The organism is Frankia sp. QA3, from assembly GCF_000262465.1.
In the GTDB taxonomy this organism is placed as follows: domain Bacteria; phylum Actinomycetota; class Actinomycetes; order Frankiales; family Frankiaceae; genus Frankia.
In genome coordinates this window covers 177,504-229,283 of record NZ_CM001489.1, presented here as the reverse complement: position 1 = coordinate 229,283, position 51,780 = coordinate 177,504, and the positions used below count along the sequence as shown (strand labels likewise).

General features: G+C 73.5%; 43 protein-coding genes and 3 pseudogenes. 19 read left to right on the top strand and 27 right to left on the bottom strand.

The genetic code is table 11. From position 1 onward, the window contains the following. Positions 1–425 precede the first annotated feature (425 nt). Complete coding sequence (locus tag FRAQA3DRAFT_RS00885; RefSeq protein ID WP_009399262.1) at positions 426–1,241, bottom strand: hypothetical protein; 816 nt, start codon at positions 1,239–1,241, stop codon at positions 426–428. A gap of 451 nt (positions 1,242–1,692) precedes the next feature. Here FRAQA3DRAFT_RS00885 and FRAQA3DRAFT_RS37945 point away from each other — a divergent pair, with 451 nt between their 5' ends. From FRAQA3DRAFT_RS37945 to FRAQA3DRAFT_RS34390, 3 genes and pseudogenes are all read left to right on the top strand, one after another. Continuing rightward, positions 1,693–2,769, top strand: a complete 1,077-nt coding sequence (locus tag FRAQA3DRAFT_RS37945) for a CoA transferase (RefSeq protein WP_083873466.1) — start codon at positions 1,693–1,695, stop codon at positions 2,767–2,769. After that, positions 2,652–4,403: pseudogene (locus FRAQA3DRAFT_RS36475) on the top strand (CoA transferase); the annotation flags it as partial. The gene FRAQA3DRAFT_RS37945 and the pseudogene FRAQA3DRAFT_RS36475, both read left to right, overlap by 118 nt. Positions 4,404–4,840: 437 nt before the next feature. Then, the gene (locus FRAQA3DRAFT_RS34390; protein WP_157466973.1) at positions 4,841–4,993 is read left to right on the top strand and encodes a hypothetical protein; all 153 of its coding nucleotides are present in this window, start codon (positions 4,841–4,843) and stop codon (positions 4,991–4,993) included. A 27-nt stretch (positions 4,994–5,020) separates the two neighbouring features. Here FRAQA3DRAFT_RS34390 and FRAQA3DRAFT_RS00870 read toward each other — a convergent pair whose 3' ends face one another. From FRAQA3DRAFT_RS00870 to FRAQA3DRAFT_RS00830, 8 genes are all read right to left on the bottom strand, one after another. Then, positions 5,021–5,389 carry an enoyl-CoA hydratase/isomerase family protein gene (locus tag FRAQA3DRAFT_RS00870; RefSeq protein ID WP_369809436.1) on the bottom strand — a complete coding sequence of 123 codons (369 nt, stop codon included), beginning with the start codon at positions 5,387–5,389 and terminating at the stop codon, positions 5,021–5,023. 178 nt (positions 5,390–5,567) lie between these two features. After that, a complete protein-coding gene (locus FRAQA3DRAFT_RS00865; protein WP_009399260.1) occupies positions 5,568–6,407 on the bottom strand; it encodes an acyl-CoA thioesterase II in 840 nt (279 codons plus the stop codon). 14 nt (positions 6,408–6,421) lie between these two features. Beyond that, positions 6,422–7,549: a CaiB/BaiF CoA-transferase family protein gene (locus FRAQA3DRAFT_RS00860; RefSeq protein ID WP_009399259.1), complete on the bottom strand. Its 1,128-nt coding sequence runs from the start codon at positions 7,547–7,549 to the stop codon at positions 6,422–6,424. 172 nt (positions 7,550–7,721) lie between these two features. Continuing rightward, positions 7,722–8,951, bottom strand: coding sequence for an acyl-CoA dehydrogenase family protein (locus FRAQA3DRAFT_RS00855; RefSeq protein ID WP_009399257.1), 1,230 nt, complete (start codon positions 8,949–8,951; stop codon positions 7,722–7,724). Between the two features lie 31 nt (positions 8,952–8,982). After that, a complete protein-coding gene (locus tag FRAQA3DRAFT_RS35630; RefSeq protein WP_009399256.1) occupies positions 8,983–10,938 on the bottom strand; it encodes an enoyl-CoA hydratase in 1,956 nt (651 codons plus the stop codon). A 69-nt stretch (positions 10,939–11,007) separates the two neighbouring features. Continuing rightward, a complete protein-coding gene (locus tag FRAQA3DRAFT_RS00840) occupies positions 11,008–11,838 on the bottom strand; it encodes an enoyl-CoA hydratase-related protein (protein ID WP_009399255.1) in 831 nt (276 codons plus the stop codon). Positions 11,839–12,240: 402 nt separating this feature from the next. After that, positions 12,241–13,071: an SDR family NAD(P)-dependent oxidoreductase gene (locus FRAQA3DRAFT_RS00835; RefSeq protein WP_009399254.1), complete on the bottom strand. Its 831-nt coding sequence runs from the start codon at positions 13,069–13,071 to the stop codon at positions 12,241–12,243. After that, complete coding sequence (locus FRAQA3DRAFT_RS00830) at positions 13,068–14,075, bottom strand: LLM class F420-dependent oxidoreductase (protein WP_009399253.1); 1,008 nt, start codon at positions 14,073–14,075, stop codon at positions 13,068–13,070. Before FRAQA3DRAFT_RS00830 ends, FRAQA3DRAFT_RS00835 begins: the two co-directional genes overlap by 4 nt. A 373-nt stretch (positions 14,076–14,448) precedes the next feature. On the opposite strand from FRAQA3DRAFT_RS00830, the gene FRAQA3DRAFT_RS36470 reads away from it, so the two are divergent. The 5 genes and pseudogenes from FRAQA3DRAFT_RS36470 (at position 14,449) to FRAQA3DRAFT_RS00820 (ending at position 17,990) form a co-directional block, all read left to right on the top strand. Next, positions 14,449–15,786, top strand: coding sequence for a CoA transferase (locus FRAQA3DRAFT_RS36470; RefSeq protein WP_009399252.1), 1,338 nt, complete (start codon positions 14,449–14,451; stop codon positions 15,784–15,786). Beyond that, positions 15,753–15,857: pseudogene (locus FRAQA3DRAFT_RS37940) on the top strand (CoA transferase); the annotation flags it as partial. The gene FRAQA3DRAFT_RS36470 and the pseudogene FRAQA3DRAFT_RS37940, both read left to right, overlap by 34 nt. Before the next feature lie 112 nt (positions 15,858–15,969). Further along, positions 15,970–16,545: pseudogene (locus FRAQA3DRAFT_RS37935) on the top strand (CoA transferase); the annotation flags it as partial. Positions 16,546–16,618: 73 nt separating this feature from the next. After that, complete coding sequence (locus FRAQA3DRAFT_RS36460; protein WP_232291849.1) at positions 16,619–16,786, top strand: hypothetical protein; 168 nt, start codon at positions 16,619–16,621, stop codon at positions 16,784–16,786. 529 nt (positions 16,787–17,315) lie between these two features. Beyond that, positions 17,316–17,990 (top strand): ester cyclase, encoded by a 675-nt coding sequence (locus FRAQA3DRAFT_RS00820; RefSeq protein WP_009399250.1) that lies wholly within the window; start codon positions 17,316–17,318, stop codon positions 17,988–17,990. 40 nt (positions 17,991–18,030) lie between these two features. Here the strand turns inward: FRAQA3DRAFT_RS00820 and FRAQA3DRAFT_RS00815 are convergent, their stop codons facing one another. Beyond that, positions 18,031–18,735 carry an enoyl-CoA hydratase-related protein gene (locus FRAQA3DRAFT_RS00815; RefSeq protein ID WP_009399249.1) on the bottom strand — a complete coding sequence of 235 codons (705 nt, stop codon included), beginning with the start codon at positions 18,733–18,735 and terminating at the stop codon, positions 18,031–18,033. Further along, the gene (locus FRAQA3DRAFT_RS00810) at positions 18,732–19,679 is read right to left on the bottom strand and encodes an aldo/keto reductase (RefSeq protein WP_009399248.1); all 948 of its coding nucleotides are present in this window, start codon (positions 19,677–19,679) and stop codon (positions 18,732–18,734) included. Before FRAQA3DRAFT_RS00810 ends, FRAQA3DRAFT_RS00815 begins: the two co-directional genes overlap by 4 nt. 431 nt (positions 19,680–20,110) lie before the next feature. Between FRAQA3DRAFT_RS00810 and FRAQA3DRAFT_RS00805 the strand changes: the two genes are divergently transcribed. Further along, positions 20,111–20,872: a 3-hydroxyacyl-CoA dehydrogenase gene (locus FRAQA3DRAFT_RS00805; protein WP_009399247.1), complete on the top strand. Its 762-nt coding sequence runs from the start codon at positions 20,111–20,113 to the stop codon at positions 20,870–20,872. Positions 20,873–21,010: 138 nt separating this feature from the next. Here the strand turns inward: FRAQA3DRAFT_RS00805 and FRAQA3DRAFT_RS00800 are convergent, their stop codons facing one another. Then, positions 21,011–22,210, bottom strand: coding sequence for an acyltransferase (locus FRAQA3DRAFT_RS00800; protein WP_157466970.1), 1,200 nt, complete (start codon positions 22,208–22,210; stop codon positions 21,011–21,013). Positions 22,211–22,761: 551 nt separating this feature from the next. After that, on the bottom strand, positions 22,762–23,319 hold the full coding sequence (locus tag FRAQA3DRAFT_RS00795; RefSeq protein ID WP_051054077.1) for an SDR family NAD(P)-dependent oxidoreductase: 558 nt from the start codon (positions 23,317–23,319) through the stop codon (positions 22,762–22,764). Positions 23,320–23,376: 57 nt separating this feature from the next. On the opposite strand from FRAQA3DRAFT_RS00795, the gene FRAQA3DRAFT_RS00790 reads away from it, so the two are divergent. From FRAQA3DRAFT_RS00790 to FRAQA3DRAFT_RS00780, 3 genes are all read left to right on the top strand, one after another. Continuing rightward, complete coding sequence (locus FRAQA3DRAFT_RS00790) at positions 23,377–24,087, top strand: PadR family transcriptional regulator (RefSeq protein ID WP_009399245.1); 711 nt, start codon at positions 23,377–23,379, stop codon at positions 24,085–24,087. A gap of 134 nt (positions 24,088–24,221) precedes the next feature. Then, positions 24,222–24,827 (top strand): PaaI family thioesterase, encoded by a 606-nt coding sequence (locus tag FRAQA3DRAFT_RS00785; protein ID WP_009399244.1) that lies wholly within the window; start codon positions 24,222–24,224, stop codon positions 24,825–24,827. A gap of 168 nt (positions 24,828–24,995) precedes the next feature. Next, positions 24,996–26,105 carry a PP2C family protein-serine/threonine phosphatase gene (locus FRAQA3DRAFT_RS00780; RefSeq protein WP_009399243.1) on the top strand — a complete coding sequence of 370 codons (1,110 nt, stop codon included), beginning with the start codon at positions 24,996–24,998 and terminating at the stop codon, positions 26,103–26,105. A 9-nt stretch (positions 26,106–26,114) separates the two neighbouring features. Here FRAQA3DRAFT_RS00780 and FRAQA3DRAFT_RS00775 read toward each other — a convergent pair whose 3' ends face one another. Both FRAQA3DRAFT_RS00775 and FRAQA3DRAFT_RS00770 read right to left on the bottom strand, forming a co-directional pair. Beyond that, positions 26,115–26,699 carry a MerR family transcriptional regulator gene (locus tag FRAQA3DRAFT_RS00775; protein WP_009399242.1) on the bottom strand — a complete coding sequence of 195 codons (585 nt, stop codon included), beginning with the start codon at positions 26,697–26,699 and terminating at the stop codon, positions 26,115–26,117. Between the two features lie 52 nt (positions 26,700–26,751). Further along, entirely contained in the window at positions 26,752–28,590 is a 1,839-nt protein-coding gene (locus tag FRAQA3DRAFT_RS00770) for an MFS transporter (protein ID WP_009399241.1), read from the bottom strand. A 154-nt stretch (positions 28,591–28,744) separates the two neighbouring features. Here FRAQA3DRAFT_RS00770 and FRAQA3DRAFT_RS00765 point away from each other — a divergent pair, with 154 nt between their 5' ends. Next, positions 28,745–29,392, top strand: coding sequence for a TetR/AcrR family transcriptional regulator (locus FRAQA3DRAFT_RS00765; protein WP_009399240.1), 648 nt, complete (start codon positions 28,745–28,747; stop codon positions 29,390–29,392). 202 nt (positions 29,393–29,594) lie between these two features. Further along, a complete protein-coding gene (locus tag FRAQA3DRAFT_RS00760; protein ID WP_009399239.1) occupies positions 29,595–30,920 on the top strand; it encodes a glycosyltransferase in 1,326 nt (441 codons plus the stop codon). Between the two features lie 30 nt (positions 30,921–30,950). Here FRAQA3DRAFT_RS00760 and FRAQA3DRAFT_RS00755 read toward each other — a convergent pair whose 3' ends face one another. The 10 genes from FRAQA3DRAFT_RS00755 to FRAQA3DRAFT_RS00710 form a co-directional block, all read right to left on the bottom strand. Further along, entirely contained in the window at positions 30,951–31,715 is a 765-nt protein-coding gene (locus tag FRAQA3DRAFT_RS00755) for an alpha/beta hydrolase (RefSeq protein ID WP_009399238.1), read from the bottom strand. Positions 31,716–31,717: 2 nt separating this feature from the next. After that, a complete protein-coding gene (locus FRAQA3DRAFT_RS00750; protein ID WP_009399237.1) occupies positions 31,718–32,815 on the bottom strand; it encodes an LLM class flavin-dependent oxidoreductase in 1,098 nt (365 codons plus the stop codon). A 13-nt stretch (positions 32,816–32,828) separates the two neighbouring features. Next, entirely contained in the window at positions 32,829–34,829 is a 2,001-nt protein-coding gene (locus FRAQA3DRAFT_RS00745) for an FAD-dependent oxidoreductase (protein WP_009399236.1), read from the bottom strand. Between the two features lie 11 nt (positions 34,830–34,840). Further along, complete coding sequence (locus FRAQA3DRAFT_RS00740) at positions 34,841–36,187, bottom strand: NtaA/DmoA family FMN-dependent monooxygenase (RefSeq protein WP_009399235.1); 1,347 nt, start codon at positions 36,185–36,187, stop codon at positions 34,841–34,843. Positions 36,188–36,248: 61 nt separating this feature from the next. Continuing rightward, positions 36,249–37,082, bottom strand: coding sequence for an ABC transporter ATP-binding protein (locus FRAQA3DRAFT_RS00735; protein ID WP_009399234.1), 834 nt, complete (start codon positions 37,080–37,082; stop codon positions 36,249–36,251). Beyond that, a complete protein-coding gene (locus FRAQA3DRAFT_RS00730) occupies positions 37,072–38,034 on the bottom strand; it encodes an ABC transporter ATP-binding protein (RefSeq protein WP_051054522.1) in 963 nt (320 codons plus the stop codon). Before FRAQA3DRAFT_RS00730 ends, FRAQA3DRAFT_RS00735 begins: the two co-directional genes overlap by 11 nt. A 128-nt stretch (positions 38,035–38,162) precedes the next feature. After that, positions 38,163–39,056, bottom strand: a complete 894-nt coding sequence (locus tag FRAQA3DRAFT_RS00725) for an ABC transporter permease (protein ID WP_009399232.1) — start codon at positions 39,054–39,056, stop codon at positions 38,163–38,165. 1 nt (position 39,057) lies between these two features. Beyond that, a complete protein-coding gene (locus tag FRAQA3DRAFT_RS00720) occupies positions 39,058–40,092 on the bottom strand; it encodes an ABC transporter permease (protein WP_009399231.1) in 1,035 nt (344 codons plus the stop codon). Positions 40,093–40,213: 121 nt separating this feature from the next. Beyond that, positions 40,214–41,782 (bottom strand): ABC transporter substrate-binding protein, encoded by a 1,569-nt coding sequence (locus FRAQA3DRAFT_RS00715; RefSeq protein WP_009399230.1) that lies wholly within the window; start codon positions 41,780–41,782, stop codon positions 40,214–40,216. 58 nt (positions 41,783–41,840) lie between these two features. Next, positions 41,841–43,265, bottom strand: coding sequence for an LLM class flavin-dependent oxidoreductase (locus FRAQA3DRAFT_RS00710; protein ID WP_009399229.1), 1,425 nt, complete (start codon positions 43,263–43,265; stop codon positions 41,841–41,843). A 341-nt stretch (positions 43,266–43,606) separates the two neighbouring features. Here FRAQA3DRAFT_RS00710 and FRAQA3DRAFT_RS00705 point away from each other — a divergent pair, with 341 nt between their 5' ends. Beyond that, on the top strand, positions 43,607–44,527 hold the full coding sequence (locus tag FRAQA3DRAFT_RS00705; protein ID WP_009399228.1) for a LysR family transcriptional regulator: 921 nt from the start codon (positions 43,607–43,609) through the stop codon (positions 44,525–44,527). Between the two features lie 65 nt (positions 44,528–44,592). Here the strand turns inward: FRAQA3DRAFT_RS00705 and FRAQA3DRAFT_RS00700 are convergent, their stop codons facing one another. Beyond that, entirely contained in the window at positions 44,593–45,528 is a 936-nt protein-coding gene (locus FRAQA3DRAFT_RS00700) for an LLM class F420-dependent oxidoreductase (RefSeq protein WP_009399227.1), read from the bottom strand. Positions 45,529–45,766: 238 nt separating this feature from the next. Between FRAQA3DRAFT_RS00700 and FRAQA3DRAFT_RS00695 the strand changes: the two genes are divergently transcribed. The 3 genes from FRAQA3DRAFT_RS00695 to FRAQA3DRAFT_RS00685 all read left to right on the top strand — a co-directional run bounded on the left by FRAQA3DRAFT_RS00695 (position 45,767) and on the right by FRAQA3DRAFT_RS00685 (position 47,960). After that, a complete protein-coding gene (locus FRAQA3DRAFT_RS00695) occupies positions 45,767–46,387 on the top strand; it encodes a TetR/AcrR family transcriptional regulator (RefSeq protein WP_009399226.1) in 621 nt (206 codons plus the stop codon). A gap of 219 nt (positions 46,388–46,606) precedes the next feature. Then, complete coding sequence (locus tag FRAQA3DRAFT_RS00690) at positions 46,607–47,761, top strand: DUF2889 domain-containing protein (protein WP_009399225.1); 1,155 nt, start codon at positions 46,607–46,609, stop codon at positions 47,759–47,761. Continuing rightward, positions 47,754–47,960 (top strand): hypothetical protein, encoded by a 207-nt coding sequence (locus tag FRAQA3DRAFT_RS00685; RefSeq protein WP_009399224.1) that lies wholly within the window; start codon positions 47,754–47,756, stop codon positions 47,958–47,960. Before FRAQA3DRAFT_RS00690 ends, FRAQA3DRAFT_RS00685 begins: the two co-directional genes overlap by 8 nt. A 32-nt stretch (positions 47,961–47,992) precedes the next feature. On the opposite strand, the gene FRAQA3DRAFT_RS00680 is transcribed toward FRAQA3DRAFT_RS00685, so the two are convergent. Next, complete coding sequence (locus FRAQA3DRAFT_RS00680; RefSeq protein WP_009399223.1) at positions 47,993–50,578, bottom strand: CaiB/BaiF CoA-transferase family protein; 2,586 nt, start codon at positions 50,576–50,578, stop codon at positions 47,993–47,995. Positions 50,579–50,734: 156 nt separating this feature from the next. Here FRAQA3DRAFT_RS00680 and FRAQA3DRAFT_RS00675 point away from each other — a divergent pair, with 156 nt between their 5' ends. Continuing rightward, the gene (locus tag FRAQA3DRAFT_RS00675) at positions 50,735–51,487 is read left to right on the top strand and encodes a GPP34 family phosphoprotein (protein ID WP_232291848.1); all 753 of its coding nucleotides are present in this window, start codon (positions 50,735–50,737) and stop codon (positions 51,485–51,487) included. The last annotated feature ends 293 nt before the right edge of the window (positions 51,488–51,780 follow it).

Here is a 51,780-nt window from a genome sequence, read left to right as displayed (position 1 = left end):
GGGGCCACCGCCCCCGCCCAGGGCGGCCCGCCCGCCCCGCCCGAGGCCCCCACCTGCACCTACTGACCCGGGCGCGACATCCGCGTACCAGCCCGCCCGACCCACCCGGTCCGAACGGTACCGCCGACACGAAGACCGCCCACGAATCATGCCGTTGACGAAACGGAGCGACTGCGCGCCCGCAGGTTTCGGCGGCGTCGGCGACCGCATCGGAAGTCGACCCCGCCGCCGCCCGTGCGGCGTTCCGCCGGCAGCCGGGACAATGCGTCAGCAGGATCTCGCCTAACGGCCGGCCCGGCCGCGGGGAAAACCTCCGAAAAGGTGGCCATGCACATCGGCGGTGTTTTCTTTCGGACCGGGGTGGAATGGCGCGCGGGAGGGCGGCCCGCGCCCTTCCCGTGACGGATGCTCGTGGTCAGCGCGCGCTACCGACCGCCCACGGTGGCCGGATGGGGCACCTCGAACGGTGCGAAGACCCGGCCGCGCTCGGCGGCGGCGAAGAGGGTGAGCACACCGTCGCGCCATTCCGGACGCACATGGTTGCGCGTGCGCAGCAGGTCCGAACGGCGGGGTTCGGCCTGCCCGGCGGGCGCGACGACACGGCCCACGGCGGTCTGCCCGAGCACGGTCTCCACCAGCACGGTGCCGCGCAGCCGGCCGACACCTGGATAGACGACGGCTCGCCCGCCCTGCCGGCCGGCGTGGTCCGCGACGGCCTGCGCGGCGCCGTCCGCGAGCTCGGGCGGACCGATCTGCTCCGCCCCGCAGGCCAGCCCGACCGGCCCCTTGACCAGCCCGCCGACGCCGAGGAACTCGACCACGAGCCCGGCCACCGCGCCGGGCGCGCCAGCGCTGCCGACGAGGACTTCCCTCGTCCGGGGGGTTCCCTCCCGACTCCCCCCGATCGGGGATCCCACATGCGGGGTGTGCCTGGCGGGGTATCCCCCGGCCGGGCCCATCCCATCCAGCGCCGCCGCGGCGGCGCGCCGGGCGGCTGTCAGCTCGACGATCGCGAGCTCACCGGCGAGGTGCGCGACGCGTCGCCAGCTGCCCTGCTCGCGCCACGTCGGCGGCAGCGCGAACGACAGGGCCACGTGTGGAATCTCCGCGCGGACGAGGTGGGTGCAGGCGACGGTGTCCCCGGGCAGGGCCAGCATCTCGACCAGGCGGTGGATGAGCAGGTCGGCGTCGCGCAGGGAGGTGCTGCCGGCGTCGACACCGACGATGAGCGGCCCGGTCATCGCGCGGGCGACCGCAACGCGCCGGGGCGGGCGGCCGGCGCCACGGTGTCGGATCGCAGCGGCCGGCGGGCCGGCGCGGCTGAACCCGGACGCCGACGCCCACCGTGACGATCCGCTCGGTGTTCGTGATCCCCCATGTCGTTCCCTTCGGTGACCGCCGCGCCGCACGTGAGCATCCGGTGCGCCGAGCAGAGGGTGGCAGCACCAGGTGAACGTCCGACCAACAACAGAGGGCCAGGTAGTTGTGACCACCACCTTTCTAGTCAGAAAAAGGCAATGCGACTCGCCATGTAGCCCATCTCGGCTATGACAATGAGGCCGTTCATAGTCATCTGACCTTTTGGTCAGTGGTCCCGCGGATTCCGCCGGCTGGCGGGGGACCACGATCGGGGGGGTCGGGCCGTACGCGCGACGGTGCGTCTGTTGGCACGACCGATCGGCACGCAACGCAATGGCGTCGCCGCGGCACCGGGTGTTCGCTGGAACCGGTGAACGATCGATCGGCGGCTCGGCCGGCGAGGGGGGACGCGCCCTTGCTCAGACCCCTGCCCAGCCGGGCAGCCGCGCCGCGGCTCCCGGCGCCGCCGCCGAGAAAGGAGTCTCGATGAGAGGCAGAGCTGGGCCTTTCGGCGTGGAACTACCGCTGGCGGGGGTGCGGGTGCTGGATCTGGCGGACGGCCGCTGCGAGTCGACCGGCCACTACCTCGCCGACCTCGGCGCCGAGGTGCTGCGGATCGAACCACCGGGCGGCGCGGCGTCACGGCGGGTAGGACCGTTCACCGATGACGGGACGAGCCTGTCGTTCGCGGTCCACTCGATCAACAAGCGCGGCGCGGTGGTGGACCTGACCACGGCGGCGGGCCGGAAACGGCTGCGCACGCTGGCGGCGACCGCGGACATCCTGCTGCACACCGCCCGTCCGGACCAGCAGGTCGCGCTCGACCTCGACCCGGAGGGACTGCTCGCCGCCCACCCGGGCCTCGTCGTCGTCTCCATCACCGACTTCGGGCTGACCGGCCCCTACCGGGACTGGACGGGCAGCAGCGACGTGCACGTGGCCATCGGCGGCCTGCTGTCCCGCTCGGGCCTGCCCGGCCTGCCGCCGCTGCTGCCGCCGGCGTTCCTGGCCGACGAATGCGCCGCCGCGCAGGCCGCCTGGGCCGCGCTGGTCGCGTACGCCAACCGGCTGGACACGGGGCGCGGCGACGTCGTCGACTTCTCGGTGCTCTCCGCGGTCGCCCAGGTCCTCGACCCGGGCTACGGCATCTCGGGCAGCGCCCGCGCGGGGGCGACGGTGCGCGACCTCCCGCGGGGGCGACGGTGCGCGACCTCCCGCGGGGGCGGCCGGACGCCCGCCACCTGTACCCGATCTTCCGCGCGGCCGACGGCTGGGTGCGGATCTGCATCCTCGCGGCGCGGCAGTGGCAGGGGATGTTCCGCTGGCTCGGCGAGCCGGCCCAGTTCGCCGAGCCGAAGTACGACAACCTCGGCGCCCGCTTCGCCGCCGCCGACGAGCTCTACCCGCTGATCGGGAAGCTGTTCGCCGAGCGCACCCGGGAGACGATCGTCGCCGAGTCGATCGGGTTCGGCGTGCCCGCCGCCCTGCTCGACGCCGCCGCGACGGTGGCCGGCGAGCACGTCCGCGAGCGGGGGACCTTCGTGCCCGTCGAGGTCGCCCAGGTGAACCCGGGGATCATCGTCGCCGACAGCAGCGCGTTCGGCTCGACCGGCCCGTGGAGCCGCCGCCTCGGCTACGGGCCGCTGGTGCGCGCCACGGCCGGCCTCAGCGGGCTGTGGCGCTACCAGGACCTCCCGGACGGGTTCTGCGACGCGATCACGATCTACCCCGATCATGTTGCCGGCCGGGTCAGCGCGGTGGCGGTGCTGGCACGGCTGCTGCGCCGGCGGCGCAGCGGCCGCGGCGGCACGGTGAGCACCGCCCAGATCGAGACGATCTTCTACCAGAGGGGGGCCGGGCTCGCCGAGGAGTACCTGCGGCCCGGGTCGGTCCGGGCCGAGGGCAACGACCGGCGCGGCGATGCCCCGCGCGGCCTGTTCGCCTGCGCCGGGGACGACGAGTGGTGCGCCGTCGACGTGAGCGCCGGCGGCGACGGCGACGGTGCGTTCGGCCGGCTCGCCGACATCGTGGGCCGGCCGCAGCGGCGTGACGACCCCCGGTTCGCCACCGCCGCCGGCCGCGACGCCCACCGGACGGAGATCAACGCCGCGGTGGGCGCCTGGACCGCGGCCCTCATCCCGGCGCAGGCCGCCCGCCGGCTCCAGGACCACGGCGTGCCCGCCGGGCAGATGCTGCGGGTGCACGAACTGCCGGCCGATCCGCAGCTCGCCGCTCGCCGCCTCCTCGTCGAGCAGGACCAGCCCCAGCTCGCGGCGCCGCTGCTGACGCTGGGCGGCGAGGCCCACTACCGGCACCGACCCGGAGCAGGTCGTCGAGCACGTCCGCGCGGGCGGCAAGCCGCTGGCGATGTGCGTCTTCGGAGCCGCATGCCAGGCCCACAGGCCCGGCATGCGGCACAGGCCTGGAAACAGGGCACTGTTCGCCCTGCCGGGCCAGCCCGCCGGCCTACGCCAGGAAGGCCCCGGCGGGCTCACGACAAGCAGGCAGACGACAAGCAGACGTCAGGATCGGCCGTGCGAGTCCTGGTCACCGGATCCCGAGGGAAGATCGGTTCCCGCGTCGTCGCGCGCCTGGGCGCCGACGGCCACCAGGTCACCGGGACCGACATCGTCGCCGCCCGCCACGGCCCGCCGTTCGACCCCTACCTGCCCGCCGACCTCACCGACTACGGGCAGGCCATCGCCGTCGTCCTGCGCACCCGCCCCGACGTCGTCATCCACACCGCCGGCATCCCCGAGCCCTCGCACGACCCAGGCCACGTCATCTTCGCGACCAACACCCAGTCGACGTACAACATCGCCGAGGCGGTCGCCCGCACCCGCGTGCCCCGCCTGATCCACACCTCCAGCGAGACCGCCCCCGGCTTCGTCACCGCCGAACGGCCGTTCCTGCCCGACCACCTGCCCGTCGACGAGGACCACCCGCTGCGTCCCCAGGACGCCTACGGCCTGTCCAAGGCCCTCGGGGAGAACATCTGCGACGCGCTGGTGCGCCGCAGCGACACCACCGCCGTCTCCGTGCGCCCCAGCCTCGTGCTCACCCCCGACGCCGACGACCTCGCCGACCTGATCGCCCTGGCCGCGACCGCCGACAGCGCCGGCCACGAGGTCGTCTACGCCGCCCAGCCAGACAACATCGCCGGCCGCCCGCTCGCCGAGCTCACCGCCGAGGTGTTCGGCTCGGACGCCCCCCGCTGCGGGAGCTGGACCGCCCCGACGCCGGCGGCATCTCCATCGCCAGGGCCCGCGCCCTGTTCGGCTGGAAGCCGCAACGTTCCTGGCGCGACCACGTCGGCGACGGCGGCTGATCCACCGACACGACACGACGTCCCGACACGACACGACGTCCCGACACGACACGACGTCCCGACACGACACGACGTCCCGACACGACACGACGTCCCGACACGACACGACGTCCAAGGAAGGACGGCTCGGCGAACTCCGGGCCCGCCGGACGGGTGTTCGCCGACCCGGTGTTCGCCCTGGTCCCCCTGGCTCCCGGAGAGATCGACTTCCAACTCGGCCTGGTCTGGTCGCGCGCCACGGCCGCACGCGATCCCCGGATCACCGCCGTCGTCGACCACCTGCGCGTCTCGACCCCGCCCCGCTGAGCCCGCGCGCACCCGCCGCGGGCGGGGTCAGCTGTTGGTGTACGTCGGCGCGCGCCTGTCGCGCAACGCCGTGATCTGCGCGGCGATCTCCAGCGCGGCGTCGAGGGTCTCGCCGTCGGGGACGACCCGGCTGACCAGGCCGAGCCGCTCCGCCTCGGCGGCGTCGACGAGCCGGCCGGTGAGCAGCAGCTCGTGCGAGCGCCCGGCACCGATCAGCCGGGGCAGCAGCCAGCTCACCCCGAGGTCGCAGCCGGACAGGCCGATGCGGACGAACGCGGCGCTGAACCGGGCGGAGGTGGCGGCGACCCGGATGTCCGCGGCCAGCGCCAGGCCGAACCCGCCGCCGGCCGCCGGCCCGTTCACCGCGGCGATCACCGGCTGCGCGAGGTTGCGCAGCCGGGGGACGAGGGCGGCGATGGCCTGCTGGGTGTGCAGGCGGGCCTGCGGGGAGGCGTCGGCCTCGGCCGCCCGCCGCCCCGGGGCGCTGTACAGGTCCTCATCGGCCGCCGCGGATCGGGGTCACCGCCGCGACGTCGCGGGGACGCGGGGATGCGGGGATGACGCGCCGGCCCGGTCAGCCCGTCGTGGGGGGCATCGGCCTCGGCCTGCTGGACTCGCGGTGGACGCGGTAGAGCGCCTCCTGGCTCAGGCTCGCGCCGAGGACGCCGCCGGCGGTGTGGATCGTGCCGGAGTACAGCCCGCGTCCGCCCGCCGCCGAGTGCGGGACCAGGTCGAGCAGCACCCAGTCGTCCATCCGGATCGGCCGGTGGAACCAGACGGCGTGGTCGAGGCTCGCGCCCGAGAGGGCCGCGCCGCCGGGGAACGCAGCCAGGCCGGTGAAGGTGTCCGACAGGTACGTCAGGACGCAGGCGTGCAGCAGCCGGTCGTCGGGCAGCGCGACGGTGCTGCGCGCCCACACCCGGGTGGGCCAGCCGGAGTCCTCGTAGGGCTGCTTCGGCAGCCGGCCCTCGATCGAGAACAGCCGACCAAAGCGGAACTGATCGGCCGTGTCCGGGTCGCCGACGTCGGGCATCGGGTCGACCTGGTGGTCGGCGCCGTCCTCCGGGACCTGGAACGACACCGACATGTTGAAGATGACCTTGCCGCCCTGGACGGCGACGACCCGGCGGGCGGAGAACGACCGGCCGTCCCGGTCCCGCTCCACCCGGAAGATCGTCGGCCGGGAGGCGTCCCCGCTGCGCAGGTAGTAGCCGTGCAACGAGTGCGGGACGCGCCCGGCGGGCACCGTGCGTCCGGCGGCGAGAAGGGCCTGGGCGGCGACCTGCCCGCCGTAGAGGGAGTACCGGTCCTCGAACACCGTCAGGGCCCGGTAGAGGTCCTGGTCCAGCTCCTCCAGCTCCAGCAGATCGACAATGGTGGTCGCCGGCTCGGCCGGCGGCGGCACGCTGCTCACATTCGTCTCCTGCGTCAGCCGGCGGTCGTCAGGCCCCAGGCCTGTCTCACCTGGGCGAGGGTGGAGCTGCCCACGGCCGGTCCCATCCCGGCGACCCGCCCCGGGGTACGGGAGAAGCGCGGCGCCGGGGCCGGGGCCACCTCGTCGCCCAGGTCGACGAACACCTCCCGGGCGGCCAGGTGCGGGTGCGCGCGCGCCTCCGACCAGCTCAGGACCGGCGCCGCGCAGGCGTCGGTGCCGTCGAACACCTGCTCCCACTCCGCCCGGGTGCGGCTGGCGAACGCGGTGGCGAACGCCGCGCGCATCTGCGGCCAGCGGCTGGCGTCGTTCTGGGCGTCCGCCCACTCCGGCAGGCCCAGCAGCTCGACGAGTTTGGCGTAGAACTGCGCCTCGATGGGGCCGACGGAGAACCAGCCGCCGTCGGAGGTCTCGTAGACGTCGTACCAGGGCCGGCCGGTGTCCAGCATGTTCGTGCCCCGCGGCTCGCCCCACTCCTTGCGGGAGATCATCGACCACATCATCGCCGACAGCGACGCCACCCCGTCGACGATGGCGCAGTCGACGACCTGGCCCCGGCCGGAGTCGCGGGCCTCGTGCAGCGCGGCGAGGATGCCGACGACGAGGTACAGCGCACCACCGCCGAAGTCGCCGACCAGGTTCAGCGGCACCTGCGGCGGCCCGCCCGCCCGGCCGATGGCGCCCAGCGCCCCGGTGATCGCCACGTAGTTGATGTCGTGGCCGGCGGTGCGCGACCAGGGACCCTCCTGGCCCCATCCGGTCATCCGGCCGTAGACCAGCGCGGGGTTGCGGGCGAGCAGCTCGTCGGGGCCGAGGCCGAGCCGCTCGGTGACCCCCGGGCGGTAGCCCTCGATGAACACGTGCGCGGCGTCGAGCAGTTCCAGCAGGCCGGCGTGGTCCTCGGGGTTCTTCAGGTCGAGCGCGACGGAAGGCCGACCGCGGGTCAGCCAGTCCGGCTGCGTGCCCACCGTGGCCGGCTTGTCCACCCGGATGACGTCCGCGCCGAGCTCGGTGAGCAGCGTGGCCGCGAACGGCGCCGGGCCGATGCCGGCCAGCTCGATGACCCGCACGCCGTGCAAGGGGCCGTAGCCGGCCTCGGGAGAGGGGGTCGAGGGGTCGGGCATCATCGCTCCTTCGGGGTGGATCACGTCGGGGTGGATCACGTCGTGCGGGTGGGTCACGGCTTCGGGTGGGTCACGGCTTCGGCTGGGATCACGGCTTCGGGATGGATCGCGGTCTCGGGGTGGAACAGTCCCTTAGCTCGGATCATGCCGTTCCTGGCCGCGGGGCGCCTGGTCAGCCGGCGGTGGGGACGCCCGAGGCCGCCGGCGCCGGGACGGCGGGGGTGGTGGTCCGCGCCCGCAGGAGGCGTCGGGCGATGGCGTGCTTGTGCACCTCGGTCGGGCCGTCGTAGAGGCGGAACGCCCGGAGATCCCGAAAGATCATCTCGACGACGGTCTCGTCGGTCACCCCGATGCCGCCGAGGACCTGCACGCAGCGGTCGGCGACGCGGAACAGCTCCTCGGACACGTAGCACTTCACCTTCGACGCCTCGTGCCGGCCCTGCTCCCCCCGGTCGAGCAGCCAGCAGGCGTGCCAGATGGCCAGCCGGCAGTTGTCCAGTGCGATCTCGTTGTCCGCGAGCTGGAAGCCGACGCCCTGGTGCTCCCCGATCGGCCGGCCGAACGCCGTGCGGGTGCGGGCGTGCTCGACGGCGATGCTGTGCGCCCGGTCGGCCGCGCCCAGCCAGCGCATGCTGTGGGTCAGGCGGGCCGGGGTGAGCCGGAGCTGGGCGTAGCGGAAGGCGTCGCCGGGCGTGCCGAGCACCGCCGAGGCGGGCAGGCACAGGTTGCGGAAGTTCACCACGCCATGCCCCTCGACGTAGTTGCGGTCCATGGTGTTCATGACCCGCTCCACCTCGATGCCGGGGGTGTCGCCCCGGGTGAGGAACAGCGTCGGGCCGCCCAGCCCGTCGGCCCCGGGGGCCAGCCGGGCCATGATGATCCAGGTCCGCGCGCCGTTCGCCCCGGTGATCAGCCACTTGCGGCCGTTGACCACGAAGTCGTCGCCGTCGCGGACGGCCTCGGTAAGCAGCTGGTTCGGGTCGGAGCCGGCGCCGCCCGGCTCGGTCATCGCGAACACCGAGCGCGCCCGGCCCTCGATGACCGGCCGCAGGAACTCCTCCTGCTGCTCCGGGTCGGCGATCTTCGCCAGCAGCCCCATGTTCGCCTCGTCCGGGGCCGCGCAGTTCATCGCCACCGGTCCGAGCGTCGACCAGCCCGCCGCCTCGTAGACCACCGCCTGCTCGATGTGGGTGAGCTCCCGGCCGCCGAACCGCCTCGGCGCCTGGATGGTCAGCAGGCCCGCCTTGCGCGCCAGGCCCACGAGTTCCTGGCGCAGGTCGTCGTTGGGGCCGTGCGCGGTCAGCCGCGGATCGCGCTCGAACGGCACGATCTCGTTCTCGACGAACGACCGCACCCGCTCCCGAAGATCCACCAGCTCCTGCGGCAGACTGAAATCGATCATGATTCTTCCCTGCGGTCTCGTTGGGATGCGGTCAGGGGCGGGTGGCGGTGAGGTCCGCCGTCCAGCCGAGCACGGCGTCGGCGATCCGCGCGAACCCGGCGTAGCGGGGGCCGGCCACCGGATCGTCGGCGAAGCGCCGGTGCAGCTGCATCCAGGCGATCGCCAGCCGCAGCCGGGCCAGCGCCAGGTGGAAGCCGAGGTCGGCCGGCGGGCGGCCCGCCGCGGCGAAGTAGCCCGCGGCAACCTGCTCGCGCCGCGGGAAGCCGGGTTCGAGCGAGGGCACCTGGCGTAGCTCGTGCAGGGCCGGTGGGTCGTCCGGCTCGATCCAGTAGGACAGCAGCACCGCCAGGTCGAACAGGGGGTCGCCGCGGGTGGTCATGTCCCAGTCGAGGACGGCGACCGGGGCGAGGGTCACCGGGTCGACGAGCATGTTGTCGAACTTGAGGTCGCAGTGGATCAGCCGCGCCTCGCCCGCCGGCACGTCGACGACGGCGGCGCGCAGCCAGCCGATCACCGCCCTGGCTGCGGCCGGCAGCCCGTCGGGGTACACCGCGGCGGCCCGGCGCGCCCAGCCCTCCACCTGCCGGCCGAGGAACCCCTCGGGCCGCCCGAGCTCCCCGAGCCCGACCGACGCCGGGTCCAGGGCGTGCAGGGCGGCCATCGCCGCCTGCAGGGTCCCGGTCAGCCGCTTGGGCACCGAGCCGGCGCCGGGCGGCTCGGCCGCGGCGAGTGCGGGCGGCACGGTGGCGCCGACGGTGACGCCGTCGCGGTACTCCAGCACCTGGAACTGGACGCCGAGCACGCCGGTGTCGGTGCAGAAGTGCACCCCGCGCGGGGCGAGCGGGTAGCCCGCGCCGAGCCGGCGCAGCACCCGCCACTCGCGCGCCATGTCGTTGGCGCCCTCCGCCGACGGCCCGGGCGGTGGGCGGCGCAGCACAGCGGGGCTGCCGTCCACGAGCACCAGGTAGTTGAGGTTCGCCAGACCGCCGGCGAACTGCCGGGGGGCGATGTCGGTGTCCAGGTGCAGACCGTGGCGGGCCAGCTCGGCGGCGACCCGGTCCCAGGGCTGGGCGACCGTGGTCTCCGATGGGCGAAACCGCGGATCGACGTCGGTCACCCCGCGTCCCCCGAGCCGGGCGCGGCGGACGCGGCGGGAGCGGCGGACGCGGCGGGAGCGGCGGCGAGCTGGCCTCGGTTCCCGGCGACGATGCTGGCGCGGCGTCCGGGGACGCCGCCGGCGTTGAAGCCGTGTTCCAGCCACGCGGCGGAGGCGCGCGACTGGCCGGCCAGCGCCGGCGGCGGTGCCCTGCGCGGCGATGGCCCGCGCGGAGGCGAGGAACGCCACCCGGGTCGCCGGGTCCGACGCGCGGATGCGCTGGCCGAGGCGGTGGGCGGCGGGCAGCAGGTCGTCGTGCGGGACGACCTCGCTGACCAGACCCGCGTCCTGGGCGGCCACCGGGTCGAGGAACTCCCCGGACAGGCTCATCCGCAGCGCCCGCCGCTCACCGACCGCCCGCGGAAGCAGGACACTCATTCCCCAGCTCGGCAGGACGCCGACCCGGGTGTGGGTGTCGGCGAACGCCGCTCGCTGCGAGGCGATGAGGATGTCGCAGTGTAGCGCCAGCTCGAAGCCGCCGGTGATCGCCGGGCCGTTGATCGCGCCGATCAGCGGCTTGCCGATCGGCTCCCAGGGCAGACCGGGCGGCGGGCCGCCGTCGCCCGGGCGGGTCTGGGCCATCCGCAGGTTCTCGCCGCTGCCGGCCACCTCGCCGAGGTCGAGGCCGGCGCAGAACGCCGGGTCGGCGCCGGTGAGGACGACGACGTCGACCGCGTCGTCGGCGTCCGCCGCGGCAAGCGCCGCCCGCAGGGTCCGGATCAGCCGGGCGGTCAGGGCGTTGCGTGCCTTCGGCCGGTGCAGGGTGAGGACGGCGACCCCGTCCACCCGTTCGACCAGGAGTTCACCGGTGCCGGGATCGGCGTCGACCATGACGGCTCCTCGTTCGGAAGGGTTCGGCTGTCGGGCGGTGGGGCGCCGGTCAGAGCGGTGGGGCGCCGGTCAGAGCGGTGGGACCGCCGGCAGGTTCGGGTAGTCGGGCGCCCGCCCGCCCGCGCGCCCGCGCATCGCCTCGGCGACCTCCTCGGCCTGGAAGGCCCCCGTCTGCCAGGTCGCGATCTGGTCGAGCCCGGCGGCGACGTCGTGGTCGCGGGCGTAGAGCAGGCTCTCCTTGCTGCCCCACACCGCCAGCGGGCTGCGTTCGGCGATCTCGGCGGCGATCTCGCGGACCCCGGCGAGCAGCGCGTCGTGGTCGCCGAACACCTCGTTGACGAGGCCGAGCTCGCGGGCCCGCGCGGCCGGCAGGCGCCGTCCGGTGTAGGCGAGCTCCCGGGCCACCCCGGCCGGGATGAGCGTCGGCAGGCGCTGCAGGGTGCCCAGGTCCGCAGTGATGCCGATGTTGGTCTCCTGGACGACGAAGAAGGCGTCGGCGGTGGCGTACCGCAGGTCGCAGGCGGTGATCAGGTCGAGACCGCCGCCGAGGCAGCCGCCCTGCACGGCCGCGAGCACCGGCATCCGGGCCCGCTCCAGCGCGGTGAAGGCGTCCTGCATCCGGGCGATGAGCCGCTTGCGGCCGGCGTTGGCGCGCGCCGGGTCGCCGCCGGGCAGCAGGTCGGTGTGCTCGAACGAGGACAGGTCCATCCCGGCGCAGAAGTGCCGGCCGGTCGAGGAGATGATCAGGGCCCGCACGTCACCGGCGTCGCTGAGCCGCGCGACGGCGTCGGGAAACTCCCGCCAGAACTCCGGCAGCAGGGTGTTGAGCGCGGCCGGCCGGTTGAGCACGAGCTGGGCGACCCGGCCGGAGACGTCGACCTCGAAGCAGCGGTGGCCCACGGCGGACTCCTTTCCCGGGCCCGTGCGGTCACCCGGCACCCGGCTCGGCGACGCCCCGCGGTGCGCGCCACCGACCGGCGTAGCTCAGAACTATCACATAGTTATCTAGGTTGGGTAGCTCCCTGGCGAGCCGACGACAACCAGCCCATGAATCTTCGAAACCCAGATCCAAATATAGTAAACTAAGTATACTAAGTTCTAGGCAAACGTGCTGCCCCACACCCGGGCCCACACCATCGACGGCGGCAGCATCCCGGCGCCGGCGTCCTCGTGGGCGACCGGCCCCCGGGGGCGCGGCGCAGGGACGACCCCGCCCTGCCGTGGGGCGGGCGACGCCCGCTGACCGCGTCCCCGGGCTGTCCGATCGACCCCCGTGGGGATGTGCCACGGGGGCGGGCGGGGTCAGGACAGGATGTAGCCGCCGTCGACGACGATCTGCTCGCCGGTCTGGTAGCGCGACGCCTCCGAGGCCAGGTAGACGGCGATGCCGCCCAGGTCCGCGGGGGTGCCCCAGCGCCGGCCCAGCAGCCGCGGCAGCGAGCGGGCGGCGAACCTCTCGTCGTCGAGCAGGTCGTCGGCCAACGCGGTGCGGATGTAGCCGGGCAGGATCGCGTTGACCCGGATGCCGTCGCGGCCCAGCTCGACCGCGCAGCTGCGGACCAGGCCGGACAGCGCCGCCTTCGCCGTGCCGTACGCCTGGGTCCGCGCGAAGCCCCGGTGGTTGCCGATGATGCTCGACACCGCCACGAGGCTGCCGCCCGCGCCGGCGGCGACCAGGTGCCGGGCCGCGGTGCGGAAGGTGAGGAACACCCCGTCCAGGTTGATCCGCAGCACGTGGTGCCACTGGTCGAGGGTCAGGTCGGTGAAGCGCATCGGCTCGCCGCCGATGCCGGCGTTCGCGAAGCAGGAGTCGATCCGCCCGAACGCGCCCACCGCCTGCTCGAACGCGTCGATGACCTGCGCCTCGTCGCCGACGTCGCAGCGCAGCGCGAGCACCTTGCCGCCGTGGGCGGCGACGGCCTGCTCCGCGGCGGCGTTCTTGCGCTCGTTCGTACCGAGGATGACCACGTCCGCCCCGGCGGCGGCCAGCGCCTCGGCGATGCCGAGGCCGATCCCGCCGTTGCCCCCGGTGACGAGCGAGACCCGGCCCCGCAGGTCGAAGGAGGCGACGGCCGCCGCATCGGGGCTCGGGCCCGCCTCGGCCGGACGGGCGGTTGTGGCGGGACGGCTCATCGCGTCGCGTCGAGCAGCAGCGGCCACACCGCCGGGTCGGCCTTCCAGGTGTCGTAGAAGGCCGTCCGGGTGTAGATGCCGCTGATCTTCGCGATGAGGCCCTTGCCGACCTCCTCCGGCGTGCCGACGACCGAGAAGGTGTGCAGGATCTCGTCGGTGACGAGGTCGGCCATGCCGTCCCACTCGCCACGCTTGGACAGGTTGGTCAGCTCCGGCTGCAGGTCACCCCAGCCGTGCACGTCGAGGACGGTCTTGTAGGCCGGGGTGGAGGCGTAGAAGGCGATCTGCTTCTTGGTCCCGAAGACCGCCGCCGCCAGCTCCTCCTCGGTGCGCCCGACCGTCACGAAGGACGGCCCGGCGATCGCGAAGCCGTCCAGATCGGCCTTGCCGGCCTTGGCCCGCCCGCGCAGCAGCGCCGGGACGGTGACCTCCTCCAGGTACTTCTTCGTGCTGAACGGGTGGACGAAGAAGCCGTCGGCCACCTCGCCGGCGACCTCGGTCATGCCCTCGCCGACGCCGGCGAGGTACACCGGCGGCGGGCCGTAGGAGTGCGGCTCCGGCGAGAAGAACGGCGTCATGAGGGTGTGGGTGTAGAAGTCGCCGCGGAAGGCGAGCTTCGTGCCGTTCTGCCAGGCGTCCCAGATCGCCCGGGTGGCCAGGACCAACTCGCGCATCCGGGCGGCCGGGTGCGACCAGGTCATCGAGAACCGCTTCTCGATGTGCGGCTTGATCTGCGAGCCCAGGCCCAGGATGAACCGGCCCTCGCTGTACTGGGCCAGGTCGTAGCCGAGGTAGGCCAGCGTCATCGGGGTCCGCGCGAAGGCGATCGCGATCGACGTGCCGACGTTCGCGGTCGACGTCGCGTTCGTCGCCTGCAACGTCTGCAGGAACGGGTCGTGGCGGGTCTCGCCCACCCAGAGGCCGGCGTACCCCTCCTTCTCGATGCGCGCGGCGCTGGCCGGCGTCGCCGCGAGGTCGTCCGACAGGTTTGCGTCGATCTTCATCCGCTCTCCTCCTGATGGCGGGGCCTGTCGACGACCGCCGCGCCCGCTTCATCATGCCGCCCGGACCAGGCAGACGACTGGCCTACATAGTTAACAAAGTGTTCTTTGATGATGCCGGAATGCGACTCGACGTGCGCACCGACCGGCAACCGCGACTTCCGATACGGACAGCACCCGGACGGTTCCCGGGGGTGCTCTCCGACCGGGATCGGCAAGCGACACGACCGGCGGATCGACCGCGACCGCCGGCCATCCCGCCCTCATCAGGTTTACATGGTCTACTAAGTAGACGAAGACAGCTGGCACTCGGGGACCGGAGACCGGCCGCCGGCCGCGGTCGGCGTGCCGGCCACCCGACAACCCCGAGGAAACGGTGGTCGCAGACTCCCCGAAGCAGCAGGACGCCGGCAGGGGTGTTCCCGACCCCGCGCCGCTCGGCGGACTGACCGTCCTGGATCTGTCGACGTCGATGGCGGGAGCGTGGGCTACCCAGTTCCTGGCCGACGCCGGCGCCGACGTGATCCAGATCGAGCCGGCCGGTGGCAGCCCGCTGCGGCGTCAGGCCGCCTGGCCAAGCCTCGCCCGCGGCCGGCGCAGCATCGCCCTGGACCGCACCGACGCCGACCGTGCCGTCCTGCACGACCTGATCCGCGGCGCCGACGTGCTCGTCAGCACGTTGCGGCCCCGGGCCGCGGCCGCGCTCGGTCTCGCGCCCGCCGACCTCGCCGCGCTCAACCCGCGGCTGGTCAGCGCGGCCGTGACCGGCTACGGCACGACCGGCCCGTGGGCGCACGACAAGGGCTACGAGGGACTCGTGATGGCCCGGCTCGGGATGTTCCACATCAAGGAACGGACCGTGCTGCGACCCGGGCCGGCGTTCCCGAGCGTGCCGTTCGCGTCCTGGGGCGCGGCCCAGACCGCGCTGCACGGGATCCTCGCCGCCCTGGTGGAGCGGGAGTCCAGCGGTGTCGGCCAGCACGTCGAGGCCGACCTCGTCCGCGGCGTGATGACCATCGACACCTGGGACTGGTTCGCCCAGCTCATCGGACTGCGCTGGCCGGACGCCTACCCGACGACACTCGCCTTCTCCCCCGACCTCGAACCGCTCGGACCTTTGATCTTCCCGTTACTGATCGCCCCGACCTCCGACGGGTACTGGCTGCAGTTCACCCAGGTGGAGCCGCGGCTGTTCGGCGGGATGATGCAGGAGCTGGGCCTCGCCGGCATGTTCACCGACCCGACGTGGAAGGGGCTGCCGGTGCTGGACTCCCAGGAGCTGCGCACCGAGCTCTGGGAGAGCATGATCTGCAAGGTCGGGGAGCGCAGCCTCGCGGAGTGGAAGGAGGTCTTCGCGGCCAACCCGAACATCATGGCCGAGGTGTTCAACGCCGGTCCGGACGCGCTCGACCACGGCCAGCTCCGCCACGACGGGCGGGTCGTCGTCCTCGACGACCCGCGGCTCGGGCCGGTGCGCCAGCCCTCCACGCTGGTGCACGTCGAGGGCCGCCCGCTGTCCGCCCCGCGCCCCGCGCCGGATCTCGACGAGCACGGCGCGCAGATCCGCGCGGCGCTCGCCGGCGACGCCCCGGCCGCGGCCGGGCGGGGCCCGGCGCCCACCGGCGACGTCGCCCCGACGCAGCTGCCCTGGCCGGGGTCACCATCCTGGAGTTCGGCGTCATGTACGCGGCGCCGTACGGGGCGACGCCGCTGACCGACCTCGGCGCCCGGGTCGTCAAGGTGGAGAGCCTCGGCGGCGACACGATCCGCGGCGTGCTGGAGTTCCCGGAGGCCGGCGGGGCCAAGGTGACGCAGGGCAAGGAGAGCATCTCCCTCGACCCCTCGGTTCGGCGGAGGGGCTGGCGATCGTCCACGAGCTGGCGAAGCGGGTGGACGTGTGCTCCAGCCGTTCCGGGCCGGTGCGGCCGAGCGGGCGAAGGTCGACCAGGCCACGCTCACCGCGCTCAACCCCGACCTGGTGTACCTCAACGCGCCCGGCTACGGCACCGACGGTCCGTACGGGGCCAAGCCGGCGTACGCGCCGTCGATCGGAGCTGCCAGCGGCATCGCCCTCACCGACGCGCCGGACGCGGCCAGCGCCACCGGGTCGATGCGGGCGATCAAGAGCGGCTCCGCCCGGCTGATGGCCGCCACCGCCGTGCCGAGCCTGCAGGGCGACGGCATCGCCGCGCTCGGCGTGGCCTCGGCGATGCTGCTGGGCCTGCTGGCCCGCCGCCGCGGCCGCCCGCTCACGCCGATGACCACCACCATGATCGCCACCGCGTCCCACGCGATGCTCGACCGGGTCGTCGACTACGCCGGCCGGCCCGCGCCGCGCGACGTCGACCCGGACGGCTACGGGCTGTCCCCCCTCTACCGGATGTACGCGGCGGCCGACGGGCGGTACGTCTTCCTCGCCTTCCTCGCCGCACCACAGGAGAAGGAATGGCCGGCGCTGGTCGCGGCGCTGGCCGCGCAGACCTCGGCGCTGGCCGAGCCGCGGTTCGCCACGGCCCGCGACCGGGAGGACCACGGCGACCAGCCCGGTGTTCGACGAGTACCTCCGGATGGACCCGGCGGTGCGCTTCTCCCGCTCGGCCACCCAGGCCAGGGGAGGCTGCCTGGCCGGCGAGCACACCGAGGCGATCCTGCACGAGCTCGGCTACGACGACGCCCGCATCGCCGACCTGCGGGCGCGCGGCGTCATCGGCTGACAGCGAAGATCCGGGCGAGGGCCGGTCCGCCCGGCCGCGGCGGGCCGGAACGCCTCCCGGCGGGGGGCCGGCCGGCCCCCCGCGGCGCCCGCCGCCATGCCGCATTACCTGATTCGCGGGTAGGACGAAGGTGCCATCGCGGGCGACCTTCGACACGCCCGGTGTCCATCGGATGCTGCAGCGGCACGGCCGGACGCCGCCCGGCGCTGGCCGACACTCCCCCGCGGGTGGCGAGGCAGCCACCTGAGCAGGGAATATGCCGGGATTCCGACCGGACCTCGGCGAGCCGTCCGGCGGAGCACGGGATGCTAGCCCGCACCTGGATTACCGCGGGTAGCTGTCCCCGGTCGGACTTTCGCCCCTATTACTGGCCGCCGGCCCATAAATGTAGGATGTTCTTGTCGATCAGTCATCGATGCTCGGGCCGGGACGATTGCCGGCCGAAATCTTCTCCGCAGAGTGGCCGCGAGACGTCCGCGCGGCCACAGATCCCATAATCCCGCGTTTCCGACAATCGGAGGACGACGGCGTGACCGACAACGCCGCGGCAGCTCAGCCGCTGCACGTGCAGGGTCGAGATGCGGTGATCGCCGCATCTCAGGGCGTCACCTGGCGTGACGGAGAGCCCCCCGACTACCACCTGTCCCACCAGACCATGCCGGCGGAACGCTCCGTGCACCACGAGCCCGGTTCGCTGGCGGACATCGTGGAGCGGGTCGTGCAGGTCTTCGAGATGGAGCTGTCGCACAAGAAGAACCCGTCCGAATGGGTCAGCATGGTCGCCGACAAGATCAAGGTCAGCGTCAACGGCGGGCCCCAGGTAGGCAGTGCCGAGCTGGCCGAGCGGGGCAGCTACAACGTCCTGATCGGGGAGAACCCGTACTACTCGGCCAACGACGAGTCCTTCGAGTCATCGCACCACGTGTTCCACGAGGCATTCCCCGGCGGTTTCTTCTGGGAGGTCCTGGAGGTCTACTCGCCGCCGCCCGTGATCACCTTCAAGTGGCGGCACTGGGGTACCTTCAGTGGTCCCTACAAGGGAGTCGAACCGACCGGCGAACGTATTGAGATGTACGGCGTCACGGTGGCCCACGTGACCGACGACCTTCGCCTCACCGAAACACAGCACTTCTACGACAACACCGATTTCCTGGGGCAGCTCGCCCGCGGGCAGCTCGCGCCCAACCCGCACGCCCACCAGTAGGAACCGCACCGCCGGGCGCCGGGCGGGCGCCGCGGTCGTCCTAGGTGGATCGGTCGGCGGCGCCGCTGCGCGCGGCGGCGCCGCCGCGCGCAGCGGCGCCGCGCACGGCCGTGAACCGGTCCCGGGCCTCGCCCGGGTCGACCCGCCAGCCACGGGCCGTGCCCGCCTCCAGGGCCAGCGCTTCGGCCAGCGACATCCCCTCGCCCTCGGCGTGCAGCGCCCAGGTGGCGCCCAGCGCGCGCCGGCTCGCCAGCGCGGCCGCCGCCGCGAGCTCCACCGCCCGGGCCACCACCGCCTCGTGCGCCACCAGCTCGGTCACCAGGCCGACTCCGGCGTGCGTGTCGGCGAAGCGGGCCCGCTCGGAGGCCACCGCGAACGAGCAGCTCAGCAGCACCTCCAGGCCACCGGTGATGCACGGGCCGTTCACCGCGGCGACCACCGGCTTCGTCATCGCCCGCAGGGTCGCGGCCGGGTTGAGCGAACGCACCCCACGCGGCTTCGGACCGGGGCTGAGCGCCTCGGTCAGGTCGACGCCGCCGGTGAACGCGGGATCGGTGCCGGTCAGTACCACCGCGGCCACCGCGTCGTCCTGCTCGGCATCGGTCAGCGCCGCCATCAACGCCTGCCGGGTCGCCACGTTCAGCGCGTTGCGCGCCGCCGGGCGGTGCAGCGTCAGCAGCAGCACCGGCCCACGCCGCTCCACCAGCAGCGGTCCGACCGGCGGGTCCGCCGCCGGGGCACTCACCGGCCCCAGCCCCCCGCCGGACCGCCGGCACCGGCGGTGGCGGAGGAGTCGGCGGCGGTGGCGGAGGAGTCGGCGAAGGTCGCGGCGCCGACGGCGGCCACCTCGTCGTCGGTGAGCGCGACCCAGGCGGCGTCGACGTTGGCGTCGAGATGGCGGATCTTCGACGTGCCGGGGATCGGCAGCAGCACCGGCGAGCGACGCAGCAGCCAGGCGAGCGCGACCTGCACGGCGTTCGCGTCGTGCGCGGCGGCGATGGTGTCGAGCACCGCGCCGAGGCGCTCGCCGACCAGCACCGGCGCCCACGGCAGGAACGCGAGTCCGTCGCGCTCGCAGACGGCCAGCACCGCCTCCGCTGCCCGGTCCCCGGCGTTGTAGCGGTTCTGCACGCTGACCACGTCGGCAAGCGAACGGGCCAGGGCAAGCTGCTCGGGCGTCACGTTCGACACCCCGATGTGGCGGACCTTGCCCTCGCGCTGGAGCTCGACGAACGCCCCCACGGTGTCCTCGTAGGGCACCTGCGGATCCGGGACGTGCACCTGGTAGAGGTCGATGGCCTCGACCCGCAGCCGGCGCAGGCTCGTCTCGCACTCGGCCCGGATGTGTTCGGGCCGGCCCAGCGGCGGCAGGCTCGTCGCCCCCGGGGCGATCTTGCCCGGCCTGAAGCCGGCCTTCGTGGTGATGAGCAGGTCGTCGGGATACGGGTACAGCGCCGCCGCGATGATCTCCTCGGATTCGCCGTAGCCGTAGATGTTCGCGGTGTCGATCAGGTTGACGCCGCGCTCGTACACCCGGCGGGTGAGCGCCACGGCCTCCGCGCGGTCGCGGACCCCTTCGGCGTTGCGGGCGCCGGAGATCCGCATCGCGCCGAAGCCGAGACGGCGCACGGTGTGGCCGGCCAGTCCGAACGTGCCGGTCGCGGTGTCGTCGAGGGTGCGATGAGTCATGTCTCGATCACGAGCCTCTCGTTGGCGAGATGGCGGCGGGTCCGGGGCTGTTCGCCCGACAGCGGCACCGAACGGGGCGATGTGGGACCGTACGTCAGGTGGTCGACGGTTCGTTCGCCAGCCCGCGCGGCCCGTCCGGGGCGGCGTACCGGCGGGTGCCGCCGCAGCCGCGGGACGATCCGCCGCGGCGGGCCGCAACGTTCCGAGGGACACGGTGCACACCCCGCCATTAGAGCACTAAGTTAACTAACAGAACATCGGTTCCGGCCCACCTGCCCGCCCTCCGGGGCGACAACGGCCGAAACGATATAGTTCACTGTTTACACCTTTATTGGCTCCAGTCGTCGCCAGCCACGCCTGCCGACGATCGGGCCGCCGCACCACCCGGCCTGGCCGGCCCTCGGGCCCCCGTCCTTCGGAGAGGAACTCACGTGCAGATCGCGGATTCAGTCGCAGTGGTGACCGGCGGGGCGTCCGGCCTCGGCCTCGCCACCGCCACCCGGCTCGTCGACGCCGGCGCGAGCGTCGTCCTGCTCGACCTCCCGAGCTCCAACGGCGCCGCGGTCGCGGAGAAGTTCGGCAGCACCGTGCGCTTCAGCCCCGGCGACGTCACCTCCCCCGCCGACGTCACCGCCGCGCTGGATGCGGCCGCCGAGCTCGGCCCGCTGCGGATCGCCGTCAACTGCGCGGGCATCGGCAACGCCGCCAAGACGCTGGGCAAGGAGGGGCCGTTCCCGCTGGAGATCTTCGAGCGGGTCATCCGGGTGAACCTGATCGGCTCGTTCAACGTCATCCGGCTCGCGGCCGAGCGGATCAGCCAGGCCGAGGAGACCGAGGGCGAGCGCGGCGTCATCATCAACACCGCGTCGGTGGCGGCGTTCGAGGGTCAGATCGGCCAGGCGGCCTACTCCGCCTCCAAGGGCGGCATCGTCGGCATGACCCTGCCGATCGCCCGTGACCTGGCCAACCTGAAGATCCGCGTGGTCACCATCGCCCCCGGCCTGTTCGACACCCCGCTGCTCGCCTCCCTGCCGGAGCCGGCCCGCGTCTCCCTCGGCCAGCAGGTGCCGCACCCCTCCCGGCTGGGCTCCCCCGACGAGTACGGCCTGCTCGCCACCCAGATCATCGCCAACCCGATGCTCAACGGCGAGACGATCCGCCTCGACGGCGCGATCCGGATGGCGCCCAAGTAGATCGCCAGACCCCGCCGGGCGGCCCCCGGGGCGGCCGCGCATGCGACCGCCCCGGGGGATCGATCCGGCCGGGATCGACCGGCCGCCTGGAGCGCCGTCCCCGGCGGGAACCGTCGAGACGCCGCACCCCCGGCCCGGCTAGGCCACCGGCCCGGAGGCGACGGCGGCCCGGCCGGGGCTGCGCTGGGCGGGGACCACCGGGCTCGCCGCCCACCTCGGCCGCCGCCGCTGCGCCGGCCGCTCGACCAGGTAGTAGGAGCCGGCGGCGAGCACCGTGCTCAGCGCGATCGCGATCAGAACCTGCCCCGGCTCGCCGACCCGGTCGCCGAGCCGGTCGCGGACGGTGCCGGCGACCGGGAAGTGCCACAGGTAGAACCCGTAGGAGATCCGGCCGAACCAGGCCAGCGGCGCGCTGCCGAGCACCACCGCGAGCGGGGCGTCGCGGCACCGGTCGAGGGACACCACGACCACCCCGGCGAGCAGCGCGACGCCGGTGAAGCCGCCCAGGTCGAGCACGGTGATCCCGTCCCCGGGCTGGGGAGCGGTGGCGGCGAGCACCGCGAGCGCCGCCAGCGCCACCGGCCCGGCGACCGCCAGGATCATCCCGGACGCGCCGCGCGGGCGCGGGCCGAGTTCGGCCAGCCGCACCGCCCCGGCGAAGCGCCGCAGCCGGGCACTGCCCGCGTCCGCCGGCCCCGGCAACCTCGGCCCGGCCCACCCCCAGGCGGCGAGACCGGCGCCGACGAGCAACGCGTCGGCCCGGGTGTCCAGGCCGAAGTAGATCCGGGCGTCGCTCACCCCGGCGGCGATGAGGACCTCCCGCCAGACGAACACGACGACCGCCGCGGCCGTGAGGATCGCCGGCAGCCGCCGCCGGGCCGCCGGGCGCCGGCACAGCAGGACCAGCACCGCCGGCCAGATCAGGTAGAACTGCTCCTCCAACGACAGCGACCAGGTGTGGCCGAACCACGCGCCGCCGGAGTCGGGCCGGAACACCCGGTAGTAGTTGTTGACGTAGAGCAGCGAGCTGACCGCGTTGTCGAGGAAGTCCCACTGGTCGGCGCGGCTCTTCAGCGCGACGACGAGCACCGCGCCGACCGCGACGAAGACGCCGAACGCCGGCAGCAGCCGGAAGGCTCGCCGCACATAGAACCGCGTCAGGGAGACGGTGCCGGTGCGGTCCCGTTCGGCCAGCAGCAGACTGGTGATGAGGAAGCCGCTGAGCACGAGGAACACGTCGACGCCGAGGAACCCGCCGGACAGGGCGTTCAGGTGGAAGCCGAGCACCGCGAGGACGGCGAGCGCCCGCAGCCCGTCGAGCGCCGGGTTGTAACCCATGGACCTCGGCGAGGCGGAGCGCTGCCCGACGCCACGGGCGGCCGTGGTCCCCGCCGCGTCCCGGCCTGCGCGACCACCGCGAGCCCGGCCGACGCCGGGCACGGCCTCCTCACAGGCTCCCCCAACCGGCGGCTCGGCGGCCGGCGGCTCGGCGGCCCGTGGAACCCCCGGCGACCTCCCGGATTCAGGCATCATTCCCCCACCCCCAGGACAGAACGATCTGGTTCGCGCGGCGCCCGCCGGCGCGGGCCTCGGCGCTGTCACGACCGCAAACCAGCAGCTCAACCGGTTGTGTGCGGCGCAACACAAGCGGAACTCTAATGGCACGTCACCACCGAACGGGCGCGGTCCGGGCGGAACACGCCCGAAGGGCCCGGGGGCACCACCGCTCGGATGAGAGCCCACCCGCCGTCACGATCCGCGCCGCTACCGGCGCGGCGCGGATGCATCGCGTCGCGTTGTGAGTCGCTTTCGTTCCGTCCGTCAATACGTTGGGCAATCGACGGCTTACCGCGGTTCCAGGAAGTTTCAGTGGATGAGGGGTCCGTCCACTACCTGCGGCCACCGGCCGGCATGCGGAGGCCCTGAAGCCCGAGCATGCGGGCGATGAGCCGGTCGCGGGTGCGGGTCGGCAGGTGGGCGAGCACGCCGACGAGCCGGGCGTCCCGACCGGCTGGGTAGTGCGGCCGGGGACGGCGGGCCAGCGTCGCCCGCACGATGACCCGGGCGGCGGTCTCGGCGGGGGCGTTGCGCTGGCGGGCGAGGGCGCCGGCCACCGCGTCGAGCTGCGGACGGTACAGCGCGATCCGGTCCGGCTCGGTGTCGGCCAGGGCGTCGGCGGCCGCCGCGGCCGCCGTCGCGAAGATCGGCGTGTCCATCGCGCCCGGCTCGACGACGACCACCGGGACGTCCCAGGGCGCGAGCTCGACCCGGGCCGCCGCCGACAGCGACTCCAGCGCGGCCTTGCTTGCCGACACGGCCCCGGCGTGGGCGACCGCGACCCGCGCCGTCGGTGCGCTGATGTTGATCAGGCGGCCGCAGCCCTGGCGCAGCATCGGTAGGAACGCCTGGGTGACCAGGACCGCCCGCTCACGACCGGCCGATTCCACTGATCCTCCTGGCATAGGTATCCCCAGACCTGTCATCAGCAACATGTACAAAGTGACATGTCTAGTTTTGAGGTGAGGGATGGCGCGTGTCAACAGGCCCTGCCCACCGGGCAGACCGGGACGCTGGTCCGCCGGGAGTGCGACCGGCGGCAGCGAGATGAGGCGGCGGCGATGTCACTGCGGCACGGCCTGCTCGGCCTGCTGGCCGAGGGCCCGGCCAGCGGATACGACCTGACTCGACGGTTCGCAGAGCTGCTCGGCCAGGTGTGGCCGGCCCGGCACCCGCAGATCTACGCGGAGCTCGCCCGCCTCGCCGAGGCCGGATTGATCGAGGTGGACAGCCACGGGCCTCGCCAGCGCAAGGCCTACCGCATCACCGACGCGGGGCTGGCCGAGGTGCGCCGCTGGCTCACCGACGACGAGGTCGACCACACGCTGCGGATGGAACCGCTGCTGCGGTCGGTCTTCTTCTGGCTGATGGAGCCGGCGGACCTCGCCGCCCATCTGGAACGGGAACGGCGGTACTACAGCGGCACGGCCGCCGCGATGCGCACGTACGCCGGGGCCAAGGACCGCGGCGAGTTCGGCACGAGCGAGCAGACCCGGTCACTACGCATCGCCGCGGAGGCCGGCATCCGCCTGTTCGAGGCGCTCGCCGAGTGGGCGAGCTGGGCCGAGCAGCACGCCGCCGAGCACCTCGCCGCCGAGCACCTCGCCGACCATCCGACCGAGCCGTCCGAGGGCCCTGCGGGATCCGAACCGGCGTGACCGGCCAGACCGGACCGCCGCCGTGCTGTGCCGGACATCTCGCCCCGAGGGCGGGCATCCGGGCATCCGGGCAGGCGAAGGTGGAGCGGGAGACCGCGACGCGGGGCGCACGGCCTGAGAACGGGAGGGACACGGTGGCAGACGGCAGAGGTTCCGGCAGCGGCGAGGAGCTGGCCGCGGAGCACCGCGAGTTCGTCGAGCTGATCGAGGCGTTGCGCGCGGCGCAGGACACGATCACCGGTGCCCACCCGCCCGAGGACGTCGCCCGCAAGGCCCGGGAGGGTCTGGAAGAGGTGACCCGGCTGCTCGCCCCGTTCACGGTGGGCGAGTCCGAGCAGCTCGCCGGCTACCTGACCTCGGTCCCCGGGCACGCCCAGGCGCTGGCGCCGGCGTTCCAGGTCGACGAGAGCAGCACCGAGCATGTGCGGGGCCGCCTGGTGCTCGGGCGCTACTACCTGGGCGGCAACGGCGCGGCGCACGGCGGCAGCCTCCCGCTGTTCTTCGACGACGTGCTGGGCAGGCTGGCGAACGCCGGCGGCCGGGGCACCTCCCGCACCGCCTACCTGCACGTCAACTACCGCAAGATCACGCCGATCGGCCCGGAGCTGCAGGTCGAGGCCCACGTCGACCGGGTGGAGGGCCGCAAGCGCTTCGTGGTCGGGACGATCCGCGACCCCGAGGGCGACGTCACCGCCGACGTCGAAGGACTGTTCGTGGCGCTGCGCCCCGGCCAGCCCTGATCGCCGCCACCCACCCGGCGCACCCCGGCTGAGCTGGGCTTCTGCTTCAGCCCCGCGGCGAGGGGGTATGCGAGGCAGCATGAGGCACGACCGCGGCGGGTGTCCCCGTCGGCCGCCCTGCCCGGGCCGGGGCGGGCCCGTCCCCGGGCGGGGCGGTGCCGCGCTCTGATGCCGCACCCCGGCGGGCGTGTGCTGCGGCGCTGGTTCACCCCGCTGCTGCCGCTGCTCATGCTGGCCGTGGTCGTCGGGCTGCAGCTCGCCAACCGGGAGTGGACCGTCCTGGAACTGGCGGTGCTCAGCCCGATGCTCGCCGCCACGTCCGGCGGTCCCCGCCTCACCGCGCTGTACGGGCTGCTGGCGATCGTCGCGGGGATCCTGCTGGGCCTGCACGACGACCTGTTCGAGCAGGCCGGCGGCGGCGCGAGCGCCCAGGTGGTGCGCCTGGGCGGGGTGGCGGTCGGCGGCGTGCTGGCGGTGCTGGTCAGCCGGTACAACACCCGGCGGGAGACGAAGCTGCAGAACGTCACCCGGGTGGCGGAGGTGGCCCAGCAGTCGATCCTCGCCGCGGTGCCGTGCTCGTCCGGGGGCCTGCGCTTCGCGGTGCGGTACGAAAGCGCCGCCGCCGAGGCCAGGATCGGCGGGGATCTGTACGAGGTCGTCGACACCCCGTGGGGCACCCGCCTGCTCGTCGGTGACGTCCGCGGCAAGGGCCTCGACGCGGTGCGCATCGCCAGCCGGGTGCTCGGCTGCTTCCGGTTCGTCGGCCGGCAGGCGGACGACCTGCCCGCGGTGCTGGCCGGTCTGAACGCCGAGGTCGCCGAGATCTGCGGGCTCGACGACTTCGTCACGGCGGTGGTCGGACAGGTCGACGACCGGCGGCTGTGGCTGGCCAACGCGGGCCATCCCGATCCGGTGCTGGTGCGCGGCGGTCGGGCGAGCCTGCTCGGCGTCGCGGCCCGCCTGCCGCCGCTGGGCCTGCTCACCGACGCCAAGGACACCGTCGAGAACACCATCGAGGTCACGCTGCGGCCCGGGGACCGCCTGCTGCTCTACACCGACGGCATCACCGAGGCCCGCGACCCGGCGACCGGACAGTTCTTCCCGCTGCTGCCCGCGGCGCAGGCGGCCCTGTCCCACGGCACGCTGGAGGAGTCCGTCGCCGATCTGGTGGACCGGGTGCGGGCCTGGACCCGCTCGACGCTGAACGACGACGTGGCCCTGCTGGCCGCCGAGCTGCCCCGCCCCGCCGGCCGGCTGCGCCGAGGCCCACCGCCCTGACCCGCAGGGTCAGGAGGAGCGGGCGACGGCGCCGTCCCGGAACCGGTTCATCCGTTCGAGCCGCTCGTCGATCTCGTCGCGGAAGGCCGCGAGACGGCTGATCTTCTCGTCGATCTCGGTGCGGAGCTTCAGGTACGCGGTCTCGCCCTCGGACAGCAGCCGCAGCCGGTCACCGTCGTCGGAGGCGGCGTGGAACTCCACCCGGACCTGGGCGAGCCGGTCCTCGTAGGCGAGAATGGTCCGGATCTCGTCCAGGTTGAAGCCGAGCAGGGTCTGCAGCTCCCGGATCCGGCGGACCCGGGCGAGGTCGGAGTCGGCGTAGAGCCGGTTCCCGCCGGAGGTCCGCCCGGACGGGGTGAGCAGCCCCACCTCCTGGTAGTACCGCAGGGCCCGCACCGAGACCCCGAGCTCCTGCGCGGCCTGGCCGATGCCGCACAGCTCGCGCGCCGCCTTCTTCGTCCCGTCCTTGTCACGCACCCCGCGATTGTTTCTCACGTTCGCGCCGGCCGGCGCGGCACCGTCGGGCGGCGTCGCCCGGCCGGACCGCGCGGGCCGGCCGGGCGGCGCCTCCTCGTCGTCGACGGTGTCGCCCATCGGATGTCAGGACCTCTCGGGGGCTGGGATGTGCCGGGTCAGGGGCCGGACCTTATCGTTCGGCGGCCAGCGTGCCGCCGTCCGCGGGCAGGGCGCTGCCCGCGCCGTCCTCCATCGCCGCGACGTCGCCGGCGCCGGCCAGGCCCTCGCCGACGTCCTCGCGCAGCGTGCGGCGCGCATGCGGGGTGTCCTTGCCACGCAGCCAGGACAGCACCGCGCCGAGCGCGCAGGCGATGGCGGCGAAGTAGAAGGCGAGGTGCAGGCCGTCGCCGAACGGACCGGAGATGAGGTTCGGGAAGAACGAGTGCCCGGTGAGGAACTCGGCCCTGCTCGGGTCGAGGGAGTTCAGCGTGTCCGGGCCGAGGAGCTGCTCGGTCGGGTTGATGCCGAGGAACGCGGAGAACAGGCTGCCGATCGGCGGCAGGTTCGCCAGCTCGTGGGCCTTCGACGGGTCGACGCCCTGGGCGGTGAGGCCGGAGAACATCGCGTCCGGCAGGCTGGAGGCGAGGCCCAGCACGATGACGGTGAAGAACACGCCGATGGACAGCACGCTCGCCGAGTTCTGGAACGTGTTGAGCATCCCGGCCCCGGCGCCGCGCTGGTTCGGCGGCAACGTGTTCATCACGGCGGTGGTGTTCGGCGCGGCGAACAGGCCCATGGACAGGCCCATCAGCAGCAGGATGGCCGCGAACGCCACGTAGTTGAAGTCGATCGGGATCACGTTGAACAGCAGGAACGCGACGGCCGTGGTCACCAGTCCGATGGTGGCGAACGGGCGCGCGCCGTAGCGGTCGGCGAGCCGGCCGGCCACCGGTCCGGAGAGCAGGAAGCCGACGGTGAGCGGGATCATGTAGATGCCGGCCCACAGCGGCGTCCGTTCGAAGCTGTAGCCGTGCAGTGGCAGCCAGATCCCCTGCAGCCAGATTATGATCATGAACTGTAGGCCGCCGCGGGCGAGCGCGGCGAGCAGCGCGGCCAGGCTGCCCATGGTGAAGGCCCGGTTGCTGAACAGTTCCAGCTTGAACATCGGGTCCGGCGAGCGCAGCTCGATCACGACGAACCCGATCAGCACGGCGAGCCCGCCGAACATGCAGACCAGCACGAACGGCTTGGTCCAGCCCATCGTGTGGCCGCCGTAGGGCTGCAGGCCGTAGATGATGCCGGTCAGGATCGCGATGAGCCCGATGGCGAAGGTGATGTTGCCGGCCCAGTCGATCCGGGCCTGGGTGCGCACGCCGTTGTCGCGCAGCTTCAGGTAGGCCCAGACCGTCCCGAAGATCCCGAACGGCACCGACACCAGGAACACCAGGTGCCACTCGACCGGGGCGAGCAGGCCGCCCACCAGCAGGCCGAGGAACGACCCGGCGATGGCCGCGACACCGTTGATGCCCAGCGCCAGTCCACGCTCGTTCTCCGGGAACGCGTCGGCGATGATCGCGCTGGAGTTGGCGAACAGGAACGCGCCGCCGATGCCCTGCCCGACCCGCATGATGATGATCCACAATGCGGCGGTCGTGCCGTGCATCCAGGTGACGGCCAGCAGGATCGAGAACACGGTGAAGACCGCGAAGCCGAGGTTGTACATCCGCACCCGGCCGAACATGTCGCCGACCCGGCCAAGGCTCACCACGAGCACCGACGTGACCAGCATGAAGCCCATCAGGGTCCACAGGAAGTACGAGGTGTTCCCCGGGGCGAGCGGGTCGACCTCGATGCCCCGGAAGATGTCCGGAAGCGCGATGATCAGGATCGAGCTGTTGATCGTCGCCATCAGGATGCCGATGGTCGTGTTCGACAGGGCGATCCACTTGTAGTTGTCCGAACCGGACACGGTGGGGACGTCATCGGCCCCGGGCGGCGAGGTGCCGGCGGTGGTGTCGGAAGTCGTCACGGCTGGAAGGCTAGTGCCTCCATCTCACGTCAGCGGTAGATGTGATGCAGCTCATAGTGGGCGCGCACACAAACGGGAACCTTCCGCGCACCGCCACTTCCGCCCCACCACCTCTGACGTGCACACGACACGCTTGGGCGACGAAATCGGCGGTATGGTCCATACCGTGAATATGGAGCCGACGCGGACGTACCGCCAGCGCCGCCGGGCCGAGACCACCGACGCGAACACCGAGCGGATCCTGCGCGCGGCCACCGCGCTGTTCATCGAACGATCGTTCGACCACATCACCCTGCCGGCGGTCGCGGAGCGAGCCGGCGTCGGCCTGCAGACCGTCATCCGCCGGGTCGGGACCAAGGACGGCCTCGTGCGGGCCGTCAACGGCTGGATCGTGTCGCAGATCGACGCCACCCGCGGCGGCCCGGGCGACGACGGCCCGGCCGGCGACGACCTGACCGGGGTGACCGACCGGCTGGCCCGGCACTACGAGCAGTGGGGGCGGATCACCGAACGCACCCTGCACCAGCAGGACGCCTCCCCGGCGCTGAAGGAGAGCGCCGACGCCGGCCGGCGGGCCCACCGGGAGTGGATCGAGGCGGTGTTCGCCGCCGATCTCGATCCACTGCCCCCCGCCGCCCGGGACGATCTCGCCGGCCGCCTCGCCGCGGTCTGCGGCGTCGAGCTCTGGCTCGTCCTACGCCGTGACCAGGGCCTGTCGGTGGCCGCCGCGCGCGCCGCCGTCGCCGACCTCGCCGCCGCCTGCCGCCACCGCGCCCGTCTTCCTGCTTATCCAGAGGGATGAATCGGGCGCGCAAGCCTCTGGATAAGCAGGAGATCGTCCGCCAGACCGGCCGGTGACGGCAGCCGGCGACGGCGGGCCCCGGCGACGCCCGTCCCCGATACCCCCGCAGCCTCGACCCCGCCGCCGTCCCGATTCCCACCGTGAGCCGACGGCGGGATGCCGCGCGTCCTCATCCGCTCCCCCACCCCACCAGGAGACCGTCATGACGCGTTACCTCGTCCACTGCTCCACCGCCGCGGGGCATCTGTTCCCCCTCGTCCCCGGCCTGCTCGCCCTGCAGGAACGCGGCCACGACGTCCGGCTGCGCGTCGGCGCCGCGCTCGTCGACACCGCCCGGCGCGCCGGCCTCACCGCCGAGCCCCTCGACCCGCGCATCGACGAGATCGCCGTGCGCGACGACGCCGCCGGCAGCGGCGCCGACCAGCTCCGGCTGGCCCTCGCCGGGCTGATGGCCCGCGGGCCGCTCGAGCGGGCCGACCTGAGCGCCGCGATCGACGCCGTCGACCCCGACGTCGTCCTCGTCGACACCAACGCCTACGGCGCCGCGGTGGCCGCGCAGGCGTCCGGCCGGCCGTGGGCGATCACGCTGCCGTCCCTCGTCGCGCTGCCGGGACGCGGCATCCCGCCCTACGGGCTGGGCCTCGCCCCGGCCCGCGGGCCCCTCGGGCGGGCACGGGACCGGGTGCTGTGGCCGTTGGTGATCCGCCAGTACGGCAAGGCGATGCTGCCGCCGCTCAACGAGCTGCGCGCCGGGGCGGGCCTGCCCGCGCTGACGAACCCGCTGGAGCACTTCCTCGGCGCCGATCGGCTGCTGGTCCTCGCCGGCGACCCGCTGGAGTACCCGCGGGTGGACGCGCCGGCGAACGTGTGCTTCGTCGGCGCCCAGGTCTGGGACCCGCCCGCGGCGGTGCCCGACTGGCTGGCCGAGCCGGGCGACCCGTGGGTGCTCGTCACGATGTCCACCGACTACCAGGGCGACGAGCGGCTCGCCGAGGTGGCCGTCGAGGCGCTGCGCGACGAACCGGTGCGGGTGCTCGTCACCCTCGCCGACTCCCACGGCCGCGTCGACCTGCCGGCGGCGGCCAACGTGCGGGCCGAGCGGTTCGTCCCGCACGGCCCGGTGCTCGCGCGGGCGGCGGCGGTCGTCTGCCACGGCGGGATGGGCATCGTGCACAAGGCGGTGGCGGCGGGGGTGCCGATCGTCGCGGTGCCGTTCGGCCGCGATCAGCCGGAGGTCGCCCGCCGGGTGGTGCAGGCCGGCGCCGGGGTCAGCCTGCCGGCGAAGCGGCTGACGCCCGAACGGCTGCGCACCGCCCTGCATGCGGCGCTGGCCGGCCGGGCGGGCAGCGCCGACGCGTCCCGCCGGCTGCGAGCCTTCGCCGGGAGCCCGTCCCTCCCGAGCGGCGGGTTCGATCCGGCCCGTGGGCCGGCCGGGCTGGGCGGGGCGCGCTTCGCCGCCGCGGCGCAGCAGCTCGCCCCGCTCGCCGCGGCAGACGGGGACACCCCGGTGGCGATCACGGCGAGGTGAGTGCTCGACGTCCGCGGACCGGCGCCGACCTCACCAGGCGCTGGACTCCACCACGGTGATCGGGGTCAGGGGCGGGTCGTTGCGCAACGCCTCGAGGAAGGTGACGACCTCGGCGGCGACCGAGCGGTGCTGCGCGTCGTTGAGGACGTCGTGGTGCGCGCCGCGCACGACGGTGAGCCGGGCCTTCGGCAACGCCTTCGCCGCGCGGGCGAGCGCCTCGCGGTCGGCGAAGGGGTCGGCGTCGCCGACGAGCAGCAGGTGCGGCAGGTCGACGGTGCTGCCGTAGGCGAGGTCGAGCAGCGCGGAGGGGACGGCGCCGGCCAGCGCCCCCCGCCGCACGGCCGGATCGTCGCTGAGCACGCCACGATGGACCGGGCAGTGCGAGCGGAGGTCCAGTTCGTCCTCCCACTCGCCGGTGGCACGTGCGCCGTAGCCGGGCAGCCCGGCGAGGACGACGGCGTCCGGCCACCAGGTGGCGTCCGCCGGCACCCGCGCGGCGAGCGCGGCGAGCGCCACCGCACCGGTGTCCGCGCCGACCAGGACGAGCGGGCGGGCCGGCTCGTCGGCCGAGGCGACCGCCTCGGCCAGCCGGGCGGCGAACCGCTCGACCGAGCCGGCCGGGTCGGCCGCGTCGATGACCGGGGCGTCGATCACCCGCACCCGGTAGGCGTCGGCCGCGATGCGGCTGGCGAAGCGCCGGTAGACGGCCGGGCTCTCCCCCCGGCCCGGCACGACCAGGACGGTGCCGCGAGTGCGCAGCCCCGCGGGGGCGGTGACGTCGAGGTGGTCTGTCATGGTCAGACTCCTGCCAGTGCGGGCTCGGCGGGGGATGCGGGTTTCCAACCCAGGGCGGGCGCGACTTCGGTGGCGATGAGCTCGAGCGCCCGGATCGCCGCGTCGTGGTCGACGACCGCCGGGTTGAACTGGGCGATCAGATCCGTGGCGACCGGCAGCACCTTCTCCTGCCGCAGCTGCGCGACGATCTCCTCCGGGTGGCCGTAGAAGGAGTGGTACCGGCGTAGCGCCTCGTCGGTGTCGATCCCCTTCGGGAAGGCGCCGCGCTCGGCGCCCCGTTGCGCGGCCGCGAGCACGTCCGGCCCGATCTGGGCGAGCGCGGTGCGCCTGTCGGCGGCCGGGAAGATGAACCGGGACAGCCCGATGCGGGGCACGCGCGGCCGGTCCCACGCGGCGAGGTACGCAGCGGCCCAGGGCCGCTGCACGGTGTCGGTGGGCTCGTCGTAGCCGTAGGCGGCGCGGTTGAGCAGCAGGTTCGAACCCACGGCCGCCGCGTACTCGGCACCCGGGCCGCTGAAGACGCCCTGCCAGATCCGGTCGGTGAAGTCCCGGGCCGGCGGCTGGATGGTGAAGCCGGGGGCGCCGACCTCCTCGTTCGCGAGCGCCTTGCGCAGCACCGCCAGCCCCTCGCTGGTGAGCTCACGCCGGCGGCCCACGTCCCGGCCGAAGGCGGCGTACTCCAGCTCGCTGCCGCCGCTGCCGACGCCGATCTCGACCCGGCCGCCGCTGAGCGTGTCGACGACCGACACGTCCTCGGCCAGCCGGACCGGGTCCTCCAGCGGCAGGATCGTGATCGCGGTGGCGAGCCGGATGCGCCGGGTGCGCGCGGCGGCGTAGGCGAGGAACGTCCAGGGTGAGGGCAGCCCGCCGCCGCCCAGGGACACGTGGTGCTGGGCGACCCAGCCGACGTCGAAGCCGAGCTCGTCGGCGACGACGAACAGCTCCTGGGCATGATCGTAGGTGGACGCCAGGTCGCCCGGCCCCTGGACGTGGGTGAGGAAGCCGAGCCGGAAGCGCGGCGAAGCAGGGCCGTCAGTGGCAGGGCCGTCAGTGGCAGGGCCGTCGGGAGCGGGGCTGCCGAGGGCTGGGACGTCGGTCATGTTCACACGCCTCTCAGGAACGGACGGACGCGCTCGCGCCGGCCAGGTCCACGCCGGTCGCCACGGCGGCCTTCGCCGCCACAAGACCCTGATCCGCCACAAGACCCTGATCCACCGCTGGACCCTGATCCACCGCTGGACCCTGATCCACCGCGCGGCCATGATCTACCGTGAGGTTCCCGTCCGCCGGGGGGACCTGGTCGGGGATGGTGCCGAGGACCTGGCCGGCGCCGAGAACGAGGTCGAGGACGGCACCGGCGCCGGCGGCAGGAAGCTCGGCGCCGCGCCAGGCCACGTGCTGGTCGGGGCGGACCAGCACGTTGTCGGCGCCGTACAGCGCGCGCACCGCCGGGTCGGTGAGGTGGACGACCGTGAACGGCAGCGATCGGGCGAGCGCCTCGGCGGCGAGGGCCCGCTCCACCTCCCGGTCCGCGGACAGCACGAGCAGCGCGAAGCCGGTGCCGATGCGGTCGTAGAGGGTGTCGCCGTAGGGGTCGACGAGGCCGTTCGGTGCCCGGTGCCCCGGCCGCGGGTCGTCCTGGTAGACGTCCGCGCGCCACGGTGGTTCGGTGTCGAGCTGGCCGTCCTCGTACCAGATCGCCGACGACGCGTCGTAGCGCTCGTCGAAGGTCACGCCGGGCGCGCCGAGAGCGCCCTGGCTGATCCGGGCACGGATCTCGGCGCGGCGCGCCTCGGCCTGGGGGCTGTCGTCGGCGTCGTCGGGGATGCCGAGCCGGCGCAGTTGCGCCAGCAGTGCGTGCGAGCGCCGCGAACGCTCCAGCGCGTGGTCGGCGATCCGCCAGTTGTGCCGGCGACGCTCCTGGTCGTAGGAGTCCAGCAGTTCCTCCGGGGCCTGACCGGCGAGCACGGCGGCGAGCTTCCAACCGAGGTTGACCACGTCGCCGAAGCCCTCGCCGAGGTTGCCGCCGGGGGTGCGCACGTGCGCGGCGTCGCCGGCCAGCAGCACCCGCCCGCGACGGAACGTCCGCGCGATCCGGGTGGCGTCGTAGAAGGTCGTCGACGAGACCAGCTCCAGGTCGAGTTCGAAGCCGAAGGCGGCCTGGGCGGTGGCGAGCAGTTCCGCCTCGGTGGGCGTGTAATCGAGCGGGTACGGGCCGGCGTACACGCGCCACTCGCGGGTGCTCACCGCGGCGAGGAAACCGGCGGCCCGCTGGTTGAACACGATGTTGGTGCCGCTGGGCGCCGGACCGACCCGGTCGGAGATGTCCTGCGTGCGGACGATGAGCCGCAGCCGCTTCTCGGTGGCGTGGGCGCCGTCGCGTTCGATGCCGGCGAGCCGGCGGACGGTGCTGCTGCCGCCGTCCGCGCCGAGCAGGTAGCGGGCCCGGATGGTGCGTGGCGTGCCGGAGGCCGCGGCCTCGGGGAGCACGTCGGCCTCGGGGAGCACGTCGGCCTCGGGGAGCACGTCGGCCTCGATCCGGTCGACGCTCTCCCGCAGCGCCACCAGCCGCCAGCCGCCGGCCACCCCGACGCCGCGCCGGTCGAGGTGGCCGAGGAAGACCCGCTGCAGGGCGCTCTGCGGACGGCGCAGCGCCTCCTCGGCGGAGTGGCCACCGCCGGACGAGCCCGCGAAGGACGGACGGCGGGGGGCGAGGAGCTCGTGACCGACCAGCGACGTGACCAGCCGGATGCCCTGGTTCCACTCCGGCGGGAACGTCCACTCGTCGCGGATGTGCTGCAGCAGCCCCCAGCGGCGGAAATGCTCCACCGTGCGCGGGCTGTGGCCCATTGCGCCGGCCCGGACCAGTGTCGCGGCGCGGGCGCGGTCGACGACGGCGACCCGCACCCCCCGGGCGGTGAGCTCCACGGCCGCCGACAGGCCCACCGGGCCGGCGCCGACGATCAGCACGTCGACCTCGGTCGGCGGCGTGGCGGTGGGGAAGCGCACGGTGTGCACGTCGCGCCCACCCGTGGCCGCATAGGCCTGGTCCGCATCAGCCAGGTTCGCGTGCGCCTGATGGGCGTGCGCCTGGTTCGCCGAATGCTCCGTCATGGTGGTCCTCCTCAGGCCTGATCGGCCGCGGTCTCGCGCTCACGCGCGTAGCGGTTGACCGGGATCGGCAGGCCCAGGTTGTCCCGCAGCGTGTCGCCGGTGTACTCGGTGCGGAACAGGCCGCGCTTCTGCAGCGACGGGACGACGTCGGCGACGAAGCGCTCGAGGTCGTCGTGGGTGCGGAAGCGGAGGTTCAGGCCGTCGGCCGCGCCGGTGGTGAACCACTGCTCGATCGCGTCGACGACGGTGTCCGGCGCGCCGGTGAACGGTGACGGCGCGTACTCGGTGACCGTCTCGACGACCTGCCGCAGGGTGAGCCCCTCGTCGCGGGCCTGCCGGATGATCTCCCAACCGCGGGTGCGCCCGCCCTTCTCGGCCAGGTGCGCGAGGTCGGGGAACGGCGCGTCGAGGTCGTGCCCGCTGAAGTCGTAGGCACCGAAGCTGCGGCCGAGGAAGCCGAGCTTGCGGTCGAAGTCGTTGTCGGCCTCGAAGATGTCGCGGGAGAGCCGGTGCGCGTCGGCGTCGGTGGCGGCGACGACGGGGCTGGCCCCGACGAGGATGACGACGTGGTCCGGATCGCGCCCGAGCGCCGCGGCCCGCCGCTTGATGTCGGCGTAGTAGTCCTGCGATTCCGCCAGCGTCCCCCCGGGGGCGTAGATGCCCTCCGCGACGTGGGCGGCCAGGGTGCGGCCCTCCTCGGAGACGCCGGCCTGGAAGATCACCGGCTGGCCCTGCGGCGACCGGTCGAGGTTGAGCGGCCCGGCGACCTTGAAGTGCTCGCCGACGTGGTCGAGGGCGTGCAGCTTCGTCGGGTCGAGGAAGAGGTTGCGTTCGACGTCGGCGGGGAAGGCGCCTTCCTCGTAGGAGTCCCACAGCCCGCGTACGACCTCGACCGCCTCGAGCGCCCGGCCGTAGCGGGTGGCGTAGTCGAGGTGCTCGTCGAGCCCGTAGTTGCGCGAGGTGCCGGTGTCGAAGCTGGTGACGACGTTCCAGCCGGCGCGCCCGCCGCTGATGTGATCCAGCGAGGCGAACCGGCGGGCGAGGTTGAACGGCGAGTTGTACGTCGAGCTCGCCGTGCCGACCAGGCCGATGTGGCGGGTGTGGGTCGCGACCGCCGACAGCAGCGTCAGCGGTTCGAGCCGGCTGAGGTAGTGCGCCGGGTAGCCGGCGTTGATGAACTGGCTGTCGACGATGAAGTACGCGTCGAACAGTGCCTGCTCGGCGGTCTGCGCCTGGCGGATGTAGTAGTTGATGTCGACGCTGGCGTTGTTCGGGACGCGCGGGTCCTTCCACAGGCCGTGCTGGCCGGGGCCGCCGACGCCGTAGGCGCTCAGGGCAAGGTGGAGCGTGCGGGCCATGTCCGGTTCCCTTCCGACGGGTGACGTCCAGGCCTGATCGGGGGTTCAGACCGGACCGGGTTCAGGCGTGCAGCAGGGCGCGCAGCGCGTCGCGCTCGGCGCGGCTGGCGGCGGCGGAGCGCAGCGTCGGCGCCGAACCGACGAGCAGCCGGGCGTAGGGGTGCCGGGGGTTGCTGATGACCGCGCGGGCGTCCCCCACCTCGACGAACTCGCCCTGGTAGAGCACCGCGATCCGGTCGGCGACGCCGGCGACGGAGCCGAGGTCGTGCGAGATGAAGATCAGGGCGACGCCGGCGTCGCGCAGCTCCTTGAGGATCTCCAGGATTCCGACGCGGTTGGCGGAGTCCAGCGCGCTCACCGGCTCATCCAGGATGATCAGCGCGGGCTCGGTGACCAGGACGCGCGCCACCGCGACGCGCTGGCGCTGGCCGCCGGAGAGCTCCCCGGGCAGGCGGCCGAACAGCTCGCTGTCCAGGCGGACGCGCGCGAGGTAGGCGCGACCGCGCTCGACCGCCTCCTTGCGACCCACGCCCTGCACGAGCAGCGGCTCGATGAGCGACTCCTCGATGGGCAGGTCGGGGTCGAGACTGCGCAGCGGATCCTGGAAGACGTACTGGACGACGCCGCGGCGACGCAGCGCGCGCCACTGCCGGGCGGAGTACCGGGACACGTCCTCGCCGTCGATGAGGATCCGGCCGCCGGAGGCCCGCACCAGCCCGAGCACCGCACGGGCGAAGGTCGACTTGCCCGAGCCGGTCTCGCCGATCACGCCCACGGTCTCGCCGCGGGCCACCGACAGCGAGACGCCGTGCAGCACCCGGCGCCGACGCCGCCGCAGCCCGTAGTGGACCTCGAGATCGGCGACCTGCAGGACCGGACGGCCGTCAGCGGACATCGTCCAGCTCCTTGCGCTGCTCGCCGGCAACCGGGCCGATGCCGGCATGGGGGTCGGCTTCCGGGTCGGGATCGGGATCGGGATCGGTCGTGGAGTCGGAGTCGGCCAGGTAGCGGTCCAGGCCGTACTGCTCGTGTTCGGCGATCAGCAGGCGGGTGTACTCGTGGCGCGGGTGGTAGAGCACGTCCGCGGTCGGCCCGTGCTCGACGACCTCACCCTCGCGCATGACCAGCACCTCGTCGCAGACCTGCGCGACGACGGCGAGGTCGTGGGACACGACGACGAGGGCGAGCCCGTTGCGCTCCCGCAGGTCGGCGAGCAGGTCGAGGATCTCGGCCTGCACGGTCACGTCCAGGGCGGTGGTCGCCTCGTCGGCGATGAGCACCTGCGGGTCGGCGGCGATCGCGGTGGCGATGAGGACGCGCTGCAGCATCCCGCCGGAGAGCTCGAAGGTGTACTGGTCGTAGACGAGCTCGGGGTCGCGCAGGTGCACCGCGGTCAGCAGCTCGAGCGCGCGGCGGCGCGCGGCCCGCCGCCGCAGCCCGGACTTGACCTGGATGACCTCGGCGATCTGCACCCCCACCTTGAGGGACGGGTTGAGGTAGGAGGCGGGGTCCTGGAACACCGCGCTGATCGTCGACCCGCGCAGGTCGGTCCACTGCGGGGTCGTCAGCCCGGCGATGTCGCGCCCGGCGATCTCGATCGAGCCGGCGGACACGGCGAAGTGCGCCGGCAGGATGCCGAGGATCGCCCGGCAGGTCAGCGTCTTGCCGCTGCCCGACTCCCCCACGATGCCGACGGCCCGGCCGGGCCTGAGCTCGAACGAGACGCCGTGCACGATCTCGCGGTCGTTGACCTCGTCACGGATCCGCACGCCGCGGACCGTCAGCGCGGGGGCCTGCGCGGCCGGCGGTGCCGCGGCGGACTGCGGATCCGCGGTGGTCGGGGCCACGGCGGGCGAGGGCACGGCGGGCGAGGGAACGGCGGGCGAGGGCACGGCGGGCGGCTGCCCGGCGGGCGGGTCCGCCGGGCGCGCCGCGGGCACCGTGGCGGTGGCCGTGCCATCGGAACGGGTTCTCGTCACGGGGCGACACCTCCGGCGGGGATCGGTTCGGCTGGGTCGAGGCGGCGGGCGCGCACCCGGCGGCTGTTGAGCAGCGCGCGCCCCGCCTCCCCGGACACGTCACGGATCGCGTCGGCCAGCAGGTTGCTGCCCCACACCGTGGCCATGATCAGCAGGGCGGGGACGGCCGGGGCCCACGGCTGGTAGGACAGGTAGCCGAGGTCGGAGGCGAGCAGGCCACCCCAGGTCGGCGCCGGCGGCTGCACCCCGATGCCGAGGAAGCTCAGGCTGGAGACGACGACGAAGCCGATGCCGATGGTCTGGGCCAGCGCCACCGCTACGGGCGGCAGCACCTTCCCCCACACGTGCCGGCGCGCGATCCAGCCGATCGACGCGCCGGAGATCAGCGCCGCCTCGACGTACTGCGAGCGGGCGACCGCCAGCGTCGACGCCCGCGCGACCCGGTAGAACAGCGGGGAGACGAGCACGCCGACGGTGAACATCGCCTGCGGGATCCCGTTGCCGAGCAGCGCGGTGACGGCCACGGCGTAGATGAGGAACGGCAGTGCGATGAGCGTGTCGGCGATCCGCAGCGTGAACCACTCGAACACCTGGCCGAAGTACACCGACAGGATGCCCGGGACGACGCCGACGACCAGCGCGATCAGCGCGACCTCGACCGAGCCGAGCACGCTGGTGCGCGACCCGGCGAGCAGCCGGCTGAAGACGTCCCGGCCGAGGTAGTCCGTCCCGAGCCAGTGCTCCCAGGAGGGGCCGGCCAGGGTCAGCGCACTCGTCCCCAGCGGGTCGTGCGGAGCCAGGGTCGGGCCGAGGATCGCCAGCAGGACGATCACGGACAGGATGCCGACGGCGAGCCGGCCGGCCGGCAGCGCCAGGACGCGGCGGACCATGTCACACCCCCCGCTGCGAGGCCGGCGTGACCCGGCCCAGGACGATGTTGACGATCAGGTTGAAGGTGACGACCAGCACGATCGACACGACCAGCACGCCCTGGACCGCCGGCACGTCACCGGCCTGCGCGGAGTCGTTGGCGAACCGGCCGAAGCCCTGCAGCCCGAAGATCCACTCGGTGACCACGGAGCCGCCGATGAGCGTGGGGAACCGCCAGCCCAGCACGCTCAGGGCGGGTCCCACCCCGTTGCGCAGCACGTGCCGGAAGAAGATCCGCCGCGGGCTGAGCCCCCGCACGATCGCGCCGGTCACGTAGTTCTCCTGGTAGGAGGCGATGAGGCCGGAGCGAAGCTGGCGGGCGACGTCGGCCATCGGGTCGAGGCTGAGCGCCAGCGCGGGCAGCAGGATGTGGGTGAACCACGGCCACGTCCCCACGCTCGCCGGCACGTAGCCCGCGGCCGGCAGCCAGCCGAGCCCGACGGCGAAGACCGTCACCAGGACGATGCCGACCACGAAGGGCGGCATCACCGAGAAGATCGTCAGGAAGCCCGTGATCGTCCGGTCGATCCAGGTGGTGCGGCGCACCGCCGCCAGGGTGCCGAGCCCGAAACCGAAGACGACGCCGATGATCAGCGCCAGCGTCACCACCGACAGGCTGATGGCCAGGCCGTTGCTGATCAGCTCGGCGATGTTCGTGCCGTTGGACCAGCTCGCGCCGAGCTGGCCGTGCAGGATGTCGGTGAACCAGCTCCAGTACTGGGCGAGGAACGGGCGGTCCAGGCCCCACTGCTGCTCGATGCGGGCGACCGCGTCCGGGGTGGCGCTCTCCCCGAGCTGGATGCTGGCGGGGCTCAGGCCGCTGATCGCCCGCAGGGCGAAGGTCAGGAAGGTCGCCACCAGGAAGACCGGGACGAAGATCGCGACCGAACGGGCGAGGGTGACCAGGACGCGGCCGGCGGCGCGGCGCGCCCTGGCGGCGGCGAGCGCAGCGCCCGGGTCGGCAACGACCGCGTGGTCAGCCGTGCTCACCGCCATGGGTTGCCTCCTCTCTTCAGGCCGGTTGGGCGTGGATGGACGTCGGGTGGGAGTGGATGGGCATGGAGTGGGCGTGGGTGGGCGCCGCGGGTCGGCGCAGGTGCGGTCGGCGCGGGCCGGATCAGTCGCCGATGGTCACGCCGGTCCAGTCGATGTGGGCCGGGTTGGCGGGCAGCGCGGAGATCGCCTTGTTCTTGGCGAACAGGTTCGGGCTGGAGTAGGTGAAGACGAGCGCCCTGCTCTGCAGGCCCACGCGGGTGGCCGCCTGCAGGATCTGCGGGTAGTCCGGCGCGTCCAGCGGCGTCTGGCGGACCTTGGCGATCGCGGCCTCGAAGCCCTCCGGCTCGTAGGGCGAGCTGAGGTTCAGCGGACCGTCCGGGCCGAAGTGCGCCGTGAGCGTCTGGACGGCCGAGTCACGCCCGGTCGTGCCGTACAGCGAGAACGTCAGATCCTTGGCGAAGAAGGGCGTCGCCCAGTTCTTGTTGATCTTGATGGTGACGGTGATCCCGATCGCCGCGAGCTGCGACTGCACGATCTCCGCCGCCGGGTCCTCCTTCGAGATGACCAGGTCCAGCTTGATCTGGCCCGGCTTGATGCCGGCCTGCTCGAGCAGCTGCTTCGCCTTCGCCGGGTCGTACGGGTACAGGTTCGCCGACTTCTCGTCGTAGGCGATGTACCCGGGCGGGAAGGGCTGGTTGGTCGGCTTGCCGTACCCGAAGGTGAGCTTGTCGACGAACTCCTGCCGGTTGGTGGCATAGCGGACCGCGTCGACGACCTTGGGGTTGTCGAACGGCGCCTTGTTGATGTTCAGGCTGATGTTCGAGGCGTTGAAGCCAGGCTGCACGAAGACGTCGAGGCCGGCCGCCTTGGCGGCCTTCGCCTGGCTCGGGGCGAGGTCGGCGAAGTTGTAGACGCCCGTCTGCAGGCCGGAGACGACCGTGGCCTTGTCGGGCGCCGAAACCAGCTCCACGTTGTCGATGTGGATGTTCTTGGCGTCCCAGTAGTTCGGGTTCTTCTTCAGCAGGACCTTCGTGCCCGGAATCAACTGCGTGACGACGAACGGTCCGGCGCCGACCGGGTTCTGGTCGAGCTTCGCCGGGTCCGCCGCGGCCTTGGGACTGGCGATCTGCAGCACGCGCTCACCGAGCAGCAGGGGGATCTGGTGGTCGACCTGGGTGAGGTGGACGACCACGTCCAGGTCGCCGCCGGTCGTGACCGACTTGATCGAGGTGAGGTCGCCGAACAGCGCCGAGTTCTTCTGCGACTTGGCCCGGTCGATGGCGTCCTTGACCGCCGCGGCGTTGACCGGAGTGCCGTCGCTGAACGTCAGCTTCGGGCGCAGATGGAACGTGATCTCGTCGCCGGTGGCGTTGTAGGCCCAGCTCTCGGCCAGGTCCGGGACGGCGTTGCCCTTCGCGTCCGTCCTCGTCAGCGACGCATAGGGCAGGGCGAGGATGCGGAACTGGGCGCCACTGCCCGAGACCACCGGATCCCAGTGCGTCGGGAAGAAGGAGGAGGCCCATTTCAGGGTGGCCGACTTACCGCCGCCTCCGCCGCCGGCGGCCGCGGTTCCGGCGCCGGAACCGGAGCCGCAGGCACTGAGGACGAGGGCCGTGAGGGTCACCAGGGCCCCGAGGACGGCGCCGCGTCTCGTGCGGCGGGCGGACGGCAGATGTCGCGCGGAGGTCATCGTCTTCTTTCTCTGTCTGGATCTTGACGTTTGGATCTCGACGGGAATGGGCTGCGATTCAGGGGACAAGCACCGAGGCCGCGCTGTCGGCCACCGCCGCGCTGTCGCCTACCGCCGCGCTGTCGCCCACCGCGTCGCCGACGGACTGCTCGTGGCGGCGTCGCGCCGCCGTGTACCGGTTCTCGGGAATCGGCAGGCCGAGATTGCCGCGCAGCGTGGTCGACTCGTATTCGGCGCGGACGACGCCTCGTTCGCGCAGGATCGGCAGCACCTGATCGGTGAAGCGCGCGAACTCACTCGGCACGTTCACGGTGATGTTGACGCCGTCGAAGCCACCGCCTTCGAACCAGCGCTGAATCTCGTTCGCGACGGTCAGGGGCGACCCGACGAAGGGCGAGCGGCGGGCCTGCAGCTGGTGTTCGACCACCTGGCGCAGCGTGAGGTTGTTCTCCTGCGCCAGCTTCGTGATTGCGTCCGCATGAGTGCGGAAGCTGCGCTCGGCGACGTCTCCGACCTCGGGGAACGGCGCGTCCAGGTCGTACTGCGAGAAGTCGTGCCAGCCGAAGGGGCGCCCGAGCTCGGCCAGGGCCCGTTCGAAGCTGCCCTCGCCGAGGATCGCGTCCTCCTTGGCACGGGCCTGCTCGTCGGTGTCGGCGATGATGGGGGAGATTCCCGGGACGATGAGCAGGTTCTCCGGGTCGCGGCCCTTTGCGGCCGCCCGGGCCCGCAGCTCGGTGCGGAACGCCTGCGCCTGCTCGAGCGTCGGCGCGTGGGTGAAGATCGCGTCGGCGATGCTCGCGCCGAGGTCACGCCCTTCCTCCGAGTCGCCCGCCTGGAAGATGACCGGCTGGCCCTGGGGGGTGCGCTCGAGGTTCAGCGGTCCGACAACGGAGAAGAATTCACCGGTGTGATTGAGCGCGTGCTGGCGGCTACGTTCGAAGAAAACGCCGCGCTCCTTGTCGCGGGGGAAGGCGTCCGCCTCGTAGGAGTCCCACAGCCCCTGCGCAATTCGCACGTGTTCGATCGCTCGCCCGTAGCGGGTCGGATAGTCGTAGTGCTCGTCTCGGCTGTAGTTGCCGGCCGTGCCGGCGTCGCCGCTGGTCACGACGTTCCAGCCGGCGCGGCCGCCGCTGATGTGGTCGAGCGAGGCGAGGCGGCGGGCGACGTTGAAGGGCTCGTTGTAGGACGTCGTGATCGTCCCCACCAGGCCGATGTGGCGGGTGTGGACGGCGATCGCGGACAGCAGCGTCAACGGCTCCAGGCGGCTGAGGTAGTGGTTCGGGGAGTCCGCGGTGATGAACTGGCTGTCGACGATGAAGACGTGATCGAACTTCGCGGCCTCCGCCTCCTGGGCGCGGGCGATGTACCAGCGGACGTCCACGCTGGCGTCACCCGGGATCTCGGGGCTCAGCCACGTGTTGTGTTGCCCCGGACCGCCGACTCCGATGAGGACGGCGCCCAGTTTGAGCGTGCGAACAGACATGGTGGAGCCTTCCCGGGCTGGGGGCGGAGAGCGCACGACGACGGCGCCGTCCGTCGGGCCGAATCCGGTTCCGGTTCCGGCACAATGGGCGCGCTGAAGTACGCGGGAAAGGAAGGGAGATACCTACATCGCGTCGCTGGAACGGGCGACGGCTTTGGCTGCGGCGGCGCAGCGACCGATCAGGTCAGCGACAGAGCGCTGCCTGACCACGGGCGAGATCCAGCCAACGACAACACGTGAGCATCACGGTCGTCGACTGGGTCATGCCGATGAGCATGCTGGTCCGGCGACCGGATGTCCAACTACGCTTCGTTATGACGATCAATCGCATCTGGTTATGAATGTCCAGTACCCTGACCGGCATGCGACGAATGCTGGACATCGCCCCACTGCGCAGCTTCGTCGCTGTCGCGGACTGCGGCGGTTTCCAGCGGGCCGCGACGTCGCTGCACCTCAGCCAGGCGGCGGTGAGCCAGCACGTGCGCCGGCTCGAGTCCGCCACCGGACGCGCGCTGGTCGAGCGCCAGGGCCGCGGTTCCCGGCTGACCCCCGACGGCGAGCACCTGCTCCGCCAGGCCCGGCGGATCCTCGCCATCCACGACGAGACCCTGCACGGTTTCGGCATGGAGACCGAGGAGACGGTCGTGATCGGCTCGACGGAGCACGCCGCGGCACAACTGCTGCCCTTCCTCGCGGCGGCGCTGGAGCAGTCGCTGCCCCGCTATCGCATCCGCTTCCGCATCGACCGCGGCACCAACCTGCGCGAGGGGCTCGAGGCCGGGCGGATCGATCTGGCGCTGCTGCTCGGCCCGGCCAACGACCCGCGCGCGACGCCGGTCGGCGAGCTGGAGCTGATCTGGTACTCCTCCCCGGTGTGGCGGCGGCCGGCGGCGACGCAGCCGATGCCCGTGGTCGCCTTCGACCATCCCTGCGCGCTGCGCACCTGCGCGTTGGAGGCCCTGTCGTCGCAAGCGATTCCCGCGGTGATCGGCGCGGAGGCGATCCAGCTCGCCGGCGTCCAGGCGGCCGTGGGTGCCGGCCTGGGGGTCGCGTTGATGGCCACCATGGGGCAGACACCCGAAGGGCTCGTCGCACGCGACGACCTGCCGAAACCCGCGCCGCTACCGCTCGCCGTCTGGTCCCGCCACGGCCTGGCGACGATCATCTCGGAGCGGGTCGCGGCGGCGTTGGGGCGGCTGCTCGCCGAGCCGGCGGCGGCCGAGACGGCCATCGAGAACCTCCAGCTCGCCAGGGGAGCCTGAAGCTCCCCCCGTTCCGTGCCGACGCCCGGTAGCCGCCGCCCCCCCGCCCGCTCACCCCCGCCCGCTCAGACGTGCGGAAGCACCTCGGCGGCGATCAGGTCGAGGTGGTCGAGGTCGGCCAGGTCGAGGACCTGCAGGTAGATCCGGCTCGCTCCGGCGCCGTCGGGGCCGAAGGTCGCGAGCTTGGCCAGGATCTCCTCGGGGGTGCCGGTGAAGCCGTTGGTGCGCAGCTCGTCGACCTCGCGGCCGATGCGCTCGGCCCGCCGGGCGAGTTGCGCGTCGGACTTCGCGCAGACGACGACGTTCGACGTGGAGTAGACGAGGTCCGCCGGGTCCCGGCCGGCCGCCGCGGCCACCTCCCGGACCCGGGCGAACCGCTGCCCGACCACCTCCGCGGCGGCGAAGGCGGCGTTGAACTCGGCCGCGTAGGTGACGGCGAGCTGGGGGGTGCGCCGCCGCCCGGCTCCCCCGATGATGATCGGCGGCCGGGGCTGCTGCACCGGCTTCGGCAGCGCCGGGCTGTCGGCGAGCTGGTAGTACCGGCCGTCGTGGGAGAAGGTCTCCCCGGGCGGGGTGCCCCACAGCCCGGTGATGATCGCAAGCTGCTCGGTCAGCCGGTCGAACCGTTCCTCGACCGGGGGAAACGGGAGGCCGTAGGCGGTGTGTTCCGCCTCGAACCACCCGGCGCCGAGGCCCAGCTCCACGCGGCCGCCGCTCATCGCGTCCACCTGCGCGACGGCGATGGCCAGCGGCCCGGGCAGGCGGAAGGTCGCGGAGGTGACGAGGGTGCCCAGCCGGATCCGCGAGGTCTCGCGGGCCAGGGCCGCCAGCGTCACCCAGGAGTCCGAGGGCCCCGGCGACGGATCACCCGGCCCCATCCGCAGGTAGTGGTCGGAACGGAAGAATCCGTCGAAGCCGGCGTCCTCGGCCGCCCTCGCCACGGCGAGCTGCCGCTCATAGGAGGCGCCCTGCTGAGGCTCGATGAAGATGCGCAGGTCCATCCGTCCACCTTGGCAAACGGCCGCCGGACCCGCTCGGCGGCCCCCGGGCCGGGAGGTGGGGTCGGACCCGGGCGGGCGGCCCGACGGCCGGTAGGGTGATCGTCCAGGCCTCCCGGGGGGCGATGCGGGCTGGCGGTGGCCCGGGCCCGGCGGCGGGCGGGCTGCACGGCCGGGCTGCACGGCCGGGCTGCACGGCCGGGCTGTGCGGCGGCCGGGACGAGGGCGAGGAGGTGGCACTGTGGCGCTCCAGGACAACCAGGACGAGCGAGAACTGATCATGGATGCCGCGTACCGGTGCCTGCTCGCGAGCGAGGGCGTCTCCGTGTCGATCACCGACATCCTGCACGCCGCCGGCCTGTCGACGCGCGCCTTCTACCGCCACTTCGCGTCCAAGGACAGCCTGCTGCTGGCGATGTTCCGCCGCGACTGCGAGCGCGTCACCGCCGAGCTGACCGCGTCGATCGCTGCGGCCACGACCGCCCGCGAGGCGTTGCGCCGCTGGATCGACGGCGTGTTGCACCTGATGTCGGCGGAGCCCCGCCGCCGCCGCGCGCTGATCCTGAGCTCCGAGGAGACCCGCCGGGCCCGCGGTTTCGCCGCGGAACGGGAACGGTTCCAGGCCGCCCAGGAGGCGGCCCTCGCGGCGATCCTGCGCCGGGGCGTCGAGGACGGCTCCTTCCCCCGGGCGGACCCGCGGGCCGACGCCGAGCAGATCCAGGCGGTGCTCGGCCGGGCCCTGGACCGCCAGCTGCTGTGCCCGCCGGCCGGCAGCCCCGCCGAGACGGCGGACCGGGTCGCCGACTTCGTCTTCCGCGCCCTCGGCGCGTCCACCGGCCGGTCCGCCAGCGGCGTGAGCTGACCCCGCCGCCACCCGCAGTTCCCGCGCGACAGCCCGCGTCCAGGTGCGGGACGCCGTTGACAGCCGGGCCGGCGGGAACAATTTTGTGAAAAAGGCGTTTTCAGCTGGGTAGCCCCGGGCACGACCACCAACCGGGACGCGGCGGGCCCATCGGACCATCCGGCGGGTGGGTCTCGTCGAGGCCCGTGCACGCACACCGAGAGGGAGGTGCATCCGCCGATGGCGACGGTTCCCCTGCGGATCCTGCATCCGCGGCATGGCATCCACGAACCGACCAGCGGCACGCCCGCCCGCTCGGCCGGATCGGTCCGCCGCACCACCACGATCGACATGCTGCGCCCCGACGGGTTCGGCGGCCCGCTGCACCTGGTCGGCCGCGGCCGCGACCTGCGCACCGCCGACCCGGCCGACGACGGGCCGGGCGGCACGGCCGCGGGCGCCGAGGTGCTGGGCGAGGCGACGGTGCACGCGGTGGTGGACTTCACCGCCGGGCGCGAGCTGCGCCAGATCACCAGCGACCCGACGCGACCGGCGCTGGCCGGGCTGGTCGGGCGCTCGGTCGCCGCGGGCTTCCGCGGCCGGCTCGACGAGGTCGACCCCGCGGTGGCCGCCGAGGAGGACCTGCTCTACCTGCTGCTGGACGACCTGCCCGGCGCGGCGCTCGTCTCCGGGCACGCCTACGGCGCCGCCGCGCAGGAGGCGCGGGAGACCGGCGTCCCGGCGATCCCGCCGATGCGCCAGGGCGACTACCGGCACGTCACGGACCTGTGCGCGGGTTTCGCCACGGGCGGGACGATCATGAGCGAGGTCGAGGCGTTCGGCCGCTCGCCGGTGGTGACCGGTCCGGTCGCCCCGCCCCTCGAGCGCCCCGGTGACCCGCTGGCCTGGCACGACACCCCGCCGCTGCCACCGCGCGGCATGCGCCGGGCGCGCCGCGTCGACGTCCGCCTCGACGGCTCCGGCGCCCGGGCCCACGTCGACGCCCTGTTCCGGGACTCCTACGTCCTGCCCGAGGGCGTGGCCACCGTCATCCACGAGTACACCGTGACCGCCGAGGTCGACACGGCCACGTCGACGTTCGTGAGCTGCGAGGCGACCCCCCGCGCGCTGCCGTTCGTCGAGTGCCCGGCCGCCGCGGCCAGCGCCGCCCGGCTCGCCGGGATGCCGCTGGCCGGGCTGCGCCCGTTCGTGCGCCGGACCTTCGTCGGCACGTCGACCTGCACCCATCTCAACGACACGCTGCGCGTGCTGGAGGACGTCCAGGCGCTGCTCGGCCCGCTCCACCCGCACCTCCGCGAAGGGGCACACCTCCGCGAAGGGGCACACCTCCGCGAAGGGGCACACCTCCGCGAAGGGGCAGAGAACCATGGGTGACAGCGTGATGTACGACTCGCCGACCGAGTTCCTGCACGAGGCCGCCAACTCCGGCGACCTGTGCGTGGCCCAGTCGGTGCTGCCGGACGACGACGGGACGTACACCGTCTCCTGCTCCTGCGAGCGGTGGATGGCGAACGCGCCCAGCATGGAGGAGGGCCTGCGGCCGGCTCGGGTACACACCGGCTCGCAGCGCTGACCTGGCGGTGGGGGCCGGCCCGTCGCCACGTGTCAGCCGCCGCCGACGATGGCGCGGGCACGCAGGTCCTTGATCTCGTCGTCGCCGTGGCCGAGCTCGCGCAGGATGGCCTCGGTGTGCTCGCCAGCCAGGCAGCCGCCCAGGCTGCGGGTGGACGACCGGGAGAAACGCACCGGCGGGCCCATGCGCAGGTGGTCGTCGAAGACGGGGCTCACGGCCGGCGAGGCGTACTCGGCGGCGAGGGCCGGATCGGTCTGCAGCTGCAGCTCCGCGTCCATCTCGGTGACCTGGACGCAGCCGACGTCAGCGGCGGTCAGCCGCTGTTCCCACTCGGCCGCGGGCCGGGTGGCGAAGATCCGGCCGAGTTCGACGGCCAGCTCGTGATCGTGCTCGGCGCGGGCGGCGGCCGTGGCGAACCGGGGGTCGGCGGCCGGATCGACGGCCGGATCGACATCGCGGGCGCCGGCCGGATCGGAGACCGCGCCGCCCCCGGATCCGCCCGCCCCGGCCGGGGGACCAGCCGCGAGGGCGGCGACGAGCGCCGCCCACTCCCGCGGCGCGGGCGCGGCGAGGAACACCCATCCCTGCGCCGCCGGGTACATCCGGTAGAGCGCGTTCAGGCCGTGCCCGCCCTCGTCGACGACGGGCTGTGCCGGCCGGCCCGCGTACTCGACGACCTGCTCCATCAGCGCGTACATGCCGGTCGCGATCATGGTGACGGTCATCGGGCCGAGGGGACGGCCGCGGGTGCGGGCCAGCAGGCCGAGCGAGATCGCCGAGGCCACGCCGAGCGCGGCGAGCCCGTCGGCCTGCAGGCTCGTCACCGCCGAGGCCGATGCGATCCGCGCGGCGGTGGACTTGATCTGCGCGAGCGAGGTGGCGTTCGCCGCGTGCGGCGCCTCGGTCATCGCGATGCCGCTGGCCGCACCGATCGACGGCGCGTAGGCGGGCCTGTCCCCGAAGGGACCGTCGGTGCCGTAGCCGGGCGCGTTGACGTAGACGAGATCCGGGTTGACCGCCCGCAGCGTCGCCGCGTCGACCCCGGCCCGCTCGGCGGCGCCGGCGCGGAACGCCTGCAGCACCACGTCGCTGCGGCGGGCCAGCTCGTGCACGATGCGCCGGCCCTCCTCGGTGCCGAGATCGAGGGCGATGCTCTCCTTTCCCTGCATGACCCGCACCGCGCCGAGCTCCGGGAACGGCAGGATCCGGCGGATGGTGTCGCCCGCCAGCGTCTCGACCTTGATCACCCGGGCGCCGAGATCGGTCAGCATGGTCGTGCCGAACGGGGCCGCGAACATCAGCCCGAACTCCAGAATGGTGACGCCGGCCAGCGGCGGACCGACCGGCGCTGACACGGCGGGGCCGGCGTGCGGGGCGGCGGCGTGCGGAGCGGCGGAGCGTGTGACGCCGGCGGCCGCGGCGCGCAGTTCGGCGCCGTGCTCGTCCGGCCGGGGGGCGGGCCGCGGCGGCGACAGCGGGGCGCCGTCGGCGTGCACGAGGGTGGTGGGGCGGCGGACCGGGCCGTGCTCGGCGGTGTCGAGGACGACGACGCGGCCGTCATGCCGGATCTGCGGATGGTCCAGCACGCCCGAGCCGACGTTGAACACCTCGGCGTTGATGTTCGGGTTGGTCGCGAAGACGTGCTGCCAGTCCGCGAGGGTACGCTCCCCCACCTTGCGGATCATGATCTCCCAGAGCTCGGTGCGTAACTCCTGGGTCTCCAGGACCGGTAAGCCCGCCCACTTCGGGTCGTCCAGCAGCGGGGTGAGGCCGAACTCCGCCAGCATCGCCGCGAACAGGCGGGGCTCGACCTGCGCGAACTGCAGCCAGTGGCCGTCCCTGGTCGGCGCCGCGAGCAGGGGGTAGATCAGCGCGCTGACCGGGTCGCCCGCCGGGGTGGTGGCCTCGACGGTCCGGTAGGCGTCGGGAAAGCGCACCGCGACGAGGTGCTCGAACCAGCTCCAGGTATCGATCATGCTGACCCCGCGGACCAGGTCGGCCTCCACGTGCTGGCCGAGCCCGCTGGACTCCCGCTCGACCAGCGCGGCCGCGATCCCCTGCACGGCGGTGTGGGCGGCGCCCCAGGTGGCGAAGGCGACCGAGCAGTACGCCGGGCCGGGCCGGGACACCAGTCGCCGCTTGGCGTGGAACATGCCGAGCTTGGCCATGACCAGGCCCTCGTAGCCCTTCAGGTCCGCCCAGGGCCCGGACGAACCCCAGCCCGTGATCGCCACGCTGACCAGGCGCGGGTTGCGCTGGGCGAGGTCGCCGGGGCCGAGGCGCAGGCGGCGGGCGGTCCTCGGGCGCAGCGTGGTCACCACGACATCGGCGCCGGTGAGCAGCCCGTCGAGCACGGGCCGGTCGGCCGGGTCGTGCAGGTCCACGACGACGCTGCGCCTGCCGCCGCCGATGGCCGGCCAGGCCGGCGAGCGGCGCAGCGGGCTGCCCCCCGCCGGCTCGACCCCGACGACATCCGCGCCGGCGTCGGCCAGGAACCGGGTCGCCAGCGCCCCCGGCATCGTCGTCGACAGGTCGATCACCCGCAGTCCGGCGAGCGGCGAACTCGACGTCGGCACCGGGCCGTCCGGCCCCTGCCCGGAAATGGACGCTGTGCTCATGTCGGCCTCCAGATGCAGATGCGGATCCGGATGGTTCACGTCAAGGAGAGGACGTTTACCTAGAACACGTAGTGAGATATGTTAGGTAGATCACAGCGGCTGTCAAGAATCGGGCTCGGCCGGGTCGGTTCGGTTCGGCTGTCGGCCGGGCGACGGATGATTGCGCTCACGGCGGCCGGGCATGATCCTCGCCTGCAGATCGGGACTCCGGTCCCGCCGCGTTCGACCTGGAGGGGGACGACGGCCGTGCTGCTCGCCGAGGACCTGTTGCTGCTCGCGCTCGACCCGGATCGCGGGACTCCCGTGAACTCCTCCCGCCAGCCGCTGGGCGTGGCGCTGTGCGGCGCGCTCGTCGCCGAGCTGGGGCTCGCGGGGCTGATCGAGGAGGACGGGCGACGGCTCGCGCCGGTCGGCATCCGCCCGAAGCACCCACTGCTCGCCGACGTCCACGCCGCGCTCGGCACGGTCCGCGGGCGGCGCGCGGCCGACCAGCTCCGCCGCCTGGACGGGGCGATCGGCGGGGTCTGGTCGCGCGTGGTCGACGGCCTGGTCGACGCCGACGTGTTGGGGCGCCGACGCGACCGAGTGCTGGTCGTGCGGATCACCCACCACCCCGTGCTGCGCACCGAGGCGCGCGACGAGGTGGTGTGGCGGATGCGGACGGCCGCGACCGGCGACGGGCCGCTGGACCCGCGCACGGCCACCGTGCTCGCCCTGTCCGGGCCGGCCCGCCTGCTGGAGGTGGTCGCCCCGCAGCGCGCCGAACGCCGCCACGCCAAGGCGCGCATCGCGGCGGCGACGGACCAGACCCCGATCGCGCCGATCGTCAGGAAGGTCATCCAGGAGGCGCAGCAGGCGGCCGCCGCGGCCGCGACCACCGCGGCCATCGCCAGCACGGCGTCGACCTGACCGGTGCTGGAACTCGGTCCGAGCATCCCACCGGCGGCGGGCTGACCGCTCGCCCGAGCGCACCGGTCACCCCGCTCGCCCTCCGCAGTACCCCGCGCAGGCCACACGCCACGCGCCCGCCCTGTCCCAACCCCCCGAAGATCTCACCTTAGAGTCGTCATCCGACTCCCCTGTGCAATCTCCCATCAGGAGTGACACCGGATGACGCATGCCCGTGGCACCGCCGATCCCGGCGGTCGCCCCCGCCGATCCCGCGCGGCCCGCCGGGCGGGACGCCAGCCCGCCCGAGCCGA

Coding starts and splice junctions, on each gene's coding strand:
- FRAQA3DRAFT_RS00710 (WP_009399229.1), bottom strand. CDS start 43,265: ATGTCTGTTCGCACGCTCAAACTGGGCGCCGTCCTCATCGGAGTCGGC.
- FRAQA3DRAFT_RS00680 (WP_009399223.1), bottom strand. CDS start 50,578: ATGAGCACAGCGTCCATTTCCGGGCAGGGGCCGGACGGCCCGGTGCCG.
- FRAQA3DRAFT_RS00715 (WP_009399230.1), bottom strand. CDS start 41,782: ATGACCTCCGCGCGACATCTGCCGTCCGCCCGCCGCACGAGACGCGGC.
- FRAQA3DRAFT_RS00775 (WP_009399242.1), bottom strand. CDS start 26,699: ATGGGCGACACCGTCGACGACGAGGAGGCGCCGCCCGGCCGGCCCGCG.
- FRAQA3DRAFT_RS00810 (WP_009399248.1), bottom strand. CDS start 19,679: ATGACTCATCGCACCCTCGACGACACCGCGACCGGCACGTTCGGACTG.
- FRAQA3DRAFT_RS00675 (WP_232291848.1), top strand. CDS start 50,735: ATGATTGCGCTCACGGCGGCCGGGCATGATCCTCGCCTGCAGATCGGG.
- FRAQA3DRAFT_RS00835 (WP_009399254.1), bottom strand. CDS start 13,071: ATGAGCCGTCCCGCCACAACCGCCCGTCCGGCCGAGGCGGGCCCGAGC.
- FRAQA3DRAFT_RS00720 (WP_009399231.1), bottom strand. CDS start 40,092: ATGGCGGTGAGCACGGCTGACCACGCGGTCGTTGCCGACCCGGGCGCT.
- FRAQA3DRAFT_RS00745 (WP_009399236.1), bottom strand. CDS start 34,829: ATGACGGAGCATTCGGCGAACCAGGCGCACGCCCATCAGGCGCACGCG.
- FRAQA3DRAFT_RS00755 (WP_009399238.1), bottom strand. CDS start 31,715: ATGACAGACCACCTCGACGTCACCGCCCCCGCGGGGCTGCGCACTCGC.
- FRAQA3DRAFT_RS00750 (WP_009399237.1), bottom strand. CDS start 32,815: ATGACCGACGTCCCAGCCCTCGGCAGCCCCGCTCCCGACGGCCCTGCC.
- FRAQA3DRAFT_RS00885 (WP_009399262.1), bottom strand. CDS start 1,241: ATGACCGGGCCGCTCATCGTCGGTGTCGACGCCGGCAGCACCTCCCTG.
- FRAQA3DRAFT_RS00685 (WP_009399224.1), top strand. CDS start 47,754: ATGGGTGACAGCGTGATGTACGACTCGCCGACCGAGTTCCTGCACGAG.
- FRAQA3DRAFT_RS35630 (WP_009399256.1), bottom strand. CDS start 10,938: ATGGTCGACGCCGATCCCGGCACCGGTGAACTCCTGGTCGAACGGGTG.
- FRAQA3DRAFT_RS00690 (WP_009399225.1), top strand. CDS start 46,607: ATGGCGACGGTTCCCCTGCGGATCCTGCATCCGCGGCATGGCATCCAC.
- FRAQA3DRAFT_RS00725 (WP_009399232.1), bottom strand. CDS start 39,056: ATGGTCCGCCGCGTCCTGGCGCTGCCGGCCGGCCGGCTCGCCGTCGGC.
- FRAQA3DRAFT_RS00765 (WP_009399240.1), top strand. CDS start 28,745: ATGGTCCATACCGTGAATATGGAGCCGACGCGGACGTACCGCCAGCGC.
- FRAQA3DRAFT_RS00790 (WP_009399245.1), top strand. CDS start 23,377: ATGTCTAGTTTTGAGGTGAGGGATGGCGCGTGTCAACAGGCCCTGCCC.
- FRAQA3DRAFT_RS00860 (WP_009399259.1), bottom strand. CDS start 7,549: ATGCCCGACCCCTCGACCCCCTCTCCCGAGGCCGGCTACGGCCCCTTG.
- FRAQA3DRAFT_RS00740 (WP_009399235.1), bottom strand. CDS start 36,187: ATGGCCCGCACGCTCCACCTTGCCCTGAGCGCCTACGGCGTCGGCGGC.
- FRAQA3DRAFT_RS00760 (WP_009399239.1), top strand. CDS start 29,595: ATGACGCGTTACCTCGTCCACTGCTCCACCGCCGCGGGGCATCTGTTC.
- FRAQA3DRAFT_RS00780 (WP_009399243.1), top strand. CDS start 24,996: ATGCCGCACCCCGGCGGGCGTGTGCTGCGGCGCTGGTTCACCCCGCTG.
- FRAQA3DRAFT_RS00800 (WP_157466970.1), bottom strand. CDS start 22,210: ATGGGTTACAACCCGGCGCTCGACGGGCTGCGGGCGCTCGCCGTCCTC.
- FRAQA3DRAFT_RS00735 (WP_009399234.1), bottom strand. CDS start 37,082: ATGTCCGCTGACGGCCGTCCGGTCCTGCAGGTCGCCGATCTCGAGGTC.
- FRAQA3DRAFT_RS37945 (WP_083873466.1), top strand. CDS start 1,693: ATGGCGTCGCCGCGGCACCGGGTGTTCGCTGGAACCGGTGAACGATCG.
- FRAQA3DRAFT_RS00705 (WP_009399228.1), top strand. CDS start 43,607: ATGTCCAGTACCCTGACCGGCATGCGACGAATGCTGGACATCGCCCCA.
- FRAQA3DRAFT_RS00855 (WP_009399257.1), bottom strand. CDS start 8,951: ATGATCGATTTCAGTCTGCCGCAGGAGCTGGTGGATCTTCGGGAGCGG.
- FRAQA3DRAFT_RS00830 (WP_009399253.1), bottom strand. CDS start 14,075: ATGAAGATCGACGCAAACCTGTCGGACGACCTCGCGGCGACGCCGGCC.
- FRAQA3DRAFT_RS00700 (WP_009399227.1), bottom strand. CDS start 45,528: ATGGACCTGCGCATCTTCATCGAGCCTCAGCAGGGCGCCTCCTATGAG.